Here is a 57,671-nt window from a genome sequence, read left to right as displayed (position 1 = left end):
TCGGGATCTCCCGTCTGCTGCAAATGCAGCGTGACGATGGCGGTTTTGCCTTGTGGGATAAAAACGGCCCGGAAGAGTACTGGCTGACCGCCTATGTCACGGACTTCCTGGTGCGGGCAGGGGAGCAGGGTTACAGCGTGCCTGCCGAGGCAGTGAATAACGCCAACAGCCGACTGCTGCGCTATTTACAGGATCCGGGGATGATGTCCATCCGCTACAGCGACGACACCCAGGCCAGCAAATTTGCTGTTCAGGCGTACGCTTCGCTGGTGCTGGCTCGTCAGCAAAAAGCGCCGCTCGGTGCGCTGCGTGAAATCTGGGAGCGCCACGCTCAGGCTGCTTCCGGGCTTCCGTTGATGCAGCTGGGCATGGCACTCAAACTGATGGGGGATGCACCGCGCAGCCAGCAGGCGCTGGATCTGGCTCTCAAAACTCCCCGTAACGACAGCCGAAACTGGATGGCGGATTACGGCAGCCAGCTGCGTGATAATGCCCTGATGCTCTCCCTGCTGGAAGAGTACAAGCTGCTGCCGGATGCGCAAAACAGGCTGCTGAACGCGTTATCTGAAGACGCGTTCAGCCAGCGCTGGCTGTCTACCCAGGAGAGCAATGCGCTGTTCATGGCCGGACGTTCACTGCAAACCTTGTCAGGCGCGTGGACGGCAACGACCAGCCTCTCTGAACAGACCCAGAGCAGTGATAAAGCGCAGGTAGAAAACCTGAACGGCGACCAGCTTGATGCCTTGCAGGTGACGAATACCGGCACTACGCCGCTGTGGGTACGACTGGACACGACTGGCTATCCGGAGTACGCGCCTCAGCCATCCTCTAATGTCTTGCAGATTGAACGTCATATCCTGGCGACAGACGGCAGCAGCAAGTCGCTCTCTTCTCTGAAGAGCGGTGAGCTGGTTCTGGTGTGGCTGGAGGTGAAGGCCAGCCAGAACGTGCCGGATGCGCTGGTGGTGGATCTGCTCCCGGCAGGTCTGGAGCTGGAAAACCAGAATCTGGCGAGCAGCAGCGCCAGCTTGCAGGACAGCGGCAGTGAAGTGCAAAACCTGCTGAATCAGATGCAACAGTCTGATATTCAGCACATGGAATTCCGCGACGATCGCTTTGTGGCCGCGGTGCCGGTCAATGAAGGTCAGCCGGTCACGCTGGTTTACCTGGCCCGTGCCGTTACGCCGGGAACCTACCAGGTGCCTGTTCCGATGGTCGAGTCCATGTACGTTCCGCAGTGGCGGGCAACGGGGGCGGCCAGTGGCCCGCTGATCGTTGTTCCGTAAGATGCGGATAGCACGCCTGATTCGCTCCCGCTGGCTGTGGCTGGCGGGAGCGCTTCTCGTTTCAGGGGGGCTGATTGTCGTCGCTGACCGCGTGTGGCCGTTGCCCCTGAAAGAGGTCAACCCAGCGCGAGTGGTGGTGGATGAGCAGGGTGTTCCGCTGTGGCGTTTTGCCGACAGCGAAGGCATCTGGCGCTATCCGGTTACCATTGAAGAGGTTTCCCCACGCTATCTTGAGGCGCTGATCCAGTATGAAGATCGCTGGTTCTGGGATCACCCGGGCGTCAATCCGCTTTCTGTACTGCGTGCCGCCTGGCAGGATCTCACCTCCGGGAGAGTGGTTTCCGGCGGGAGCACGCTTACCATGCAGGTGGCGCGCCTGCTGGATCCGCATCCGCGTACCTTTGGCGGTAAAATTCGTCAGCTGTGGCGGGCGATGCAGCTGGAGTGGCATCTCTCCAAGCGTGAAATCCTGACGCTGTATCTTAACCGTGCCCCGTTTGGCGGCACGTTGCAGGGCGTGGGTGCGGCAAGCTGGACTTACCTTGGCAAACCGCCGTCTCAGCTGAGCTATTCCGACGCGGCGCTGCTGGCAGTTCTGCCGCAGGCACCCAGCCGTCTGCGCCCGGACCGCTGGCCGGAACGTGCCGAAGCGGCGCGGAACAAAGTGCTCGACCGCATGCTGACTCAGGGCGTCTGGTCTGAGAAGCAGGTGAAAGAGTCCCGTGAAGAGCCGGTCTGGCTGGCTCCCCGGCAGATGCCGCAGCTGGCGCCGCTCTTTTCCCGCATGATGCTGAGTAAAAGTCGTGACACAAAAATAGTCACCACGCTGGATGCAGCTTTGCAACGACAGCTTGAAGAGCTGGCAATGAACTGGAAATCACGCCTGCCTGCCCGCAGTTCACTGGCGATGATCGTCGTGGATCATACATCCATGAAAGTGCGTGGCTGGGTAGGCTCGGTAGATATCAATGATGACAGCCGTTTCAGCCACGTGGATATGGTCAATGCGATCCGATCGCCGGGATCGGTCCTCAAGCCATTCATCTATGGCATGGCGCTGGACGATGGTCTGATCCATCCCGCTTCGTTATTACAGGATGTGCCAAGAAAAACGGGGGATTATCGTCCCGGCAACTTTGACAGCGGCTTCCATGGGCCAGTCAGTATGAGCGAAGCCCTGGTGCGTTCCCTCAACCTGCCTGCGGTGCAGGTTCTGGAAGCGTACGGCCCAAAACGTTTTGCCGGAATGCTGAGCAACGCGGGATTACCGCTCATTCTGCCTGCGGGGGCACAGCCCAACCTCTCTCTGATCCTGGGGGGCGCAGGCGCACGCCTGGCTGATATCGCTGCCGCCTATAGCGCCTTTGCGCGTCAGGGTAAGGCGGGCCGGCTGCGTTTACAGCCGGGCGATCCGCTGATCGAACGTCCGCTGCTGTCGCAGGGGGCGGCGTGGATCATTCGACGCATTCTCGCTAATGAAGCACAGCCCCTGCCGGACAGTGCGCTGCCCCAGGTTGCGCCGCTGGCGTGGAAAACGGGCACCAGCTATGGCTACCGGGATGCCTGGGCCATCGGCCTGAATGCCCGGTATGTCATTGGAATCTGGACCGGACGCCCGGACGGCACGCCCGTTGCCGGGCAGTTTGGTTTCGCCAGCGCGGTACCGCTCCTGAATCAGGTCAATAACATGCTTCAGTCCCGCTCGATGGTGGATGAAGCGCGCCTGCCGCGCGATCCGCGTCCTGCAAGCGTAGGACGGGGCGTGATTTGCTGGCCGGGGGGCCAGTCCCTGCCTGAAGGGAGCGAAAACTGTCGGCGTCGGCTGTCAACCTGGCTGCTGGAAGGCAGTGAACCGCCTACGCTGTTGCTGCCGGAACAGGAAGGTATTCGCGGGATCCGTTTCCCGGTCTGGCTGGATAAAGAAGGCAAACGCGTTGCGGCGGATTGTCCTGATGCGACAGAGAAAGTGCTGGATGTCTGGCCGCTACCGCTGGAGCCCTGGCTGCCTGCTGCTGAAAAACGGGCTGCTCGTCTTCCCGCCCGTTCAGCTATTTGCCCTCCGCTGGATAATCATAATGCGGCGCCGATGATGTTGTCAGGCGTCAGAGAAGGGGCGGTAATTAAACGTCTTCCGGGTGAGAAAAATATGACCCTCAACGTTTCAACCAGCGGCGGGGAGGGACAACGATGGTGGTTTTTGAATGGCGAACCGCTGGACGGGCATCAGAAGAATTATTCACTGCAATTATATTTGCCGGGTAAATATCAATTAATTGTATTAGATGAAACAGGACAAACGGCGACAGTGAATTTTGAATTAGATCGCTAAGTATTACCCCTCAAGAGTTAGCTTGATAATTATCAATATTCGTTCCTGAAAAAAAACGAGAATGCGTTTTTATTTGAAGGAACGAGCAATGAAAAAAAATAAACATCAGGGAGTGGGGTTTATTCCCGCCATATCCCGGCGTCAGTTTATTCAGGCAGGGTCAGCGCTCGCCGCCCTGCCGTTTGTCGTCAAAACCGGCAAAGTACAGGCACAGGGCACGGCGGTATCAGACGCTACGCCTGAAGAAAAAGTGGTGCAAACCTGTAGTACGTTTGACTGCGGCGGGAAGTGTGATATTCGTGCTCACGTCAGTGATGGCGTTGTGACCCGAATTTCAACGCGTCCGGATAACGCGCTGGATCCGCAGATGCCAGTAATGCGCGCCTGCGTTCGTGGTCGGGCTTATCGGAAATTTGTTTATCACCCCGATCGACTGAAATATCCAATGAAACGCGTAGGTAAACGTGGCGAAGGAAAATTCGAGCGTATTACCTGGGATGAAGCCACCACCCTCATTGCGAATCAATTAAAAACTATTACGCAAAAATACGGTGCTGCGTCACGCTATGTTCATGTGGGCACCGCGGTGTCCGGCGGGACCTTTTCTGGCGATAAAATGGTTCGTCGTCTGCTCAACTTAACCGGCGGCTATCTCGAAAGCTATCACTCGGTCAGTATGGGTAACACGGCGGCGGCAACGCCGTATACCTATGGCACCGCCGCCAGCGGCAGCTCTCTGGACACGCTACTGGACACCAAACTGGTCATTCTCTGGGGGCATAACCCGACGGAAACCATCTTCGGGCACAGCAACCACTTCTACCAGAAGATGAAGCAAAACGGCACGCGCTTCATTGTTGTCGACCCACGCTATTCCGATACGGTTTCCTCCCTTGCCGATCAGTGGATCCCGCTGCTTCCCACAACAGACAACGCCCTGATGGACGCGATGATGTATGTGATCGTCACGGAGAATCTGCACGATCGCGACTTTATTCAACGCTACACCCTGGGCTTTGACGAAGACGCCATGCCAGAGGGCGTTCCGGCCAATGAATCCCTGATGGCTTACCTGAGCGGTGCAAAGGATGGCGTGGCGAAAACGCCTGAGTGGGCAGAGAAAATCACCCACGTGCCTGCACAAACTATTCGTCAGCTGGCGCGCGACTACGCAACCACCAAGCCCGCCGCGCTGATTCAGGGCTGGGGACCGCAGCGTCATAACTGCGGCGAGCGCACCGCGCGCGGCTCGACAATACTGGCCACGCTAACGGGTAACGTCGGGGTGAAAGGCGGCTGGGCAGCAGGCTATGGCGGCTGCGCAAACCGCAAATTTGCGGCCGGGCCAGAGATGCCGGAGAACCCGGTCAACGCCAAAATTTCGGTCATGAACTGGGTGCAGGCCGCGGATGATGCTTCTAAGGTAACCGCGGAAGATGGCCTGAAAGACGCTGAGAAGCTGGACAGCAATATCCGCATCCTGTTCTCGCTGGCGGGCAATTATCTGGCTAACCAGAACCCGGACCTTCATCAGGCAACCCGTGTCCTGGAAGACGAGTCGAAAATCGAGTTTATCGTCGCAAGCGATCTGTTTATGACGCCGAGCGCCAGATACGCCGACCTGCTTTTGCCGGAAACCAGCTTCATGGAACGCTGGAATATCGGCGAAACCTGGGGCACGGCAAGCTATCTGATCCTGTCAGAAAAGCTGATTGAACCTGAATTTGAACGCCGTTCAGACTACGACTGGCTGCGGGAGGTCGCTGCTAAGCTTGGCGTCGAGCCAGCGTTCAGCGAGGGCCGTGACGAAAAAGCGTGGATTGAGCACATCTGGGAGCAGACGCGGCTGTCCATGCCGGATGAAAACCTGCCGGACTTCGCGACGCTACAGAAGACGCGTCAGCATCTTTTCAAAAGCGCGCCGTACGTTGCCTTTGAAGACAACATTCGCGATCCGCAGAATCATCCGTTCCCGACGCCGTCCGGTAAAATTGAGATCTTCTCGCAGCGTCTGTACGACATGCAGCACCCGGAAATTCCGGCGCTGTCGCACTACGTGCCTGCCCATGAAGGGCCGGAAGACGAGCTGGCGAAAACCTTCCCGCTCCAGCTGATCACCTGGAAAGGGAAAAACCGCGCTAACTCCACCCAGTACGCCAACCCGTGGTTAATTGAGGCGCAGCAGTAAAAGCTGTGGATCAACCCGCAGGATGCGCAAAAGCGCGGCATTGCGCAGGGGGATACCGTGCGTATTCATAACGCGCGCGGCATTTGTGAGATCCCGGCGGAGGTCACGCCGCGCATCATTCCAGGCGTGGTGGCCATGCAGGCAGGCGCCTGGTGGCAGCCGGACGCGCAGGGTATCGATAAAGGCGGCTGCGCGAACGTGCTCAGTTCCGCCCGTATTACCGCGCTTGCGAAAGGGAATTCCCATCAAACCATGCTGGTGGAGGTAGCTAAAGCATGAGTCAGTTTAAACATTACGCACCGGTGAGCGACAAACAGCTGGGTTTTTATATCGACTCTTCTCGCTGCTCGGGCTGCAAGGCATGCCAGGTGGCGTGCAAAGATAAAAACAACCTTGAGGTCGGACGTCGTTTCCGTCGCGTTTATGAAGTCAACGGCGGGAGTTTTATCCCGACCGGGCAGGGCGGCGTCAGCAACAACGTTTTTGCCTACACGCTCTCTATTTCCTGTAACCACTGCGCAGACCCTGTCTGCACCAAAAACTGTCCAACCACCGCGATGCATAAGCGTCCGGGGGACGGCATTGTGCGCGTTGATACTGATAAGTGCGTCGGCTGCGGCTACTGCGCATGGTCTTGCCCTTACGGCGCGCCACAGCTCAACGAGCAGACCGGGCAGATGTCCAAATGTGATTTCTGCGTGGATCTCCAGGCGAAGGGAGAGCAGCCCGTCTGTGTGGCAACCTGTCCACTCGAAGCGATTAAATTCGGGCCGATTGATGAACTGCGGGCGAAGTATGGTGCGGTCTGTGATGTGAAAGGCTTGCCTGATTCCTCCATCACCAAACCAAACCTGGTGATCAAAGCGCATCAGGGCGCAGAGAAAGAGGGGAAACGTCATGCATGAGTTACCGCTGCTGATTTTTACGCTGTTCCTGCAAGGATCGGTTGGCGTTACGCTGTGGCTGGCGTTCGGAAGCACGCAGCGCAGCGCGCTGCTGCCGGCAGCCGGAGCGTTTGTGCTGGCGAGCCTGGGGCTGCTCGCCTCCGCGCTGCACATGGGCTATCCGCTTAATGCTCTTAACGCGCTGCGCCACGTATCCAGCTCCTGGCTGAGTCGTGAGATTATCTTTGCCAGTCTTTATCTTGCGGCACTTGGCTTCGCAACGCTGCTGATGTTTGTCAAAAAGCCAGGCTGGAAGCCACTGTTGGTTGTGGCAGGTCTGGTTGGTTTAGTCGATGTGTTCTGCATGGCGCAGATCTACATGCACGCATCCGTGGTGACATGGCAGCACGTTAACACGCTGGTGCTGTTTTTCGGTTCGGTGGGGATTATCGGTTCAGCCTGCATGGCCGTTGGGACGCGTTCCCAGACTACCGTGCGTGCGGCGGTTGTCATTATCACGCTGCTGGTGCTTGTGCGTCTGGTGATGCAGCCCGTCTGGCTGGCAGATATTACGGCTATGGACAACACCGTGGTGACGTTCCCTCACGCACCGCTACAGATGCTGGAGCAACTGCGAACCGTGCATCTGCTGAGCTGGTGCGTATCCGTTGCGGGTATGCTGTGCTTTGCTGCGGGCGGTCTGAAAGCGGCGCGATCTCCCATGCTGCTGGGAAGCGCGTTGCTGATTGTCGGTGAGCTGATGCTGCGCTTCGTTTTCTTCAGTATTGGCTGATGGGCGGATTGACCTTTGTCCCGGCGATGGACGTGACGCATGCGTGCGTCCGTCGCCGTTTTCGCCACGCCTCCTGCCTCACCTGCGCGGACGTCTGTCCTGTGCAGACTTTTTCTATTACCGACTCAGGCGTCTCGGTTGATGACAGCCGCTGTATTGAATGCGGTGACTGCCTGTTCGTCTGCCCCGCTGAGGCCATCACCGGCATCACGCCGCGAAAACGCTTTCTGTGTGGCGATACGCTTGTTGGGCCGTTTACTGACCGTGCGCCAGGAGTGAATGAGCTTCTGCTGTGGCACGCGCAGCACCACGTTCGTTTTATCAGTATCGACGCGGAGCAGAATCCTGACTGGTTGCTGGCGATTGCCCGGCTGAATCTGGCGCTTCGTCGACGCGGTGAAGCGGCGTGGGCGTTTAAACATATACCCGTCAACGAGGTTAATACCGCCCGGCGTGCGCTGATGCACGTTCCCCGTGAGGATGTCCGGGCCTGTAGCGTCGTGCCCGGTCAGCGTGAACTGCGCAGGGCGTTTTCTGCGTTTAGCGAGGCAGAGATAACTCTCGATGCCAAATCCTGCATACTGTGCGGCGCGTGCTGGCGAAGTTGTACGGAAAACGCGATTCGGTTTGAGAACGCTGAACTGATCGTGGAAACCGGACGCTGTACGGGGTGCGGCGGCTGCGAAGCAGTATGCCAGCATGCGGCGGTAAACGTGACGCAAACAGAAGGAACAACGAAAAGCGTGACCATACCGGCATATGAAGCCGTTTGCCTGACGTGCCACCGTCATTTCTGGTCATTTACGTCTGATGAAAAGCAGTGTCCGCTCTGTTTTCATCATCAACACGGTATGCGAAATACGAGCTGTTGCTAATCTTCGTCTCATTTTAAAAAAATGTTATGCATAACCATAGGCAATGGCGCTATTGCTCTTTATAATCCGCGCCACACCATACTCAGGTATGCAAAAACAACAGAACATTTTACAGAGGTTATCAATGGCTATTGAACGTACTTTTTCCATCATCAAACCAAACGCGGTGGCAAAAAACGTTATTGGCAGCATCTTCGCTCGCTTTGAATCAGCAGGGTTTAAGATCGTTGGCACCAAAATGCTGCACCTGACCGTTGAGCAGGCTCGCGGTTTCTACGCTGAGCACGAAGGTCGCCCATTCTTTGATGGTCTGGTCGAGTTCATGACCTCTGGCCCAATCGTGGTATCCGTACTGGAAGGTGAAAACGCGGTACAGCGTCACCGCGATCTGCTGGGTGCAACCAACCCGGACAACGCGCTGGCAGGTACTCTGCGCGCCGACTACGCAGACAGCTTCACCGAGAACGGCACCCACGGTTCCGACTCTGTTGAATCTGCTGCGCGCGAAATCGCGTTCTTCTTCGCTGAAGGCGAAGTGTGCCCGCGCACTCGCTAATAATTTCGTAAATGCCGCGTGCAAACGTGGCATCCCTGCGCCAGACTTTGTACAATGCAACGCCCCGGACGAGCAGACTGCTTACCGGGGCGTTTCTTTTCAACCCACCAAGGGCCACAACGTGTAACAACGAGGCCGGAAAAAATTATGTCTGAATTAGTGAATACCTCCGAAGTCGCCATTCCTGCGGTTCCCAATAAAAATGGAAAAATTAACCTGCTGGACCTGAACCGTCAGCAGATGCGCGAGTTCTTTAAAGAGATGGGCGAGAAGCCATTTCGTGCCGATCAGGTCATGAAATGGATGTACCACTATTGCAGCGACAACTTTGATGACATGACGGACATCAACAAAGTGCTGCGCAATAAGCTTAAAGAAGTGGCGGAAATCCGCGCACCGGAAGTGGTGGAAGAGCAGCGCTCTTCAGATGGCACCATCAAGTGGGCCATTGCCGTTGGCGATCAGCGCGTTGAAACCGTGTATATCCCGGAAGACGATCGCGCCACGCTGTGCGTCTCTTCTCAGGTGGGCTGTGCGCTGGAGTGCAAATTCTGCTCTACGGCGCAGCAGGGCTTTAACCGTAACCTGCGCGTGTCGGAAATCATCGGCCAGGTCTGGCGTGCCGCGAAAATCGTGGGCGCGGCGAAAGTCACTGGTACACGTCCAATCACCAACGTGGTGATGATGGGGATGGGTGAACCGCTGCTCAACCTGACCAACGTCGTTCCGGCGATGGAAATCATGCTCGACGATTTCGGTTTTGGTCTGTCCAAGCGCCGCGTTACGCTCTCTACTTCCGGCGTTGTGCCTGCGCTGGACAAACTGGGCGACATGATTGACGTTGCGCTGGCCATCTCCCTTCACGCGCCAAACGACGCCATCCGTGACGAAATTGTGCCGATCAACAAAAAGTACAATATCGAAACCTTCCTGGCTGGCGTGCGCCGTTACCTGGAGAAATCCAATGCGAACCAGGGCCGCGTGACCATTGAATACGTGATGCTGGATCATGTTAACGACGGTACCGAACATGCACATGAGCTGGCTGAACTGCTGAAAGATACGCCATGTAAGATCAACCTGATCCCATGGAACCCGTTCCCGGGCGCGCCGTATGGCCGTAGCTCGAACAGCCGTATCGATCGCTTCTCAAAAGTGCTGATGGAGTATGGTTTCACCACCATCGTTCGTAAAACGCGTGGCGATGATATCGACGCAGCCTGTGGTCAGCTGGCGGGTGACGTTATTGACCGTACCAAACGTACGCTGCGTAAGCGCATGCAGGGTGAGTCAATCGCGGTCAAAACCGTTTGATTATTATGCAGACACGGCGCGTTTTTTGCGCCGTGAAGCATTAATTTACTGAATATTCAGTCACAATCCTTATGACTGATTAATAATTACGGTGCGTTTCATACGACTTTCGGGCAGTATGTAACGACGTAACAACAGTTTAGCGTGAAGGCCTGCCAGCGCTGTCATCTGCGGCCCGACAGTCTTATACTGTTTGTTCCAGGTTAACTGACCTAAAGTTTCGCGGTGCGGGTGGCATTGTGACTCACCGGCACCTGAACCCTTATTTTCACGTACCAGTAGTTGTAGCGAATGAATACTGAAGCCACTCACGATCAAAATGCAGCACTCTCCACTGGCGTTCGTCTTCGCAACGCCCGTGAACAACTCGGACTCAGCCAGCAAGCCGTTGCAGAACGCCTGTGCCTGAAGGTTTCCACCGTTCGCGATATTGAAGAAGATAAGGCACCCGCCGATCTGGCTTCAACATTTCTGCGCGGTTATATCCGTTCTTACGCCAAACTGGTTCATATCCCTGAAGACGAATTACTGCCGATGATGGAGAAGCAGGCGCCTGTGCGTGCGGCAAAAGTTGCGCCGATGCAGAGCTTCTCTCTGGGTAAACGTCGTAAAAAACGCGATGGCTGGCTGATGAGCTTTACCTGGCTGGTCCTGTTCGTGGTTGTCGGCCTGACGGGCGCATGGTGGTGGCAAAACCACAAAGCGCAGCAGGAAGAGATCACGACGATGGCCGATCAGTCCTCCGCTGAGCTCAATCAGTCTGGTAATAACGGCGCGCAAAGCGTGCCGCTGAGCACCGAAGGAGCTGCGACCTCCAGCGAACCTCAGGCGGCAGCAAGCAGCACGCCTGCAACCGAGCCAGCGACGACGCCAGAAGCGACGGCGAATACCGCTCCAGCCACCCAGGCCCAGGATCAAAACGCGGTCGTATCACCTTCACAGGCCAATGTTGATACCGCCCCTGCGGCAACGGCACCGGCAGATAACACCGCGGCCTCACTGCCAACTGACCCGGCGGGTACGGCGGCACCTGCCGTTGACCCGAATGCGCTGGTGATGAATTTCACGGCGGATTGCTGGCTGGAAGTGACTGATGCGACAGGTAAAAAGCTGTTCAGCGGCCTGCAACGTAAAGATGGCATGTTAAATCTAACGGGCCAGGCACCTTACAAGCTTAAAATCGGCGCACCGGCAGCGGTACAGATCCAGTATCAAGGAAAACCTGTCGATCTGAGCCGCTTTATCAGAACTAACCAGGTTGCGCGTCTTACCGTTAATGCCGAACAATCAGCAGCACAGTAACAGACGGGCAATGCGGGAGATTTTACATGCATAACCAGGCTCCTATTCAACGTAGAAAATCGAAACGGATTTACGTTGGGAACGTGCCAGTCGGCGATGGGGCGCCTATCGCCGTCCAGTCGATGACCAATACGCGTACTACGGATGTAGAAGCGACGGTCAATCAAATCAAAGCATTAGAACGCGTAGGCGCGGACATTGTTCGCGTCTCTGTACCGACCATGGATGCCGCCGAGGCGTTCAAACTGATCAAGCAGCAGGTGAGCGTTCCGCTGGTTGCCGATATTCACTTCGATTACCGTATCGCGCTGAAAGTCGCTGAATATGGTGTCGATTGCCTGCGTATTAACCCAGGCAACATCGGCAACGAAGAGCGCATTCGCATGGTGGTTGACTGCGCCCGCGACAAAAACATTCCAATCCGTATCGGCGTGAACGCTGGCTCTCTGGAAAAAGATCTCCAGGAAAAGTACGGTGAGCCGACGCCGCAGGCGCTGCTCGAATCCGCAATGCGTCACGTCGATCATCTGGATCGCCTTAACTTCGATCAGTTTAAAGTGAGCGTGAAAGCGTCTGACGTCTTCCTGGCCGTTGAATCGTATCGTCTGCTGGCAAAACAGATCGATCAGCCGCTCCACCTTGGGATCACCGAGGCGGGCGGTCTGCGAAGCGGTTCGGTAAAATCGGCGATTGGTCTCGGCCTGCTGCTCTCTGAAGGCATCGGCGACACGTTACGCGTCTCCCTGGCCGCCGATCCGGTGGAAGAGATCAAAGTCGGTTTCGACATCCTGAAATCACTGCGTATCCGCGCGCGTGGGATCAACTTCATTGCCTGCCCAACCTGTTCACGTCAGGAGTTTGACGTGATCGGCACCGTGAATGCTCTGGAGCAGCGCCTGGAAGACATCATTACCCCGATGGACGTTTCCATCATCGGCTGCGTGGTGAACGGTCCGGGTGAAGCGCTGGTGTCCACGCTGGGCGTGACCGGCGGTAACAAGAAAAGTGGTCTCTATGAAGATGGCGTTCGTAAAGATCGTCTGGATAATAGTGATATGATCGACCAGCTCGAAGCCCGGATTCGCGCGAAAGCGACGATGATGGACGAAGCGAAGCGCATCAGCGTTCAGCAGGTTGAAAAATAACGTGATGGGAAGCAGGCTGCTTCCCATGTATGATTGAACCCATTCTTTGGGTTCTTTTTTGTATATAGAAAGAGAATAAACGTGGCAAAAAACATTCAAGCCATCCGCGGCATGAACGATTATCTGCCTGGCGAAACCGCCATCTGGCAGCGCATTGAAGGCACACTGAAGCAGGTGCTCGGCAGCTACGGTTACAGCGAAATTCGTTTGCCGATTGTAGAGCAGACCCCGTTATTCAAACGCGCGATCGGCGAAGTAACCGACGTGGTTGAAAAAGAGATGTATACCTTTGAGGACCGCAACGGCGACAGCCTGACCCTGCGTCCTGAGGGGACGGCGGGTTGCGTACGCGCCGGCATCGAACATGGTCTCCTGTACAATCAGGAGCAGCGCCTGTGGTATATCGGCCCGATGTTCCGCCACGAACGTCCGCAAAAAGGCCGCTACCGTCAGTTCAACCAGCTTGGCGTGGAAGTGTTTGGTCTGCAAGGGCCAGATATCGATGCCGAACTGATTATGCTGACTGCCCGCTGGTGGCGTGCGCTCGGTATTTCTCAGCACGTATCCCTGGAGCTGAACTCTATCGGTTCTCTGGAAGCGCGTGCGAACTATCGCGATGCGCTGGTGGCGTTCCTGGAACAGCACAAAGAGAAGCTCGACGAAGACTGTAAGCGTCGTATGTACAGCAACCCGCTGCGCGTACTCGATTCCAAAAATCCTGACGTACAGGCGCTGCTGAACGATGCGCCAGCGCTGGGTGACTACCTGGATGAGGATTCCCGCGAACACTTTGCTGGCCTGTGCAAGCTGCTTGAAGCGGCGGGCATTGCTTATACCGTTAACCAGCGTCTGGTGCGCGGTCTGGACTACTACAACCGCACCGTATTTGAGTGGGTCACCACCAGCCTCGGTTCGCAGGGCACCGTCTGTGCCGGTGGTCGTTATGACGGTCTGGTCGAGCAACTGGGTGGTCGCGCAGCACCGGCAGTAGGCTTCGCGATGGGCCTTGAGCGACTTGTTTTGCTGGTTCAGGCAGTTAATCCGGAATTTAAAGCCGATCCTGTTGTCGATATATACCTGGTGGCCTCAGGTGCGGATACGCAGTCTGCGGCGATGCAGCTTGCCGAACGCGTGCGCGATGCGCTGCCGGGCGTTAAGCTGATGACCAACCACGGCGGCGGCAACTTTAAAAAACAGTTTGCTCGTGCCGATAAGTGGGGCGCAAGTATCGCACTGGTGCTGGGTGAGTCCGAAGTGGCCAACGGCGAAGTGGTAGTCAAAGACCTGCGCTCTGGTGAGCAAACTACGGTAACGCAGGATGGCGTTGCGGCGCACTTGCGCACTCTATTGGGCTAAGGAGAAGGACTGCGTGGAAATTTACGAGAACGAACACGACCAGGTTGATGCGGTTAAGCGCTTCTTTGCTGAAAACGGCAAGGCACTGGTTGTAGGGGTTATTTTAGGTGTTGGTGCGCTGGTAGGCTGGCGTTACTGGAACAATCATCAGGCTGACTCTGCTCGCGGTTCGTCCCTGAACTACGAAAATACCGTTAGCGCAATTCGTGCCGATCAGCCGCAAACGTTGACGGCTGCGGAGAAATTTGCCGCTGACAACAAAAACACCTACGGCGCGCTGGCTGCGCTGGAAGTGGCTCAGCAGTATGTTGATAAAAACGAACTGGACAAAGCCGCTGCGCAACTGTCTCAGGGGCTTGCTGCTGCCAGTGACGAAAATCTGAAAGCGGTGATCAATCTGCGTCTGGCGCGTATCCAGGTTCAGCAGAAAAAAGCCGACGACGCGCTGAAAACGCTTGATACCATCAAAGGCGAAGGCTTTGCCGCTATTGTTGCCGATCTTCGCGGTGAAGCACTGCTGAGTAAAGGTGATAAAGCGGGCGCGCGTAAAGCGTGGCAAGCTGGCGTGGATAGTAAAGCTTCACCTGCGCTGAGCGAAATGATGCAGATGAAAATAAATAATTTGTCCGTCTGAGAGGGACCCAATGCAATTGCGTAAATTACTTCTGCCAGGACTGCTTTCTGTTACGTTATTGAGTGGTTGTTCACTGTTCAGTGGCGAAGAAGACGTTGTTAAAATGTCCCCGCTGCCGACGGTTGAAAACCAGTTCACCCCATCCACCGCCTGGGACACCTCTGTGGGAGATGGTATTGGCGATTTTTATTCCAACCTGCACCCGGCATTTGCTGACGGCGTTGTCTATGCGGCCGATCGCAAAGGCACCGTTAAAGCGCTGAACGCTGATGACGGAAAAGAAGTGTGGTCCATTAACCTGGCGGAAAAAGACGGCTGGTTCTCCCGTAAACCTGCACTGCTTTCTGGCGGCCTGACCGTTGCTGGCGGTCACGTGTATGTGGGTAGCGAAAAAGCGCAGGTTTACGCGCTGAATGCCAGCGACGGTTCGGTTGCATGGCAGACCACCGTTGCCGGTGAATCCTTGTCGCGTCCGGTTGTCAGCGACGGCCTGGTGCTGATCCATACCAGCAACGGCCAGTTGCAGGCGCTGAACGAAGCCGATGGTCTGGTAAAATGGACGGTTAACCTGGATATGCCAGCGCTGTCTCTGCGTGGTGAATCTGCTCCGGCGACCGCCTTTGGCGCCGCCATTGTGGGCGGTGACAACGGCCGTGTCAGCGCGGTACTGATGCAGCAGGGCCAGATGATCTGGCAGCAGCGTATTTCCCAGGCGACCGGTTCAACTGAAATTGACCGTCTGAGTGACGTGGACACCACGCCAGTTATCGTCGACGGTGTGGTTTACGCGCTGGCGTACAACGGCAACCTGACGGCGCTGGACCTGCGTAGCGGCCAGATCATGTGGAAACGTGAGCTGGGTTCCGTGAACGATTTCATCGTCGACGGCAACCGTATTTATATGGTGGATCAGAACGACCGTCTGCTGGCGCTGAGCACCGAAGGTGGCGTGACGCTGTGGACGCAGAGCGATCTGCTGCACCGTCTGCTGACCGCACCAGCACTGTATAACGGCAGCCTGGTGGTGGGCGACAGCGAAGGCTATATGCACTGGATCGATCCAGAGAATGGTCGCTTCGTGGCACAGCAGAAAGTGGATAGCTCAGGCTTCCTGACGGAGCCCGTTGTGGCTGACGGCAAACTGCTGATTCAGGCAAAAGACGGCACGCTGTACGCGATCACGCGTTAATTACACGGCGGTTGTAGTATACTAAACGGCTCCTGTTCACTCAGGAGCCGTTTTGACATTTTTAAAAACGCTGCGAAAGCGACGTTATTTTGAATTTTATGAGGCTTCAAACATGGTACCTGTGGTCGCGCTTGTCGGGCGCCCTAACGTTGGAAAATCCACTCTTTTTAACCGTTTAACACGCACCCGTGATGCGCTGGTTGCGGATTTCCCGGGGCTGACGCGTGACCGTAAGTACGGTCGTGCAGAGGTGGAAGGACGCGAGTTCATCTGTATCGATACCGGGGGTATTGACGGTACGGAAGACGGCGTAGAAACCCGCATGGCAGAGCAATCTCTGCTGGCTATCGAAGAAGCGGATGTGGTTCTGTTTATGGTGGATGCTCGCGCTGGCCTGATGCCCGCGGATTCTGCTATTGCTAAACATCTGCGTTCACGCGAAAAGCCAACCTTCCTGGTGGCGAACAAAACTGACGGCATCGATGCCGATCAGGCTGTTGCGGATTTCTGGTCTTTAGGCCTGGGCGATATTTATCCTATCGCGGCCTCGCATGGTCGTGGCGTCACCAGCCTGCTGGAAACCGTTCTGCTGCCGTGGGTGGATGAAGTGAACCCGCCGGAAGAGGTGGACGAGGACGCTGAATACTGGGCGCAGTTTGAAGCCGGAGAGGAAGGCGAGGAAGAGCCGGAAGACGACTTCAACCCGCAGGATCTGCCTATCAAGCTGGCTATCGTGGGTCGCCCAAACGTAGGTAAGTCTACGCTTACTAACCGTATTCTCGGTGAAGAGCGCGTGGTGGTTTACGACATGCCAGGCACAACGCGTGACAGCATTTACATTCCAATGCAGCGCGATGAACGTGAGTACGTACTTATCGACACCGCAGGGGTGCGTAAGCGCGGGAAAATCACCGATGTGGTAGAAAAATTCTCGGTGATCAAAACTCTTCAGGCGATTGAAGACGCCAACGTGGTGCTGCTGGTCATCGACGCACGTGAAGGTATCTCCGATCAGGATCTCTCTCTGCTTGGCTTTATCCTCAATAGTGGGCGCTCACTGGTTATCGTCGTCAACAAGTGGGACGGCCTGAGCAATGAAGTGCGCGAGCAGGTGAAAGAGACGCTGGACTTCCGTCTGGGCTTTATCGACTTTGCCCGCGTTCACTTCATTTCTGCCCTGCACGGGAGTGGTGTTGGCAACCTGTTCGAATCCGTTCGTGAAGCCTATGACAGCTCTACCCGCCGTCAGAGCACGGCGATGCTGACCCGTATCATGAACATGGCTGCTGAAGACCACCAACCGCCGCTGGTGCGCGGTCGTCGCGTGAAGCTGAAATATGCTCACGCCGGGGGGTATAACCCGCCTATCGTGGTGATCCACGGTAACCAGGTGAAGGATCTGCCGGACTCCTACAAACGCTACCTGATGAACTACTTCCGCAAGTCGCTGGACGTGATGGGTACGCCTATCCGTATTCAGTTCAAGGAAGGGGAGAACCCGTTTGCGAATAAACGCAACACCCTGACGCCGAACCAGATGCGTAAGCGTAAGCGTTTGATTAAGCACATTAAGAAAAGCAAATAATTCTTACCGAACTCACTAAAACCCGCGCCTGTCGCGGGTTTTTTTCGCCCATTCAAAAGGCCTGCCTTCCCTGTGTGATGTCAATCACTATTCGCTTTTAACCATGTTTATATCTAAGAAAGTAGACAATCATCGAATTTTCGTCTTAAAGTCCAGGGTTCGGTACTAGACAAAACTAGCGCCTGGTTATCAAATGGTTAACCAACATTTCGCCGCATGTAAAAAATCGATCGGATACGTAACCGTTCGGCGTACATGCTGGTGTTTACAAGCACGACACATACCTTTTCGGGAGAATTATGCAATCCTCTGTTAATCAAAAAGAGAGCCGAACCTTCTTCGGCCATCCTTATCCGCTCGGTTCGCTGTTCTTCACCGAGATGTGGGAGCGTTTTTCGTTTTACGGTATTCGCCCGCTACTGATTCTGTTTATGGCCGCCACCGTCTATGACGGCGGAATGGGCCTGGCGCGTGAAAACGCCTCGGCGATTGTCGGCATCTTTGCCGGCACCATGTACCTCGCTGCGCTGCCGGGCGGCTGGCTGGCGGATAACTGGCTCGGCCAGCAGCGGGCCGTCTGGTACGGTTCGATTTTGATTGCGCTCGGGCACCTGTCGATCGCCCTGTCGGCCATCATGGGCGACAACCTGTTCTTCATCGGCCTGATGTTTATCGTGCTCGGCTCCGGCCTGTTCAAGACCTGTATCTCGGTCATGGTCGGCACCCTGTATAAAAAAGGCGATGCGCGTCGTGACGGCGGTTTCTCGCTGTTCTATATGGGCATCAACATGGGCTCGTTCATTGCCCCTCTGATTTCCGGCTGGCTGATTAAAACCCACGGCTGGCACTGGGGCTTTGGTATCGGTGGTATCGGGATGCTGGTCGCCCTGATTATCTTCCGCGTGTTTGCCGTTCCGGCCATGAAGTGCTACGACAGTGAAGTCGGTCTGGACTCCACCTGGAACAGTCCGGTAGTGAAACGTAACGGCGTGGGTGCCTGGCTGCTGGCGCTGGCTGTGGGTGTTGCAATCATCGTAACGTTGATTGCCCAGGGCGTGATTGTGATTAATCCGGTCGCGGTCGCCAGCGTGCTGGTGTATGTGATTGCCGCCTCCGTCGCGCTCTACTTCATCTATCTGTTCATCTTCGCCGGGCTGAATCGCAAAGAGCGCGCAAGGCTGCTGGTGTGCTTTATTCTGCTGGTCTCCGCCGCGTTCTTCTGGTCCGCGTTCGAGCAGAAGCCAACCTCCTTCAACCTGTTCGCCAACGACTACACTAACCGCATGATCGGTGATTTTGAGATCCCGGCGGTGTGGTTCCAGTCGATCAATGCCCTGTTCATCATTCTGCTGGCCCCGGTATTTAGCTGGGCATGGCCGAAGCTGGCGAGCAAAAACATTCGTCCGAGCAGCATCACCAAGTTCGTGATCGGCATTCTGTGCGCGGCGGCGGGCTTTGGCCTGATGATGCTGGCGGCGCAGAACGTGCTGAGCAACGGTGGGGCAGGGGTTTCTCCGTTCTGGCTGGTGGGCAGTATCCTGATGCTGACGCTCGGGGAACTGTGCCTGAGTCCGATTGGTCTTGCGACCATGACCCTGCTGGCGCCGGAGAGAATGCGCGGCCAGATGATGGGCCTGTGGTTCTGCGCCAGTGCGCTGGGTAACCTGGCTGCGGGGCTGATTGGTGGTCACGTGAAGGCCGACCAGCTGGATATGCTGCCAGACCTCTTTGCCCGTTGCTCCATTGCGCTGCTGATTTGTGCTGCGGTGCTGATCGTCCTCATTGTTCCGGTGCGCCGCATGCTGGAAAATGCGCAGACTAAACCGGCCGCTAACGCCTGATAAACCTCGACCTTGCCGGGGTGGCGTTATGCCCCGGCAATTGACTTAACGAGGTAAGAACATGCTGTTAGGGTTTGTTGGGCTTGGTGCTGTGGTTGAAACGGCTTACTTACCGGCAATACGAAATCTTTTTCCTGATACTCCGCGCTGTTTAGGTTTTGATATTCATCCCGAGAAGCAGCCTGAAGGGGTCACACGTTGCGCGTCGCTCGGTGAACTTCTTTCCCACCCGCTGGATACCCTGTTTATCACCACTTCCTCCCTGTACCATCTCGAGGTGCTTGAGCAGGCGCTGGCCTCACCCGCGTCGCGTATTGTGGTAGAAAAACCGATTGTCGCCACGCTGCCCCAAATTGAAAAACTGAAAGCGCTGCTGGCTCAACCGGGAGCCGCCGACCGCGTGCTGGCGCTCGATCACTGGATGGCGCGTCTCGATAGCGTAAAGCAATCACTGGTCGCTCATGTTTCTGACATCGTCAAAATCGAAGGTTTTTTGCAGGAGCCAAGCGGGTATAACGCCGAAGGAGAGCCCATTGCGCTCAACTTCGCCACCGGCGAGCCAGACGCGCGAACGCTTCGCCATCCAGATGGTGTGATTCTGGATATCGGTACGCACGTGCTGGCGATGCTGCGTGAAACGGTGCGTTACCTGGGCGGCAGTGACGATATGACGTTGCAGGTGGTGACAGCAAAAGACCGCCTGGGCCGCGAAATCGCAACGGGCGATCTGACCACGGCGGAAGGCGAGGCGCATTTGCAGGGAAGCATCAGCGGCGTGCCGGTGGACATCTGGCTTAACAAATACGCGGGGCCTGCGGGCGGGCAAAAGGGATTACGCTTCCATTTGCGCGACGGGCGCATCGTCAGCCACGACCGACGCGGCGCAGAAGATGTGCTGGAGCTGATTAAGGGTAAAGAAATTCAGCGCTGGCATATTCCCGGTACGATCTACGAGCATTGCCTTGCGGAGCATATTCTGGGAGCAAAAAGTCTCTTTGAACGGGATCCGCACCAGGTGAGCCGCACGACGCGCCGCAGGGTCGAGGAGGTGACGCTGCTGCTGACCTTACAGCAACAGTTGCGTGGCCCGCACTGAACGCGACGTGGTAAAATTATCGCAGACCTGAACGCTTTGAAGGAGTCACCATGACGATTACCTGCCCGGATTGCCAGACACCGCTGGAGCCCCTGAACGGGGTAGCGCACTGCGAAAATTGTAATAAAGATATCGCGCTCGAAGCCCGCTGCCCGGAGTGTCATCAGCCACTCCAGGTACTAAAAGCCTGTGGTGCGGTGGACTATTTTTGCCAGAACGGCCACGGTCTTATCTCTAAAAAACGCGTGGAGTTTGTTCGGGCTGAAGGTTAATCGCACACGCAGCCTTCACCTTTCTGCCACAGTTCCACCAGCGACTCGGGTGCTTCCTGCTCGGGTACCAGCACGATGATATCGGCGTAGTGCGCCTGATTTTGGCCGGTCCAGATAATCTGGATGCGGAAATAGCGCTGGTCACCGCTGCCGGGGGAAGAGGCTTGCCCGGGCGGCTGGCCGCGCGGGAAAGCCTGCTCAAGAATGCTCACCAGGCGCTGGCGCTGGGCCTCATTAAGCGAGGAGAGCGCAATGGTGCGCTGGCCGCTCAGCTTAGGGATAAAGGCGACGCCGCCTTCCCGGGCCAGCTCAACCACGGCGTCATCCGTCAGTTCCGGAACCTGCATTTACAGCACTCCTACCTGTTCCCAGGCTTGTTTAATGGCCGCCCCAACGTCGCTACCGGATCGTTTCTCGCCGTGCGCGATCGTCAGTTTTGCAAAGGCGTCAAAATCCGCATCCTGCGCCAGGTTGCGATCGCAAACTGTGTCGTACCAGGCATAACCCGCTTTTTCCCAGGCGTAGCCACCGATCGCCGTTGCGGCCAGGTAAAACGCGCGGTTGGGGATGCCGGAGTTAAGATGCACGCCGCCGTTATCCTCGCGCGTTTTGATGAAGTCTTTCATGTGCGCGGGCTGCGGGTCTTTGCCGAGCAGCGGATCGTCGTAGGCGGTACCGGGTTCAGACATGGAACGTAGCCCTTTGCCGTTAATCCCCGCTGCCAGCAGCCCTTCACCAATCAGCCAGTCTGCTTTATCGGCGGTTTGCTTCAGATGATATTGCTTCACCAGCGAGCCAAACACGTCTGACAGCGACTCGTTTAGCGCGCCCGACTGTTCAAAATAAATCAGCCCGGCTTCGGTCTCGGTCACGCCGTGGCTCAGCTCATGCGCCACCACGTCGATGGCAATGGTGAAGCGGTTGAAGATTTCTCCGTCACCGTCGCCAAAGACCATCTGCTGGCCGTTCCAGAAGGCGTTCTGATATTCCCGACCATAATGCACGGTGCCGGTGAGGATCAGTCCTTTGTTATCGAGTGAATCGCGCTGATATTCTTTCCAGAAGAAATCATGGGTGATACCCAGATAATCGTACGCTTCATCCACCGCCACATCGCCGTTCGACGGCTGGCCTTCGTAACGCACCTGCGTACCCGGCAGCTCCTGGGTTTGCTTCGCGTCGTAAATATCGCGCTCCAGCTGTCCGGCTTTATTCACGTGCGGCGCGGCGGGTTTGCCCGGCATATGGGCCATCAGCGTCTGGACGTGGGTTAAGGTCTGACGGGCGCAGCGCTGCTGCGGCTCAGAACCGCTTTCGATAATACGGCGAAGAATATACGGAGGGATGACGCTATGAAAATGGGGCATGCTGCTCTCCTTATTAAAAAAGGCAATAGCAGCAGTATAGTTGTAACCGGCGAAGATTTATCCGCTTTTACGCTGGCGCGTTTTTTTCACCGGTTTGATCTCTTTGACCTCACTCTCGACCCAGCCGTCAGAAAGCCGGGTGGTGAGCACATCCCCGGCTTTAACCTGTTTCGTTTGTTTCAGCACTTTGCCGTCCGTCGCGGTGGTCACACTATAGCCGCGAGCCAGCGTGGAGAGCGGGCTGACGGCTTCCAGATGGGTGACCGCATTGCCGAAACGCTCGCGCGTGGTGCTCAGGCGTGAGCGGATATTTTCCGCGAGGCGGAACTCAAGCTGCTGGATACGCGTTTGTGCGCGATAAATCTTCGGCTGCGGGTTTTGCTGGTTCAGACGCTGCGTTACGCGCTGCTGGCGAGATACCGCCCGCTTAAGCTGGTTATCCAGCGCGAAGTTCATCCGCTGACGCAGACGTTCCAGCACGGTTTGTTGACGCGCCAGACGCAATTGCGGATGCTGCTGTTGCAGACGATGGTGAAGCTGGGTAAAGCGGCGGGTACGGTTGGCGAGGAAGTAGTCCATCGCCATCTCCAGGCGCTGCTGCCCGTTCTGGATCTGACGCAGCAGCTCCAGCTGGTTACGGCTGACTACCTCTGCCGCCGCGGACGGCGTGGGCGCGCGTAAATCCGCGACAAAATCGGCAATCGTCACATCCGTTTCGTGACCGACGGCGCTTACCACCGGGATAAGGCTGGCAAAGATTGCCCGCGCCACGCGCTCGTCGTTAAAGCTCCAAAGGTCTTCCAGCGAGCCGCCGCCGCGCCCAACGATTAATACATCACACTCCTGACGGGCATTTGCCAGTTCAATCGCGCGCACGATCTGCCCCGGCGCATCGTCACCCTGAACGGCAGTTGGGTAAATAATGACGGGCAGGGAAGGGTCACGGCGCTTCAGGACGTGCAAAATATCGTGCAGGGCCGCACCGGTTTTCGAGGTAATGACCCCAACGCAGTGAGCGGGTGAGGGCAGGGGCTTTTTAAACTGCTGGTCGAACAATCCCTCAGCCGAAAGCATGGCTTTGAGCTGCTCGTACTTCTGTTGCAGCAAGCCTTCACCGGCGGGCTGCATGCTCTCGACGATAATCTGATAATCGCCGCGCGGCTCATACAGGGTAATGTTGGCGCGAACCAGAACCTGCTGGCCATGCTGAGGGCGGAACGTCACGCGACGGTTGCTGTTGCGGAACATCGCGCAGCGCACCTGAGCGGTGTCGTCTTTCAGCGTAAAGTACCAGTGACCGGAAGCAGGCTGCGTGAAGTTAGAGATTTCACCGCTGATCCAGACCTGACCCATTTCCTGCTCAAGCAGCAAACGCACCGTCTGATTAAGGCGGCTGACAGTATAAATTGAGGGGGATTGAGAGGATAACATGTGAGCGGGATCAAATTCTAAATCAGCAAGTTATTCAGTCGATAGTAACCTGCTGAGAGGTGAGCGCAAGCATTTTTTTCAAAAAAGTGTGGATGCAATCGGTTACGCTCTGTATAATGCCACGGCAATATTTAACCACCCAGGTCAGAGATATTGCCCATGCTACGTATCGCTAAAGAAGCACTGACGTTTGACGACGTCCTCCTCGTTCCCGCTCACTCCACCGTTCTGCCGAATACTGCCGACCTCAGCACGCAGTTGACGAAAACCATTCGTCTGAACATTCCTATGCTCTCCGCAGCAATGGACACCGTGACTGAAGCGCGTCTGGCTATCGCCCTGGCACAGGAAGGCGGCATTGGCTTTATCCACAAAAACATGTCTATCGAGCGTCAGGCGGAAGAAGTTCGCCGCGTGAAGAAGCATGAATCCGGTATCGTGTCCGATCCTCAGACCGTTCTGCCAACCACCACGCTGCACGAAGTGAAAGCCCTGACCGAGCGTAACGGCTTTGCAGGCTATCCAGTAGTCACTGAAGACAACGAACTGGTGGGTATCATTACCGGTCGTGACGTGCGTTTCGTGACTGACCTGAACCAGCCTGTCAGCGTCTACATGACGCCAAAAGAGCGTCTGGTGACCGTGCGTGAAGGCGAAACCCGCGACGTGGTGCTGGCGAAAATGCACGAAAAACGCGTTGAGAAAGCGCTGGTAGTGGACGCGAACTTCCACCTGCGCGGCATGATCACCGTTAAAGATTTCCAGAAAGCAGAACGTAAACCGAACGCCTGTAAAGACGAGCATGGCCGTCTGCGCGTCGGCGCTGCGGTTGGCGCAGGTGCGGGTAACGAAGAGCGCGTTGACGCGCTGGTTGCTGCGGGCGTTGACGTGCTGCTGATTGACTCCTCCCACGGCCACTCCGAAGGCGTTCTGCAACGTATTCGTGAAACCCGTGCTAAATACCCGGATCTCCAGATCATCGGCGGTAACGTAGCAACCGGCGCAGGCGCTCGCGCGCTGGCGGAAGCGGGTTGCAGCGCGGTGAAAGTGGGTATCGGTCCTGGCTCTATCTGTACCACCCGTATCGTCACCGGCGTAGGCGTGCCGCAGATCACGGCGGTTTCTGACGCGGTCGAAGCGCTGGAAGGTACCGGTATTCCGGTCATCGCGGACGGCGGTATCCGTTTCTCTGGCGACATCGCCAAAGCGATCGCCGCAGGTGCCGCAGCCGTGATGGTGGGCTCCATGCTGGCCGGTACCGAAGAATCCCCGGGTGAAATCGAACTCTACCAGGGGCGTTCTTATAAATCCTACCGCGGTATGGGCTCCCTGGGCGCGATGTCCAAAGGTTCCTCCGACCGTTACTTCCAGACCGATAACGCCGCAGACAAACTGGTGCCGGAAGGTATTGAAGGCCGTGTGGCGTATAAAGGCCGCCTGAAAGAGATCATTCACCAGCAGATGGGCGGCCTGCGCTCCTGTATGGGTCTGACCGGCTGTGGTACCATTGACCTGCTGCGTACCAAAGCGGAATTCGTACGCATCAGCGGTGCGGGTATCCAGGAGAGCCACGTTCACGACGTGACGATCACCAAAGAGTCCCCGAACTACCGTCTGGGCTCCTGATAAATTTCCGCGCCCGGCTCAATGCCGGGCGCTTTGTTTTGTTTCACTTGCCTCGGAATTAGCGTCAATGACGGAAAACATTCATAAACATCGCATTCTCATCCTGGACTTTGGTTCTCAGTACACTCAGCTGGTGGCGCGCCGCGTGCGTGAACTGGGCGTTTACTGTGAGCTGTGGGCGTGGGATGTCACGGAAGCACAGATTCGCGAGTTCAATCCAAGCGGCATCATCCTGTCCGGCGGCCCGGAAAGCACCACCGAAGAGAACAGCCCGCGTGCGCCGCAGTACGTGTTCGAAGCGGGCGTACCGGTGTTCGGCGTTTGCTACGGCATGCAGACCATGGCGATGCAGCTGGGCGGCCACGTAGAAGGCTCTAACGAGCGTGAGTTCGGCTACGCACAGGTTGAAGTCGTCACCGACAGCGCGCTGGTGCGCGGTATCGAAGACTCCCTGACCGCAGACGGCAAACCGCTGCTGGACGTGTGGATGAGCCACGGCGACAAAGTCACCGCTATCCCGTCTGACTTCGTGACCGTTGCCAGCACTGAAAGCTGCCCGTTCGCCATCATGGCGAACGAAGAAAAACGTTTCTACGGCGTGCAGTTCCACCCGGAAGTGACCCACACCCGTCAGGGTATACGCATGCTGGAGCGCTTCGTGCGTGACATCTGCAAGTGTGAAGCCCTGTGGACCCCGGCAAAAATCATCGACGATGCCGTGGAGCGTATCCGCCAGCAGGTTGGTGATGACAAAGTGATCCTCGGCCTCTCCGGCGGCGTGGACTCCTCCGTAACCGCGATGCTGCTGCACCGCGCCATCGGTAAAAACCTGACCTGCGTCTTCGTGGACAACGGTCTGCTGCGTCTGAACGAAGCCCAGCAGGTAATGGACATGTTTGGCGACCACTTCGGTCTGAACATCGTTCACGTGGAAGGCGAGCAGCGCTTCCTGGACGCGCTGAAAGGCGAGAACGATCCGGAAGCGAAACGTAAAATCATCGGTCGCGTGTTCGTGGAAGTGTTCGACGAAGAAGCGCTGAAGCTGGAAGATGTGAAATGGCTGGCGCAGGGCACCATCTACCCTGACGTGATCGAGTCTGCGGCCTCCGCCACCGGTAAAGCACACGTCATCAAATCTCACCACAACGTGGGCGGCCTGCCGAAAGAGATGAAGATGGGCCTGGTTGAGCCGCTGCGTGAGCTGTTCAAAGACGAAGTGCGTAAGATCGGCCTGGAGCTGGGTCTGCCGTACGACATGCTCTACCGTCACCCGTTCCCGGGCCCGGGTCTGGGCGTGCGCGTGCTGGGCGAAGTGAAGAAAGAGTACTGCGACCTGCTGCGTCGCGCGGACGCGATCTTCATCGAAGAGCTGCACAAAGCTGACCTGTACAACAAAGTGAGCCAGGCGTTCACCGTGTTCCTGCCGGTTCGCTCTGTCGGCGTGATGGGCGATGGCCGTAAGTACGACTGGGTAGTCTCCCTGCGTGCGGTGGAAACCATCGACTTCATGACCGCGCACTGGGCGCACCTGCCGTATGACTTCTTAGGCCGCGTGTCTAACCGCATCATCAACGAAGTTAACGGTATTTCCCGCGTGGTGTATGACATCAGCGGTAAGCCACCGGCTACGATTGAGTGGGAATAATCTCCCTCTGAATTAACACCCAAACCCTCTGCCTGTGCAGGGGGTTTTTATTTCCTCACTTCCCTTCACCCAACCTATACGCCAGGGCCACTACCAGCGACTGCACCAGGCATAGCGTTGCCGACTGAGACCGAAACGCATCCACCTGCGCCTCTTTCACCACAAAGCAAAGATCGCTAAACGTCGCCAGGGGGCTTATCTGGCTGTCCGTAATCACGATCTGCCGCGCGCCGACGCTGGCGGCAGTTTCACTGACCATCACTGTCTCTTCGGCGTACGGCGAGAAGCTGATCGACACCACAATGTCGCGCGCTTTAATGCGGCTGATCTGTTCGCGCAGCATTCCGCCCATGCCGTCGAGCAGAATAGGGCGGCACTCCAGATGACTCAGGGCATAGGTCAGGTAAGCCGCGACGCTAAAGGAGCGGCGCAGTCCGGCGATGTAGATGGTGTCGGCGTCAGCCAGCAGCTGCACTGCGCGCTCCAGCATTTCCGGTTCCGCGCGGGCGGCCAGCTGCTGGAGCGCCTGCGCGTTCGAGCGGGCGAACTCGTGCAGAATATCGAGCGGCGTCTCCGGCACGGCCTCGCTCTCCATTTCACGGAACAGCCGCGCGCGGTCGCTGTAGCTGGCGGTCTCTTCCACCAGGTTCATGCGAAACAGCTGTTTCATTTCATTAAAGCCGGTGAAGTCAAAGGCGTTGGCGAAGCGGATCAGCGTCGAGGGCGGCACGTCGGCGCGCTCGGCAATAACGGCAACCGTATCAAAGGCCACGCTGTTGGTGTTATCCAGTACATAGCGGGAGACCTGCTGCAACCTCTTACTCAGGTTATCGTATCGCTCGCGGATTTGCTGCTGCAGTTCGTTCAGGCTGGTTGCTGTCGTCATCTTATCCCCCAAATACAGTCTCATGATTCTAAACGCAAAACCGCGTCTTTTAAATGTCGGCCATCCATCTGGCAGCAAAAATGAAACAGAAACTTCAGTCATTTCCTCGCCCGAAATTTCTTAATAGCGCACGCTGAGCCAGTGTTACTGGCTGTAAACATAAAAATCCATCCTTGATCACAATAATCATCATTTATTTTATTTCAACTTAAAATGGAACGTTTGTTTCATATATAGTGTTTGTACACAGTGTTCAGTCAACAGTCACGTATCAACAGCGAGAGGTTAAGGATGGAGACGGTAGCGAATTTTATTCACGGCGAATGTGTCACCGGTTCAGGCCAGCGCGTTCAGGCGATCTTCAACCCAGCCACGGGCGAGCAGATCCGCCAGGTGGTAATGAGTACGGCGCAGGAAACCGGGCAGGCGATTGCCGCCGCGCAGCAGGCGTTTCCTGCGTGGGCGCGCCAGGCTCCGCTTAAGCGCGCGCGCGTGATGTTCCGCTTCAAGTCGCTGCTGGAGGAGAACATGACGCGCCTGGCCCGCATCATCAGCGAAGAGCACGGCAAGGTCTTCTCCGACGCGGTGGGCGAATTGACCCGTGGCCTGGAAGTGGTGGAATTTGCCTGCGGTATTCCGCATTTGCAAAAGGGTGAGCACTCTGCGAACGTCGGCACCGGCGTCGACAGCCACTCGCTGATGCAGCCGCTCGGGGTCTGCGTTGGGATCACACCGTTTAACTTCCCGGCGATGGTGCCGATGTGGATGTTCCCGATTGCGCTGGCGACAGGGAATACCTTCGTGCTGAAACCCTCTGAAAAAGATCCTTCTCTCGCGCTCGCGCTGGCGCAGCTCCTGAAAGAGGCCGGCCTGCCGGATGGCGTCTTCAACGTGGTGCAGGGTGATAAAGAGTCCGTTGACGTGCTATTGACCGATCCGCGCGTGCAGGCGGTGAGCTTTGTTGGCTCTACGCCGATTGCGGAATACATTTACCAGACCGCGTCCGCTCACGGCAAACGCTGTCAGGCGCTGGGTGGGGCGAAAAACCACTGCATTTTAATGCCGGATGCCGACATGGAGATGGCAACCAACGCCATTATGGGCGCGGCCTACGGCGCGGCGGGGGAACGCTGTATGGCGCTTTCAGTGGTACTGGCGGTGGGCGATAAAACCGCCGATGACCTCTGCGCCCGTCTGGAAAAACAGATTGCCGCGCTGCGCGTTGGGCCAGGGCTGGACCAGACGCCAGAAAACGAAATGGGGCCGCTCATCTCCTCCGCGCACCGCAGCAAGGTGCTGGGCTACATCGACAGCGGGGAAGCGCAGGGAGCGAAACTTCGCGTGGACGGTCGCGGCTTCAGCGTGAAGGGCCACGAGCAGGGCTACTTCGTCGGGCCGACGCTGTTCGATACCGTCACCCCGGAGATGACCATCTATAAAGAAGAAATTTTTGGCCCGGTGCTTTCTGTGGTTCGCGTAGCAGATTACAGCAGCGCGGTGGACCTGATTAATCGCCACGAATATGGTAATGGTACGGCGATTTTCACCCGTGATGGCGGCTGCGCCCGCCGCTTCTGCGAGGAGGTGCAGGCGGGCATGGTGGGCGTCAACGTGCCGATTCCGGTGCCGATGGCATTTCACAGTTTCGGTGGCTGGAAGCGTTCCATCTTCGGTGCGCTCAACGTCCATGGTAACGACGGCGTGCGTTTCTACACCCGAATGAAAACCGTCACCGCACGCTGGCCGGAAATGCAGCAGGAGACAGGCGCTGCGTTCTCCATGCCGACGCTGGGCTGACAGGAGGTTTTATGCAAACCGAACGTATGACCATGGCCCAGGCGCTGGTCCGGTTCCTTAATCAACAGTACGTCAGCATTGATGGCATTGAAACGCCCTTCGTGGAGGGCGTCGCCACCATCTTTGGTCACGGCAACGTGCTCGGTATCGGCCAGGCGCTGGAGCAGGATCCCGGTCATCTGAAAATCATGCAGGGGTGCAACGAGCAGGGGATTGCCCACATGGCGACGGGGTTCGCCAAACAGCATCGCCGTCAGCGCATTTTTGCCGTCACTTCCTCCGTCGGGCCAGGCGCTGCCAATATGATTACCGCAGCGGCAACGGCGACGGCGAACCGCATCCCGCTGCTACTACTGCCGGGAGATATCTACGCCAGCCGCCAGCCGGACCCCGTACTGCAGCAGATCGAGCAGTATCACGATCTTAGCATCAGCACTAATGACTGCTTCCGTCCGGTCTCCCGCTACTGGGACCGCATCAACCGGCCGGAACAGCTGATGAGCGCGATGCTAAGCGCGATGCGAACGCTCACTGACCCCGCCGATACCGGCGCGGTGACCATTTGCCTGCCGCAGGACGTGCAGGGAGAAGCCTGGGACTACCCGCTGAGCTTCTTCGCGCGTCGCGTGCACCACATCGAGCGCCGCCCGCCAGATCCGGAGCGCCTGGAGCAGGCGCGGGCGCTGATCGCCCGCAAGCTCCGTCCGCTGGTGGTTTGCGGCGGCGGCGTGCGCTATTCCGGCGCGCATGAAGCGTTTCGCGAATTTGTCGAGACGCTGCGGCTGCCGTTTGCCGAAACCCAGGCCGGAAAGGGGGCGCTGGTAAGTGACCACCCACTTAACCTGGGCGGCGTGGGGGTAACCGGTGGTATGGCCGCCAACCAGCTTGCGCCACAGGCTGACTTAGTGATTGGCATCGGCACGCGTCTTACCGACTTTACCACCGGCTCCAAGGCGCTCTTTTCCCACCCTGACGTTGAGTTCCTGCTGCTGAACGTGGCCGAGTTTGATGCCCTGAAGCTGGACGCCACCGCGCTGATTGCCGATGCCCAAACCGGGCTGAGAGGCTTGACCCACGCGCTCGCCGGGTATCGCAGCGCCTGGGGAGAAGCGATTGCCGGGGCGAAGTCCGCCTGGCGCGACGAGTGCTGCCGCCTGTGGGATCGCCAGTGGCGTCCTGATGACGCACCCGAAGTGGCTGGACACCTGGATGCGCAGCTGGCGGAATACGGCGAGACGCTCAACACCCGGCTGACCCAGACGCGGGTGCTGGGGCTGATCAACCAGCATATTGAGGATAACGCCATCATGGTGGGCGCGGCCGGTTCGCTGCCGGGCGATTTACAGCGTCTCTGGCAGGTCAAAACGCCGGACAGTTATCATCTGGAGTACGGCTACTCGTGCATGGGCTATGAGATCGCGGCAGCTATTGGCGCGAAGCTCGCGAAACCGCAGCTACCGGTTTATGCCATGGTGGGGGATGGTTCGTACATGATGCTCCATTCCGAGCTGCAAACCGCCGTACAGGAGGGGATCAAAGTCACCATTCTGTTATTTGATAACGCCGGCTTTGGCTGCATTAACAACCTACAGATGGGGCACGGAATGGGCAGTTTTGGCACGGAAAACCGCAGGCGCAACCCGGAAACCGGGCGGCTTGACGGGCCGCTGGTGAAGGTCGACTTTGCGCAAAATGCGGAAAGCTACGGCTGCCGTGCGTGGCGTGTGAACGATGAGCAAAGCCTGCTGGCGGCGCTTGAGGCGTCACGCGCGCACCCTGGCCCGACGCTGCTGGACATTAAAGTGCTGCCGAAGACCATGACCCATGACTATGCGTCGTGGTGGCGTACCGGTGACGCGCAGGTGGCGGCGTCGTCTGCCGTGCGCAAAGCCGCGGAGCAAACGCAGGCGCAGCTGAAAAAAGCCCGGCAGTATTAAGTTTTTTCGCCTTAACGAAATTTTCATTTCATTTTCCCCTTACCCTACCCTCTCCCCAAAGGGAGAGGGGATAGTTTGGTGCGCTCTTTTCTCCCTCGCCCCTTTGGGGAGAGGGCCGGGGTGAGGGGAGTTGCCGCACGTCCTTCCATGTTGTGAGATTGATAACAAAATTTATCTCCTTCATCTCAAAAGTGTTAACTCACACTCAAAAACATAATTTTCACTATTTATAAAAATGAAATAAATGTTTTATTTATAGGGTCGTTAGTTCACAGCATTCACCAACACCGGGAGCCGTTATGTTTAACATTGCTTTACTGGGCGCTGGCCGAATTGGCCAGGTTCATGCAGCTAACATCGCCAGCCACGGCGCGACCACGCTCTGGTCCGTGGTTGACCCGAATCAGGAATTTGCAACCCGTCTCGCCGCGCAGTATCAGGCCCGCCAGCAGAGCTTGATTGATGCGATGACCGACCCTAACGTGCACGCCGTGCTGATCGCCTCCGCGACTGATACCCACGCGGACCTGATTGAAATGGCCGCCCGCCACGGCAAAGCCATCTTTTGTGAAAAGCCGGTACACCTCGACCTCGCCCGCGTGCGCGACTGCCTGAAAGTGGTCAAAGAGTACGATGTGCCGCTGTTTATCGGCTTTAACCGCCGCTTTGACCCGCAGTTCCGTCGCGTTAAAACCGACGTGCAGGCCGGGTGCATCGGCAAGCCGGAATCGCTGCTGATTATCTCCCGCGATCCATCTCCGCCGCCTGTGGAATACGTGCGCGTCTCCGGCGGCATGTTCCGCGATATGACTATCCACGATTTTGACATGGCACGCTTCATCATGGGCGAAGAGCCGGTGTCGGTGTATGCCCAGGGCAGCAACCTGGTGGATCCGGCGATTGGCGAGGCGGGGGATATCGATACCGCGTTTATCGTTCTGAAATACGCCTCCGGCGCGATGGCGACCATCGTTAACAGCCGCCGTTCATCTTACGGCTACGACCAGCGCCTGGAGTTGCACGGCTCCGAAGGGCTGCTGTGCGCGGGCAACATCCTTGAAAACCAGGTGCAACACTACGGTAAACAGGGCTGCACCAGCGCGCTGCCGGAACATTTCTTCCTGCAGCGCTACAAATCCGCTTACGCCGCGGAATGGGAACACTTTGTTGCGGTCCTGCGTGGCGAAGCGGTACCTGACTGCAGCGGCGATGATGGTGAACGTGCGCTGTACCTTGCGGATAAAGCGCTGGAGTCGCTGCGTAGCCAGCGCGAGATCGTCCTCTAAACACCACAACCCTACACAGAGAGACATAATAATGAAAAAACTGATCGTAGCCGCCCTCATCGCCATGACGTCCGGGGCCGCCCTCGCCGAAAACGAGCAAATAGTTTTCAGTACGCCAAACCTGGCCATGCCGTTTGAAGTTCACATGCAGCGCACGGCGGTGAAAGCCGCAAAAGAGATGGGCGTGAAGCTTCAGGTGCTGGACGGGCAGGGCATTTCACCGAAACAGGTAGCTGACCTGGAAAACGCCATCACCCGCGGGGCGCAGGGCTTTATCGTCTCCCCGAACGACGTAAACGCGGTCTCCAGCGCGGTGGATGAAATTCAGGATGCGAAGCTGCCGGTGGTCACGCTCGACCGCTCCGTCGACAGCCAGAAGAAAGTGCCGCACTTCGGCGCCAACAACTATAAGGGCGGCCAGGCGATTGGCGATTTCGTCAAAACCAAATTCCCCAACGGCGCGGACATCATTCTCCTCACCGGTCAGCCGGGCTCTTCCTCCAATATCGAACGCACCAAAGGGATCCGCGACAGTCTGAAGGCGGGCGGGGATAAGTACAAGATCGTCGCCGATCAGACCGGCAACTGGATGCGTTCCGAAGGGATGCGCATTGTGGAAAGCGTTCTGCCTTCGCTGCCGAAACGCCCGCAGGTGATCCTCTCCGCCAACGACGATATGGCGCTGGGGGCTATTGAAGCGCTGCAAGGCCAGGGCGTAAAGCCGGGAGAAATTCTGGTCACCGGCTTTGATGCGGTACCGGAAGCGCTGGCTCGCGTGCGCGACGGCTGGCTGGCGGTGACGGCTGATCAGCGTCCGGGCTTTGCGGTGCAGACGGCGATGAGCCAGCTGGTGGCCAACGTGCGCGAGAAGAAAGCCATCACCGGAGCCGACTACCCGCCGACGCTGATCACCAAAGAGAACCTACAGCAGGCCGAGCGTATCGGTGAGGCCGGTAACTGATATATCCCGAGCCGCCTCTGGCGGCTCAACATGAGGAGGAGCAGACCGATGTCGCAACCCTTACTGAAAGTGACCGACCTGGCAAAAAGCTTTTCCGGCGTCTGGGCGCTGAGCAGCGCTCAGCTGACCGTCGGTAGCGGAGAAATCCACGCCCTGCTGGGGGAAAACGGGGCGGGAAAATCTACATTGCTGAAAGCGCTCGCGGGCGCGCAGCCGCAAACCCGCGGGGATATCTGGTTTAACGACGAAACGCTGCCGGTAGATGACTCTCCAGTGGAACGCCAGAACAAGGGCATTATCACCATCTATCAGGAGTTCAACCTGCTGCCCAACATGACCGTTGCGGAAAACATGTTTCTCGGGCGCGAACCGCGCAGGCGCAACCTGATCGTTGACGAAAAAGCAGTAAACCAGGAGGCGCAGGTCATTCTGGATTACCTGCAACTGAATGTTGCGCCGACCACACCGGTTGCCCGCCTGAGTGTGGCCCAGCAGCAGATGGTGGAGATCGCGAGAGCGCTGACCCTTAACGCTCGGCTGATCATCATGGATGAACCTTCCGCCGCGCTGAGCGACAGCGAAGTAGAAAGCCTGCACCGCGTGGTGCGGGAGCTTAAAAACCGTGGCGTGAGTATTATCTATGTAACTCACCGCCTGCACGAAGTTTTCCAGCTCTGCGATCGCTTCACCGTTTTCCAGGACGGCCGCTTCACCGGCACCGGCGCGGTGGTGGAGACCAACGTAGAGCAGCTGATCCGCCTGATGGTCGGGCGCGACGTAGCCTTTAACCGTCGTCCTGCCAGCGAAACGCATCATGAAGACAAACCCGTCCGCCTGGCAGTGAAGGGGCTGAGCCGCGAGAAGCCGCCGCTGGATCCGCACGGTATTGCCCTGCACGACATCAGCTTCCACGTCCACGCCGGGGAGGTGCTGGGCATCGCCGGACTGGTGGGCGCGGGACGTACCGAGGTGGCGCGCTGCCTGTTTGGCGCAGACGCGTTTACCTCGGGCAGCTTTGAGCTGGACGGCGTGCCGTATCAGCCGCGTGACCCGTTATATGCCCTCGATCAGGGCGTGGCGCTGGTGCCGGAAGATCGCAAAAAGGAAGGGGCGGTGCTGGGGCTGTCGATCCGAGATAACCTGTCGCTCTCCTGTCTCTCTTCGCTGCTGAAATGGCGCTGGTTTGTGAACACCCGCAAGGAAGACGATCTGATTGAATCCTACCGCCAGGCGCTTCAGATCAAAATGGTCAACAGCGCGCAGGAGGTGCGCAAGCTCTCCGGCGGTAACCAGCAAAAAGTCATCCTCGCGCGCTGTATGGCACTCAACCCGCGGGTGCTGATCGTCGATGAGCCGACGCGCGGCATCGATGTGGGGACCAAATCGGAAGTGCATCAGGTGCTGTTTGACATGGCAAAAAAGGGCGTGGCGGTGATCGTGATCTCCTCCGATCTGCCTGAGGTGATGGCGGTGTCTGACCGGATCATCACCCTCAGCGAAGGTCGGGTAACCGGCGAGATCCACGGTGACGACGCTAACGAAGAACGGCTGATGACGATGATGGCTATCAACCATAACGCCCTGAACGCGGCATAACGGAGTTTCCCATGACGCAGATGATTTCTAAAACGCAGGCCCCGGTCAAACGCGCCGGACGCATCGATCCCATCGCCTTCTTCGAGCGCTTCGGGGTGCTGATTTTCATGATCCTGCTGCTGATCTTCTTCCAGTCGCAGAACAGCAACTTTTTCTCTGAACGCAATATTTTCAACATTCTGACCGAAGTCTCCATCTACGGGATCATGGCCGTGGGGATGACCTTCGTTATTCTCACCGCCGGGATCGACCTCTCCGTCGGCTCCATTCTGGCGGTGTGCGCCATGACCGCGGCGTACGTGATTAAGGGCGACAACTTTACCACCGTTGACCCGAACGCCTGGGGCGGCATGAGCTGGCTGATTGGCCTGGGGATTTGTCTGGCGATGGGCACGGCGATTGGATTTCTCCATGGCCTGGGCGTCACCCGCCTGCGCCTGCCGCCGTTTATCGTCACCCTCGGCGGGATGACCATCTGGCGCGGCCTGACGCTGGTGATTAACGATGGCGCGCCGATCGCCGGTTTCGACCCAGGCTACCGCTGGTGGGGGCGCGGGGAGTTGCTCGGCATTTCCATTCCGATCTGGATCTTCGCCATCGTCGCCGTCGGCGGCTATCTGGCGCTGCATAAAACCCGCTGGGGCCGCTTCGTCTACGCCATCGGCGGCAACCCGGAGGCGGCGCGCCTGGCGGGGGTGAACGTCAAGCGCGTGCTGGTCAGCGTCTACGTGCTGATCGGCTGCCTGGCGGGACTGGCAGGCTTCATTCTGAGCGCGCGTCTGGGGAGCGCCGAGGCGGTGGCCGGGATCTCCTTTGAGCTGCGCGTTATCGCCTCGGTGGTGATCGGCGGTACCTCGCTGATGGGCGGCTACGGGCGCATCGGCGGCACCGTTATCGGCTCCATCATCATGGGCATTCTGATTAACGGCCTGGTGCTGATGAACGTCTCGGCCTACTACCAGCAAATTATCACCGGATTAATTATCGTTCTGGCGGTGGCATTCGATACCTATGCCAAGAGCCGTCGCGGCGCACTGTGAGGATCGTGATGAAAGAGATTCGTATTGGATTGATTGGCACCGGGTATATCGGCAAGGCGCACGCCATCGCCTATGCCCAGGCCCCGACGGTGTTCAACCTGCGCGGCACACTGGTGCGCGAGATGGTGGCGGAAGTGACGCCGGAGCTGGCGGCAGCACGTGCGCAGGCGTTTGGCTTCAACCGCTCCACTGGCGACTGGCGGGCGCTGGTGGCCGACCCGGCCATTGATGTAGTGGATATTTGCTCACCCAACCATCTGCATAAAGAGATGGCGCTGGAGGCGATCCGCCACGGCAAGCACGTCTACTCGGAGAAGCCGCTGGCGCTTAACGCCCACGACGCGCGCGCGATGGTCGATGCCGCGAAGCGGGCCGGGGTGAAAACGCTGGTGGGGTTCAACTACATGAAGAACCCGACCGCGCAGCTGGCGAAGGAGATTATCGCCCGCGGCGAGATTGGCGAGGTGATCCACTTCTACGGCACCCACAACGAAGACTACATGGCCGACCCGCTGTCGCACATTCACTGGCACTGCTTTAAAGAGACCGCCGGGCTGGGCGCGCTGGGCGACCTTGCGGCGCACATCGTCAATATGGCCCAGTACCTGGTGGGGGATATCGAGCAGGTCTGCGGCGACCTGAAGATCGTGGTCCCGGAGCGCCCGGCGAAGGCCGGATCGTCGGAGATGATTGCCGTCGAAAACGAGGATCAGGCCCACGCGATGGTGCGCTTCGCGAGCGGGGCGCAGGGCGTCATTGAAACCTCCCGCGTCGCCTGCGGCCGCAAGATGGGGCTGTCGTACGTCATCACCGGGACCAAAGGCGCCATCAGCTTCACCCAGGAGCGCATGGCGGAGCTGAAGCTCTATCTGCATGACGATCCGGTGAACCGTCAGGGGTTCCGCACGCTGCTCGTTGGCCCGGCGCACCCGGACTACGCCGCGTTCTGCATGGGCGCGGGCCATGGTATTGGCTTTAACGATCAAAAAACGGTGGAGGTGCGCGACCTGGTGGACGGGATTGCCGCCGACGCGCCAATGTGGCCGGACTTCGAAGAGGGCTGGAAGGTGTCGCGCGTGCTGGACGCGATCGCGCTCTCACACCTGGAAGGCCGCTGGCTGAACGTGAACGATATTGTCTGATGAGGTATCAACGTGGAAAAGCAGTTTGATGTGATATGCATGGGCCGCGTGGCGGTAGACCTCTACAGCCAGCAGGTTGGTGCCCGTCTGGAGGACGCGTCGAGCTTCGCCAAATATCTCGGCGGGTCTTCCGGCAACGTGGCGTACGGCACCGCGCGCCAGGGTTTACGCTCGTCGATGCTGGCGCGCGTTGGCGATGAACATATGGGCCGCTTCCTGCGCGAAGAGCTCAACCAGGTTGGCTGCGATACCCGCCATCTGATTATTGATAAAGAACGCCTCACGGCGCTGGTGCTACTCGGCATTAAAGACCGGGACACTTTTCCTCTGATTTTTTATCGCGATAACTGCGCGGATATGGCTATTACGGCCAGCGATGTGGACGAAAGCTACATTGCCTCCGCCCGTTGTCTTGCCATCACCGGGACGCATCTTTCTCATCCGCAGACCCGCGAGGCGGTGCTGACGGCGCTGGGCTATGCCCGCCGTCACGGCGTGCGCACAGTGCTGGACATCGACTTCCGTCCGGTGCTGTGGGGGCTGACCTCCTTAGGCGACGGTGAAACGCGATTTATCGCCGCCGACAAGGTCACCCGTGAGCTACAGGAGGTGCTGCACCTCTTCGACGTCATTGTCGGCACCGAAGAGGAGTTTCACATTGCGGGTGGCAGTACGGATACGCTACAGGCGCTGGCTCAGGTGCGTGGCGTGAGTCAGGCGACGCTGGTCTGCAAACGCGGCGCGCTGGGCTGCTCGGTCTATACAGACGCTATTCCGCCTCGTCTGGACGACGGCCTGACGGTGACTGGCGTGCGCGTGGAGGTGCTAAACGTCCTCGGCGCGGGGGACGCATTTATGTCCGGCCTGCTGCGCGGCTACCTGAACGACGAGGGCTGGGAGCAGGCGTGCCGCTATGCCAACGCCTGCGGCGCGCTGGTGGTGTCGCGCCACGGCTGCGCCCCGGCGATGCCGAGCAAAATTGAGCTGGATGACTATCTCTCCCGCGCTGCGGATGTGCCGCGCCCGGATCTCGACCCGCGTCTTAACCATCTCCACCGGGTGACCACCCGTCGCCGCGAGTGGCCGGAGCTGTGCGTGATGGCGTTCGATCACCGCAGCCAGCTTGAGGATATGGCGATGCAGTGCGGCGCGTCGCTTAAGCGCATTCCGGCGCTGAAGCAACTGATCCTGCAGGCCAGCCGCGAGGCGGCGAGCCGCGCCGGGCTGGAAGGTAAAGCTGGTCTGCTGTGCGACGGCACCTTTGGTCAGGACGCGCTGAACGCCATCACCGGGGAAGGGTGGTGGATTGGCCGCCCCATCGAGCTGCCTGGCTCCCGGCCTCTGGAGATGGAGCACGGCAACATCGGCACCCAGCTTATCAGCTGGCCGCAGGAGCACGTGGTGAAGTGCCTGGTCTTCTTCCACCCGGAAGATGCCCACGGCCTGCGCCTGGAGCAGGAGCAGAAAATCGCCGAGGTCTACCACGCCTGCTGCCAGTCCGGGCACGAGCTGCTGCTGGAAGTGATTTTGCCCGCCAGCATGCCGCGCAGCGACGAACTTTACCTGCGGGCCATTTCTCGCTTCTACAACCTGGGGATTTACCCCGACTGGTGGAAACTGCCACCGCTCTCCGCAGAGGGCTGGACGGCGTTGAGCGAGATTATCGAACGCCGGGACCCGTACTGCCGTGGGGTGGTGATCCTCGGGCTGGATGCTCCGGCAGAACAGCTCCGGGCCGACTTCAGAGCCGCGGCGGGGCAGCCGCTGGTGAAAGGTTTCGCCGTGGGACGCACGCTGTTTGGCGATGCTTCCCGCGCGTGGCTGAAACATGATATTGACGATGCGCAGCTGGTGGCGCGCATCCGGGACAACTACCTACAGCTTATCGCCTGGTGGCGCGAGCGCGGACACGCATAATGGAGACGACAATGAGTGTGCAATTAGGCATTAACCCGCTGACGTGGACGAACGACGATCTGCCTTCTCTCGGGGCGGAAACCTCGCTGGAGACCTGTCTGAGCGAAGGCAAAGCGGCAGGCTTTGCCGGTTTCGAGCTGGGGAACAAATTCCCGCGCGAAGCGCACCTGCTCGGCCCTGTTCTACAGCGCCACGACCTGCAGCTGGTTTCCGGCTGGTACTCCGGCCGCCTGCTGGAGCGCAGCGTGGAGGAGGAGATCGCCGCCGTGCAGCCGCACCTGACGCTGCTGCGCGAGTTGGGGGCGAAGGTGCTGGTCTTTGCGGAGGTGAGCGGCTGCATTCATGGCGAGCAGCAGACCCCGGTGCACCTGCGCCCGCGCTTCCCGCAGGCCCGCTGGAAAGAGTATGGCGAGAAGCTCACCGAATTTGCCCGCTACACCCAGCAGCAGGGCGTGCAGATTGCCTACCATCACCATATGGGCACAGTAATTGAGTCCGCTGAGGAAGTGGACAACCTGATGATCCACACCGGGGAGGCGGTCGGTTTGCTGCTGGATACCGGACATCTGACCTTTGCCGGGGCCGATCCGCTGGCGGTGGCGCAGCGCTGGGCGTCGCGCATCAACCACGTTCACTGCAAAGACGTGCGCGCCGACGTGCTGGCGGAGGTCAAAAACCGCAAAACCAGCTTCCTTGATGCGGTGCTGAGCGGCGTGTTTACCGTGCCGGGCGACGGCTGTGTGAATTACTCGCCCATCATGCGGCTGCTGAAAGCGCAGAATTATCACGGCTGGCTGGTGGTGGAGGCCGAGCAGGACCCGGCAATCGCCCATCCGCTTACCTATGCCCGACTGGGGTATAACAACCTGCACCGCCTGGCGCGCAATGCCGGACTTATTTGAGGAGGTGACATGTCACGTCTGTTATCACGCTGGCAACAGCCGAACGCGGAGGGGCGCACGCAGTCCGTTACGCCAGAAAGCGCTGACTGGGGGTATGTCGGCTTTGAAGCTTATGAGTTGCAGGAGGGGCAGCAGCTGACGCTGCCTGCTGTCAGCGAAGAGCGCTGTCTGGTGCTGGTTGCCGGTCGCGCTTCCATCAGCACCCCTTCCGCCCGGTTTAACGACATCGGCGAGCGGATGAGTCCGTTCGAGCGCATTAAGCCCTGGGCGGTTTACGTGACCCCACAGGAGACTGTAGAGGTGAAAGCGCTGACTAAGCTGGAGTTGGCCGTCTGCGCTGCGCCGGGCACAGGAGCGTATCCGACGCGGCTGATTGCCCCACAGGATATCGACGGCGAAGCGCGCGGTATGGGCCACAACCAGCGCTACGTGCACAACATCCTGCCAGAAGACAAACCTGCCGACAGCCTGCTGGTGGTGGAAGTGTGGACCAGTGAGGGCTGCACCAGCTCGTATCCCAGTCATAAGCACGACACCGATAACCCGTCGCAGGAGACGTACCTGGAAGAAACCTACTACCATCGTCTTAACCCTGCGCAGGGTTTCTGCATGCAGCGCGTCTACACCGACGACAGAACGCTGGATGAGTGTATGGCGGTCTATAACCGTGACGTGGTGATGGTGCCCAGGGGGTACCATCCTGTGGCAACGATGGCCGGGTATGACAGTTATTACCTCAACGTGATGGCCGGCCCGGTGCGCAAATGGATGTTTACGTGGGAGAAGGACCACGCATGGATTAACAGGAGTTATCCTGTAGATAACAGGCGCTGAAATCGGCTTTTCTTGTCGGGTGGCGCTGAGCCTACCCGACCTGCGAAACTTTGCCATCGCGCGCTCAGGTTCAGGATCATTCATCCGCTCACTCTTACTAACCACGAGCCATCCTGGTTTGTTATCCCACGCCACGTGAGTCACTTTTTCCCGACCCGACCCGCCATCTGACAGATAATCATTTTAGGTATCGGAGATAGTTGGCGGCTATCGCCAGTCCGGAAAAGACCCGCGTCAACCCGAGGTAAATCTGCGGTGATGACCATACCCGGTCGGATGAAATCGCTCGTACAAAAGGATTGCAGGCATTATTCGAATAGTGCAAAAACACCCGGTACGTTAGCGCTCGGGCGTTTCAACGCTAAGACTGGTTTGCTGCGACTGAATTTTGTCCTGATGGTGATACCAGGCGCCAATGGAGGAATAAACAAAGCGGCCAAAGAAAAACAGGAAACTGATAAGCAGTATGATGCGGGTCATCCGGGTGTTAAATCGATGTCGTTTTCGCATACGCGTAGCCTGACTCACTTTCTTTTCCTGAGTATACCCTTTTGGGCGATACGGCTATTAAGGCACAGCCGCAAGTCAGGGTCAATTCGGCGAAATGTAAAATAGCGTCAATGCTTACATTAATTTATGTTATTAAAAACAACGCTTTTATTTATCGCATTGATAATTACAGGAAAAATATTCAAAAAAAACGTGAAAAAGGTTTATTCAGATAAATTAATTTGATTTAGGTCAACCGCATCCCGTCGTTGCTATTTAAAATCCCTCCTCCACTGTGCTTGCCAGGAATTTCCAGGCAACGTGTACGTCAGGTTGGATGCCTGTCTTCATTTACCCTCTGGAGCGCAAGGGTTGTAAACGAGCATCTATGAATATTCACCACATCCTGAAGCAAAATAAAGACCGCTGGTGGGCACTTCCTCTTATTTTACCCGTCGTGTTACTCCCGGTGCTTAGTGTGGCTAATACCTTAACGCAGTTGGGCGACGGTATCGTTGCGCTCTATTATCTCCCGCTCTCCTTTTTGCTGACGCTGATGTTATTCTTTGGCCTGGAAGCCCTCCCCGGGGTGGTGGTGTCGCTGTTTTTACGTTATTACCCCTCCGTTGGGTTATTTGAAGCCATGGCCGGCATTCTGCATTTTATCGTTCCTCTGGTGCTCAGCTGGGGCGGTTATCGCGTATTTGCGCCCCGGCGCAATATGACCGCTTACGGTGACATACGCCTGATGGGGCAGCGTATTTTCTGGCAGGTGTTTTGCCCGGCAACGCTATTTCTGCTGCTGTTTCAGTTTGCGGTCTATCTCGGCGTCTATGAGAGCCGCCATAGCCTCGCAGGACTGAATCCCCTCAATATTCGGACCCTTATTAACTATCAGGGGCTGCTGGTGAGCGGGCTGACGGGCGTGCCGCTAAGCTACCTGCTGATCCGTCTGATACGTCATCCGCGCTATATCAAGGGACTGATGTCCCAGCTCCGCGCGCAAATAGACAAAAAGGTGACGGTCTTTGAGTTTGTGGTGTGGTTTATAGCCCTGGGCGGGTTGCTGGTCATGCTGCTGCTGCCTATGAATGCAAACAGTTCCATTTTCAGTACCAACTACACCTTGTCCCTGCTGATGCCCGTGATGCTCTGGGGGGCGATGCGCTTTGGCTACAAGCTGATGTCACTCATCTGGACGCCGGTCCTGCTGGTGTCGATTCACTTTTTTTATCACTACATTCCGGTGCAAGAGGGGTATGGCATTCAGCTGGCGATCACCTCATCCAGCTATCTGGTCTTTTCCTTCGTTGTGACGTACATGTCGATGCTGGCGACACGTCAGCGGGCCATCAATATTCGCTCCCGCAGTCAGGCTTTTCTCGATCCGGTGGTGCATATGCCCAACCTGCGGGCGCTGTCGCGCGAGCTGGCCAGTCATCCGTGGTCAGCGCTCTGTTTACTGCGCGTGCCCGAGCTGGAGGTGCTGGGACGCAATTACGGCGTGATGCTGCGGATCCAGTATAAACAGCAGCTGGCGCAATGGATAAACGGCACCCTTCAGCCCAATGAGCGAGTCTATCACCTCACCGGGTATGACATGGCGGTGCGTCTGGAGGCGGAGTCGCATCAACAGCGCATTGAAACGCTGGACGAGCATATCAAGCAGTTTGTTTTTATCTGGGATGGTATGCCGGTACAGCCTCAGGTCGGCGTGAGCTATTGCTATGTACGCTCACCCGTCAATCATCTCTATCTGGTGCTGGGGGAACTGGGTATCGTGGCCGATCTCTCCCTTTCTACCAACCACCCGGAAAATCTTCAGCAGCGCGGGGCTGTTCATTTGCAGCGTAGCCTGAAAGATAAGGTCGCGATGATGAGTCGTTTGCAGGCCGCGCTGGAGCAGGACGCTTTTACCCTGCTGGTTCAGCCTGTTCGCGGGCTGCGCGGTGATTGTTATCACGAGGTGCTGCTGCGAATGCGTGATGATAACGGGGCGCTGATCTTTCCCGAGCAGTTCCTGCCCATTGCACAGGAGTTTGGTTTATCGTCGCGTGTTGATTTATGGGTACTGGAGCATACGTTGAGTTTTCTGGCACAGCACCGCCAGCGTTTGCCGGGCCAGCGCTTTGCGATCAACCTCGCACCTTCTACCGCCTACCGGGCGCAGTTCCCGCTTGAAGTGAGCCGCCTGTTAGCCAAATACGCCGTTGAAGCGTGGCAGCTGATCTTTGAAGTGACCGAAAGCAGCGCCTTTGGTCATGCGGATCTGGCGGCGTCGACCCTCAGGAAATTACAAAAAATGGGCATCCGGATCGCCATTGATGATTTTGGCACGGGCTACGCCAGCTATGCGCGGTTAAAAAGCGTGGACGCAGACATTCTCAAAATCGACGGCGGTTTTATTCGCAATATTGTCAGCAACAGCCTGGATTACCAGATTGTGGCTTCCATTTGCCATCTGGCCCGGATGAAGAAAATGCTGGTGGTGGCGGAATATGTGGAAACGGAAGAGATACGTAGCGCGGTGCACGCGCTAGGTATCGATTATGTGCAGGGCTATTTGATTGGGTTGCCGGCTGAGCTTGATACGTTGCTCAACACGCAGCCTACTCAGGAGAGCGCCTGAGCCGTTACGCTGCCGCCTCAGAACTCTCTTCTTCAATCTTCAACAGCCAGCCGGTGACCGCTTCCCAGTACTGCTGCTCTTTTTCCAGATCCAGCAGCACCAGCGCGTTCTGGCTAAACCAGTCGTGCGGGAAGCTCAGCGTCCAGTGATAGTCATCCGTTTTTAGCTTCAGCGTCGGCGGCGTGGTGGTTGCCTGTCGCTGATTATTGAGCAACACGCCCAGGCGCAACAGCTGAATGAGCGGCAGGAACTGCTTTTTCTTAAATAACGTAAAGCGCGGCAGATCGTCGAGCTTGATGGCTTTGCGGTGATAGCGCACCAGCGTCGCCATCATGGTTTGCTGCTCCTGGTTGAAGCCAGGCAGATCGCTGTTTTGCAGAATATAGGCTGAATGGCGATGCATTCCGCTGTGGTTAATGTTCAGCCCCACCTCGTGCAACATGGCGGCCCATTTCAACAGCGCGGCCAGCTGCGGATGCGCCAGCTTCGGATTCTGCTCCTCCCACTGCTCGTACATCTGAACCGTGGTTTCAAGCACCCGTTTCGCCTGTTCGCGGTCGATGTTGTACTGGTTGGCCAGGCTCTGCGCGGTGCGGCTGCGAATATCCTGATGACGGAAACGGCCTTCCATCTCATACAGCACGCCTTCACGCAGGGCGCCGTCAGAGAGGCGCAGCTCTTTGATCGCCAGCGCGTCAAACACGCCGCAGAGGATCGCCAGCCCCGGTACGAACACGGCTTTACGTTCGTCGGACAGACCCGGCAAACTCAGGGCGTCGAAGCTCTTATGCTTAAGCACCTCTTCGGTGAGTTTCACCAGGCGCTCAGGCGTAATAAACCCGTCTTTTTCACCCATTGCCAGCAGCACTTCATGGGCCGCTTTAATCGAACCCGATGCGCCCAGCGCCACGTTCCAGCCCTGAATACGGTATTGCCAGGCCAGATTTTCCAGTTTTTGTACGGCGGCCATGCGCGCGCGCTGGAAGTTTTCGCGGGTGATGACGCCGCCCGGGAAATACATCTGCGCGAAGCTGACGCAGCCCATACGGCGGCTTTCCACCAGACGCGGCTCGAAGTCTTCACCAATCACCAGTTCCGTGGAGCCACCGCCGATATCAATCACCAGCTTGCGGCCTTTTTCCGGCTGCGTATGCTCCACGCCCATAAAAATCAGGCGCGCTTCTTCGTTACCGGAGATGATCTCAATCGGGTAGGGGATAACCTTTTCCGCGCGCTTAAGAAACTCCGGCGCGTTCAGCGCCTGGCGTAGCGTATGCGTCCCGACGATGCAGACGCTGGACGGCGAAAAGCCTTGCAGACGTTCTGCGAACAGCGACAGGCAGTTCAGCCCGCGCTCCATGGCCTCTTCGCTCAGCATGTTACGCGCGTCGAGACCATCGGCCAGATGCACACGCTGCTTCAGACGACCGATGATCTGCATCGCGCCATCCACCTCGCGGGCGATGACCATATGGAAACTGTTTGAGCCAAGATCGACCGCGGCGAACTCCTGCGGGCGTGGGGTATTATCGTTTATTGGCATAGGTTAATCGGATTGCTCAAGTGATTTAATGTAATCGTAAATCGCCAGCTGCGAGCGCACTTTACGGCGATTGCCGCGCGGTACATAGCGATTACTGAGTTCTTTGTCGATATAACGTGCTTTCACCGTATCGCTGAACAGGATCTCGATAATGTCCAGGATACGCTGCTTAAGGCGAGGATCCAGCAGCGGTGCCGCCACTTCAATACGGTAATCAATGTTACGCGTCATCCAGTCGGCGGACGAGAGGTATACGCGCTTATCACCGGCGTTATCGAAAATATAGACGCGATCGTGTTCAAGATAGCGATCCACAATGCTGATCACGCGGATATTGTCGCTGATGCCTTCCAGTTCCGGAATGAGCGAGCACATGCCGCGAATGAGCAGATTTACCGGAACGCCGGAGCTGGAGGCCGCGTACAGGCGGTCCACCAGCCCTTTGTCCACCAAATTGTTGAGCTTCAGCGTGATGCCGGACGACAAGCCGTTCTGCGCATTGGCAATCTCTTTATCGATCATATCGTACAGCAGGCGCCGTGAGTTCTGCGGTGACACCAGCAGATAATCGAAGCTCACCGGGCGGTACGGGTTCTCAATGAAGTTGAACACCCGACGCACTTCGTTGGTGATGCGGGCATCGGCAGTCAGCAGCGAATAGTCGGTGTAAATTCGCGCGGTTTTCTCGTTAAAGTTCCCGGTACCGATATGGGCGTAGCGCACCACGTCGTCGCCCTCTTTACGGGAGATCAGGAACAGCTTGGCGTGAATTTTCAGCCCTGGCGCGGAGAAGATGACGTGTACGCCCGCTTCCGTCAGTCGGCGCGCCCAGTGGATGTTGGCCTCCTCGTCGAAGCGAGCCTGGAGCTCAACCACCACGGTCACTTTCTTGCCGTTGTGCGCCGCGTGGATCATCGCATCGATGATACGGGAATCTTTCGCCACGCGATAAATGTTGATTTTGATCGCCAGCACGTTCGGATCGAACGAGGCCTGACGCAGCAATTCCAGCACGTGTTCAAAGGTGTGATACGGATAGTAGAGCAGCACATCCCGTTCGCGGATGGCGTCGAACCCGTTGCGGAACTTATCGAACCAGATATGGCGCAGGCGCGGCAGCGGTTTGTTCACCAGATTGGCCTTGCCGACGTTCGGGAAGCCAATGAAATCTTTAAAGTTGTGGTAACGCCCACCGGGGATAATGGAGTCGTAGCGGGAGATGGTCAGCTTATCGCGCAGCATCTCCACCATCGCGTCCGGCATATCGCGCTGATAGACAAACCGCACCGGCTCCGCCGTCAGGCGCTGCTTGAGGCTGGAAGACATCAGCTCCATCAGGCTGGCCTCCATCTCATGTACCAGATCGTACTCGGCGTCACGGGTCATCTTCATCGAGTAGGCGTTGAGCGCGTCGTAATCGAAGAAGCCTTTGAAGATATCGTCCAGGCAGTAGCGCAGGATGTTATCCAGCAGGATCATCGGCTTACGTCGGCGCGGGGTTTCCGGCGGCAGGTTTACAAAGCGTGGGACTTTATCAGACGGTATTTCCAGCAACGCGTAGTTAATGGTCTCACCACGAATGATTTCTACCGCCAGATAGGTGTAATCATCTTTCAGGAACTGCACCAGATCGGTTTCACGGTTGATCAGAATCGGGGTAATGTGCTGGCGCAGATAATGTTTGAAATAGTGGCGCAGCCAGTTTTGCTGATTCACGGAGAGCTGGCGTTCGTTGATCAGGAAGATTTGGTTGCGTGCCATTTCCAGCAGCAGCTCGTTATAGAGGCCATCAAATTCCTGATCGGCTTTCATGACGCGAGACTGGATTTTTCCAAGCAGATGCCGCGAGTGGGAGTTTAAGCCCTGTTCTTCGCTGATAATGATTCGGCGTTTCAGTTCGGCGAAGCGAACCTTGTAGAACTCATCCAGATTGTTGGAATAGATGCCTAAAAAACGCATACGTTCAATCAGCGGGTTGCTTTTATCGGCCGCTTCCTGAAGTACACGTTCGTTGAATGCTAACCAGCTTAGCTCTTTCTCGATGTATAACTTTTCCTGACCCATTACAGCTCACACTCCAGTTCAATCACAGGACGTGGTAAATCCGTCTCGTCCTTATTATGGCGAGCATTTCCACGATATGTCCAACAGTGCCAGAAAAGTATGACAGTTATTTTTTTGTTGGGGAATTTAGAGGGTTGGGGGAGGGGGTGTCGGGTGGCGCTGCGCTTACCACGACCTACGGGACCGTAGGCCCGTGCAAGCGAAGCGCCGCCGGGCAATTCAAACAGACTACTCTTCAGCCGCATAACCCTGCGGGGGCAACTTCACGCCGTCCAGCCAGGCTGCGCCGTTGCGCATCTCCAGACGTCCATCGACAAACCAGCTTACCACCAGCGGATAAATGGCGTGTTCCTGCGTCTGCACACGTTCGGTCACGTCGTCTTCGTTGTCGCCGTCAAAGACCGGTACTTTTGCCTGCAAAATGACCGGACCGCCGTCCAGCTCGTCGGTGACGAAATGCACGGAGGTACCATGCTCCTCATCGCCGTTTTCCAGCACCTGACGATGGGTGTGCAGACCGGGGTATTTTGGCAGCAGGGAAGGGTGGATATTGAGCAGTCGTCCTGCGAAGTGTTCGACAAATGCCGGGCTCAGGATGCGCATGTAGCCTGCCAGCACCACCACGTCAGGTGCGTAGGCGTCAATCTCCTGCACCAGCTCACGGTCAAAGGCTTCACGCCCGGCGAACTGGCTGGCTTCCAGCGCGTGCGCAGGAATGTTCGCTTCCCGCGCGCGCTCAAGGCCGAACGCATCGGCCTTGTTGCTGAATACTGCCCGAATGGTGCCATTGATTTTCTTCTGTTTGCAGGCGTCTATGATTGCCTGCAAATTGCTTCCGTTGCCGGAAATGAGCACCACGATGTTTTTCATTCAATGACCACACGCTGTTCGGAATCGGAAGCTTTAATCGTACCGATTTTCCACGCGTTTTCACCTTTTTCTGTCAGCAGCTTAACCGCTTTATCCGCTTCGCTGGCGGGCAGGGCGATAACCATGCCCACGCCGCAGTTAAAGGTGCGGTACATTTCGTGAGAGCTCACGTTGCCTGCGGTTTGCAGCCAGTTGAAGACGGACGGCCACTGCCATGAGGATGCGTCGATCACCGCCTGGGTATTGTCCGGCAGCACGCGCGGAATGTTTTCCCAGAAGCCGCCGCCGGTGAGGTGAGCGATGGCGTGCACGTCAACGTTCTCAATCAGCTCCAGCACGTTTTTCACGTAGATGCGGGTCGGGGCCAGCAGGTGATCGGCCAGCGGTTTGCCGTCCAGCTCGGTGGTCAGCGGGTCGCAACCGCTCACTTCGAGGATTTTACGCACCAGAGAGTAGCCGTTGGAGTGCGGACCGCTGGAGGCCAGCGCAACCAGCACATCGCCGTCAGCCACTTTGCTGCCGTCGATAATTTCTGATTTTTCTACCACGCCGACGCAGAAGCCTGCGACGTCATAATCTTCCCCGTGATACATGCCAGGCATTTCCGCGGTTTCACCGCCGACCAGCGCACAGCCGGATTGCAGGCAGCCTTCGGCGATACCGTTAATGACGCTGGCTGCGGTATCTACGTCCAGCTTGCCGGTCGCGTAGTAATCGAGGAAGAACAGCGGCTCGGCGCCCTGTACCACCAGGTCGTTGACGCACATCGCCACCAGATCGATACCAATCGTATCGTGACGCTTAAGATCCATCGCCAGGCGCAGTTTTGTACCGACACCATCCGTACCCGAGACCAGCACAGGTTCACGATATTTTTGCGGCAGCGCGCACAGTGCGCCGAATCCACCCAGGCCACCCATCACTTCCGGGCGGCGGGTTTTTTTCACCACACCTTTGATTCGGTCAACCAGCGCATTACCTGCGTCAATATCAACACCGGCATCTTTGTAGCTGAGAGAAGTTTTGTTGGTCACGGCTTAAATCCCCACGCGATTGCATAGCTAGTAAGAAAAATCGGCGCAATTCTAACAGTCCAGGCAAACGTTTGCGAGCCTATTCTCGGCGCGAGGATCTTTTTTTCTGTGCGGGCTGTCCAGGGCAACAAACTTGACTCTGTTCACGAAAATGAAACCGGTTTCGGCGATCTGCTTGCAACGGCTATCCCCTTTGCACATCATCAAACTGAAACCGGTTTCTGTAACTGTTTTTGCAGAAAATAACGCAGAATGAGGGATAGCGAATGTCAGGATTTAAAGCAGGTTTTCTGTGGGGTGGGGCCGTTGCGGCGCACCAGCTCGAAGGCGGCTGGAAAGAGGGCGGCAAGGGCGTGAGCGTTGCCGATGTCATGACGGCAGGCGCCCACGGGGTACCGCGTGAAATCACCAACGGCGTGCTGGAGGGGAAAAATTACCCAAACCACGAAGCCATCGACTTCTATCACCGCTATAAAGAAGACATCAAACTCTTTGCCGAGATGGGGTTCAAATGCTTCCGCACCTCCATCGCCTGGACGCGTATCTTCCCGAAAGGCGACGAGCTGGAGCCGAACGAAGCGGGACTCAAATTCTATGACGATCTTTTTGACGAGTGCCTGAAGCACGGCATCGAGCCGGTGATCACGCTTTCCCACTTCGAGATGCCTTTCCACCTGGTGACGGAATACGGCGGCTGGCGCAACCGTAAGCTGATCGACTTCTTTGTTCGCTTCGCGAAGGTCGTTTTTGAGCGCTACCAGCATAAAGTGAAGTACTGGATGACCTTTAACGAGATCAACAACCAGGCCAACTTCCACGAAGACTTTGCGCCGTTTACCAACTCCGGGCTGAAATATGCGCCGGGAGAAGATCGCGAGCCGGTGATGTTCCAGGCGGCGCACTATGAGCTGGTGGCCAGTGCCCTGGCGGTGAAGGCGGGGCGCGAGATCAACCCGTCGCTGCAAATCGGCTGCATGATTGCCATGTGCCCCATCTATCCGCTGACCTGTGCCCCGGACGATATGATGATGGCGATGAACGCCATGCATCGTCGCTACTGGTTCACCGACGTTCACGTGCGCGGCAAGTATCCGCAGCATCTGCTCAACTACTTTGAACGTCGCGGCTTCGCGCTGGATATCACCGAAGAAGATAAAGTGGCGCTGACGCAGGGCTGCGTGGATTACATCGGGTTCAGCTACTACATGTCTTTTGCCACCAAAGCGACCGCGGACAACCCGCTGCTGGACTACGACGAGAGCAAGAGCCTGGTCTCTAACCCGTACGTGCAGAAATCGGACTGGGGCTGGCAGATCGATCCTGTCGGGCTGCGCTACTCTCTGAACTGGTTCTGGGATCACTATCAGCTGCCATTGTTTATCGTTGAGAACGGCTTTGGCGCGATCGACGTGCAGGAGAGCGACGGCACGGTGAACGACCAGTACCGCATCGACTACCTTTCCGCGCACATCCGCGAGATGAAAAAAGCGGTGGTGGAAGACGGCGTAGATCTGATGGGCTACACGCCGTGGGGCTGTATCGACCTGGTCTCTGCCGGCACCGGCGAGATGAAAAAACGCTACGGCTTTATCTTTGTCGATAAAGATAACGAAGGTAACGGCACGCTGAACCGCAGCAAGAAGAAATCGTTCGACTGGTATAAGCAGGTGATTGCCAGCAACGGCGATAACCTGTAATTGTCGGGTGGCGCTAACGCTTACCCGACCTACACTACACGTAGGCCCGCGTAAGCGCAGCGCCACCCGGCAGAATCCCGCACCCAAGCCGGAGCTTCGCCTCCGGTTTTTTTGTCTCTAAATCACTTTGATTGATATACGTCAAGCAAGATGGGTATGGCGCAATCCGAAAAAAGCGGTATAATCCCGCGATTTTTTTGCGGATGCCACCTCAGAGGAGAAAGAGAATGAAGATTGTGGAAGTGAAACACCCACTCGTTAAACACAAGTTGGGCCTGATGCGTGAGCATGACATCAGCACGAAGCGTTTTCGCGAACTGGCTTCTGAAGTGGGTAGCCTGCTGACCTACGAAGCGACCTCTGATCTGGAAACGGAAAAAGTGACCATCGAAGGCTGGAACGGTCCGGTACAGGTTGAGCAGATCAAAGGTAAAAAAATTACCGTGGTGCCAATCCTGCGTGCGGGTCTGGGCATGATGGAAGGCGTACTGGAGCACGTCCCAAGCGCGCGTATCAGCGTGGTGGGGATCTACCGTAACGAAGAAACCCTTGAGCCGGTTCCTTACTTCCAGAAGCTGGTGTCTAACATCGACGAGCGTATGGCGCTGGTGGTTGACCCGATGCTGGCGACCGGCGGTTCGATGATCGCCACCATCGACCTGCTGAAAAAAGCGGGATGCAGCAGCATCAAAGTGCTGGTGCTGGTTGCGGCGCCGGAAGGTATCGCGGCGCTGGAAAAAGCGCACCCGGACGTTGAACTCTATACCGCGTCTGTCGACCAGGGACTGAACGAGCACGGGTACATCATCCCGGGGCTCGGCGATGCCGGCGATAAGATTTTTGGTACTAAATAATCGAATAACGATAAAGAAGCCGACTTTGATAGTCGGCTTTTTTTTGAATTAAAACCAACAATGACACTCAGAGGAAAACACTATGACGCGCCGTGCTATCGGGGTGAGTGAAAGACCGCCGCTTTTACAGACAATCCCGCTTAGTTTGCAGCACCTGTTCGCCATGTTTGGCGCAACCGTGCTGGTGCCAATCCTGTTTCACATTAACCCGGCTACCGTGCTGCTGTTTAACGGCATCGGTACGCTGCTTTACCTCTTCATCTGTAAAGGCAAAATCCCGGCCTATCTCGGGTCGAGCTTCGCGTTTATCTCCCCGGTTCTGCTGTTGCTGCCGCTGGGTTATGAGGTCGCGCTGGGCGGCTTTATCATGTGCGGCGTGCTGTTCTGCCTGGTCTCCTTCATTGTGAAGAAAGCCGGTACCGGCTGGCTGGACGTGATGTTCCCGCCTGCGGCAATGGGGGCCATCGTTGCCGTCATCGGCCTGGAGCTGGCGGGCGTGGCGGCGAACATGGCCGGGCTGCTGCCTGCGGACGGTCAGTCACCGGATTCTAAAACCATTATTATTTCGCTGGTGACGCTGGGCGTGACGGTATTCGGTTCCGTCCTGTTCCGCGGCTTTATGGCGATTATCCCGATCCTGATCGGCGTGCTGGCGGGTTACGCGCTCTCCTTCGTGATGGGCGTTGTGGATACCACCCCGATTGCCGAGGCGCACTGGTTCGCGCTGCCAACCTTCTACACCCCGCGCTTTGAATGGTTCGCCATTTTCACTATTCTGCCTGCCGCGCTGGTGGTGATTGCTGAGCACGTCGGCCACCTGGTGGTGACGGCGAACATCGTGAAGCGCGACCTGATCCGAGACCCGGGCCTGCATCGCTCCATGTTTGCCAACGGTTTCTCCACCATCATCTCTGGTTTCTTCGGCTCCACGCCAAACACGACTTACGGTGAGAATATCGGCGTAATGGCGATCACCCGCGTCTACAGCACCTGGGTTATCGGCGGCGCGGCGATCATCGCCATTCTGCTCTCCTGCGTTGGTAAACTGGCGGCGGCGATCCAGATTATCCCGGTTCCGGTGATGGGCGGCGTTTCTCTGCTGCTGTACGGGGTGATCGGTGCCTCCGGTATTCGCGTGCTGATTGAATCCAAAGTGGATTACAGCAAGGCGCAGAACCTGATCCTCACTTCCGTTATCCTGATTATCGGCGTGAGCGGCGCGAAGGTGCACATCGGCGCGGCAGAGCTGAAGGGGATGGCGCTGGCGACCATCGTCGGCGTCGGCCTGAGCCTGATTTTCAAGCTGATCTCGGTGATCCGCCCGGAAGAGGTAGTGCTGGACGCGGACGACAGCGAAAAAGCGCCACATTGATCGTCATGCCGGGCGAAGGATCGCCCGGTTCTCTCCTTGCAGGTTCCGTGTTAAACTCCATTCCGATTTTATGTAAGATCTCTGGTTGAGGTATTTCTGAACGGACCGGCACAGCTCTCTCTGCCACTTTATCTCCCTGACGACGAAACTTTCGCGAGTTTCTGGCCGGGTGATAACCCCTCTTTACTGGCTGCACTGCAAAACGTGCTGCGCCAGGAACACAGCGGATACATCTATATCTGGTCACGCGAAGGCGCGGGACGCAGCCACCTGCTGCATGCCGCCTGTGCGGAGCTTTCGGCGCGCGGTGACGCGGTAGGCTATGTGCCGCTGGATAAACGCACCTGGTTTGTGCCTGAGGTGCTGGAGGGCATGGAACATCTCTCCCTGGTCTGCATCGATAATATCGAATGCGTGGCGGGGGACGAACCGTGGGAAATGGCGATCTTTAACCTCTACAACCGCATTCTGGAGTCGGGCAAAACCCGGCTGCTGATCACCGGCGATCGTCCGCCGCGCCAGCTCAATCTGGGACTGCCGGATCTGGCGTCTCGTCTGGACTGGGGGCAAATCTACAAGCTGCAACCGCTGTCGGATGAAGACAAACTCCAGGCGCTTCAGTTGCGCGCCAGACTGCGCGGATTTGAACTGCCGGAAGACGTAGGGCGCTTCCTGCTCAAACGTCTGGATCGGGAGATGCGCACGCTCTTTGATACGCTCGATCAGCTCGATCGCGCCTCCATCACCGCCCAGCGCAAGCTGACCATTCCGTTTGTGAAAGATATTCTTAAGCTTTGAGTTTTTTGCCCGGTGGCGCTGCGCTTACCGGGCCTACGAAAACCCGTCATACCTTGTAGGCCGGGTAAGGCGCAGCCGCCACCCGGCTAAAGATCCCCCAACAAGTGCTCCACCAGCAGAGGAATCGGCCTTCCCGACGCCACGCTTCGTCCGCTTTCACGCCACAGCGCCGTCCCGCTGATATCCAGATGCGCCCACGGAATGGTCGGCGGGCAGAAATGGTGCAGCAGCCACGCCGCCGACGCGCTGATCGCCGCATTGTTGGTCGGCGTGTTGCACAGATCGGCAATCGCGCTGTCGGTTTGCTTTCTCAGCCGCGCATCCAGCGGCAGGGACCACACCTCGTCGCCGCTCCGTTTGCCCGCGAGCGTCAGTGCCTGACGCAGCGGTTCATCCTGGGTCATCAGTCCGCTCAGCTCATACCCCAGCGCTTTCACCACCGCTCCGGTTAAGGTCGCCATATCAATGATATAGTGAGCCTGCGGATGGCGCTGACTCGCCCAGGCGATAGCGTCTGCCAGCACCAGCCGGCCCTCGGCATCGGTATTGTTGATTTCAACGGTGGTGCCGTTGCAGGCCATCGCCACCGTGCCGGGCTGCATGGCGTCGGGGCCGATGGCGTTTTCCGCCAGCGCCAGCACGCCCATGATGCGCACGGGTAATTTCAGCTCCGCAACGGTCAGCATCAGCCCGAGCACGTTAGCCGCGCCGCACATGTCATATTTCATGGTGTACATGCCCGCGCCTTCCTTCAGCCACAGGCCGCCGGTGTCAAAGGTAATGCCTTTTCCCACGTAGCAGCGCACCGGGCCATCAGACACGCCGTTATAGTGAATAGCGAGCAGACGCGGTGGGCAGGTCGCCCCTTTGCCAACGGCGTGCAGTAGCCCCAGCCCCTGCTCAACAATTTGCTTTTCATCCAACACCTCGCAGCGCAGGGCAGGGCTGGCGGCACACAGTTTTTGCGCCTCTTCCACCACAAACTGCGGCGTGCAGCGGTCGGACGGCATATCCGCCAGACGTCGCGCCGCAACCATGCCGAGCGCAATGGTCTGCTGCTGGCGGAAGGTCGTCTCCAGCTTCGCCTGCTGTTCCGGCAAGCAGAGGGCAGTGATGCAGGTAAGACGCAGCGCTTCGTCCGTCTTCTTCAGCTTCAGGTCACTGAGCCTGTGCGCCTGATTAAAGAGAAAACGCAGTACCTGCGCCAGCACCACATCGTCAATATCCGTCACGTCCAGCACGAGTTCGGCGCTGGCGGGGGCGGCAAGCAGCGGTCGCAGAGCGGTTAGCAACCCTTCGGTCAGGGCGTCATGCCAGAGCGCATCCGGCAAAAGGGTGATGCGGGCAAACGGCGCGCAGCCAAAGCGCGCGTCCGCGACGGTGCTCTGCTGGCGCATTTCAGCGACAAGAGCGCTTTCCGGTAACAGGGAACTGTCAGCGCGCGCAATCAAATGGCTTTGCGGCTTCGCGTCTGAAAGCGCGTTGATAAACTGGTATGTGATCATCATGACTCCTCAATCGGTGCGCAGATCCGCGCGGCATAGGCCTGCATCCACTCCTCATCTACCGCGTGATAGTGCGTTTTCTCCCGCAGGCGTTCAGTACGGAAAACGGTGAGGGGCTGGCGAGCCGTCGCCACCACAAACGAGAAGGTTTTGATGTTGGTCGCGGCGCCAAATTCTCCTTTGCTGTTCATGCACACTACGGAGAGATCGCCCGCGCGGCCAAAGCGCGACATCAGCTTGTCTTCCAGTTCGAACACCACCGAATCCGCCGCCTGCTGCGGCGTCATCCCTTGCGCCATCCGGCGAACGATTTCGTAGCTGGTACAGCCCTTCATCAGATCTTCACCGACGCCCGTGGCGGTGGCCGCGCCGGTTTCGCTGTCGCAGTAAAAGCCGGAGCCGATGATGGGTGAGTCACCGAGGCGACCGCGTTTTTTCATAAACAGGCCGCTGGTGGAGGTGGCGACGCTCATCGAGCCCTGTTTATCGAGGCCGATGATGCCGACGGTGTCATGTCCGTCGTAGGGGCTTAACCCCTTGTCCAGCGTTTCGCGGCAGCGCTTACGGTAGTGTTGCATGGCGCGATCCGTGAGCATGGTTTTATCGGCAAAGCCCTGACTCAGCGCCCATTCGCGCGCGCCCTGGCCGACCAGCAGGCTGTTATAGCGCTGGCGGCTGAGCGCATGCGCCACGCGCACCGGGTTGGCGATATCCACCAGATTGCCCACGGCGCCGAACGCCAGCGTGTCGCCGTCCATATAGGCCGCGTCCAGCTCTACCTCGCCGTTCTCGGTCGGCAGCCCGCCGTAGCCGACGGATTTATAAAACGGAAAGTCCTCGACGGCGGCGACGGCATCCACCACCGCCGGAGCGACAGGTTTGCCCGCAGCCAGCGCAGACGCAGATTCCGTGACGCCTTCAAGCGCCATTCGCCAGGTTGCGATAATTCCCCACATGCTTTACTCCTGTTTTGCAAGGGTGGTGTCGGGTTGCGTAGCGGTAGTCAGCTCCGCCGCGCGGTACTGTTTATCCAGGATACGCATGAAAGGCAGGTACAGCATGGCGCCAATCAGCAGGTTGATCAGCTGCATCACGCTGCCGCTCAGGTGCCCGGTGACGATAAAGCCGCTGATAACCGGCGGCAGCGTCCAGGGGATAAACACCCCGGTGGTGACGGCGACCGCACCAATTTTCATCGCCGCATACTGCACGGTGACCAGCACCAGCGGCACCAGATTGAACGGGATGAGCATGATCGGGTTCATGATCACCGGCAGGCCAAAGAGAATCGGTTCGTTGATGTTAAACACCGACGCGCCCGCACCGAGGCGCGCGACTTCGCGCATGTTTTTGCTGCGGGCGAAAATCAGCATCGCAATCACCAGCGACAGCGTGGCGCCCGCGCCACCCATCCAGATCATGTCAAAAAACTGTTCGGTGATGATGTGCGGCGGCGTCGTTCCCGCCTGGATCGCGGCGATGTTGTCGGTCTGGTTCTCCATCCACAGCGGGCGAATAATCCCGTTGATCATCGAACCGGAGTTAATGCCCACTGACCACAGAATGGTGATGCTGAATACGGTCATCAGCGCCCCGAAATAAGAGGTGCCGTAGTGGCGTACCGGGGTGGCAACCACTTCATAAATAAACTGGTGGATGGTGTGGTAGTGGGTGTTTTCAAAGATGATGCGGATAAGCAGCACCAGAATCATTACCAGCAGGGCCGGGATCAGGGCCGCGAATGACTCCTGCACCGCCGGAGGCACGCCGTCCGGCATTTTGATGACCAGCTTTTTGCGCTTCA

General features: G+C 57.5%; 45 protein-coding genes and 1 pseudogene (2 of these 46 running past the window's edge). 34 read left to right on the top strand and 12 right to left on the bottom strand.

Annotated elements, in window-relative coordinates:
- The 17 genes and pseudogenes from ACQG1Y_RS16640 to ACQG1Y_RS16560 form a co-directional block, all read left to right on the top strand.
- On the top strand, positions 1-1,286 hold the end of the coding sequence (locus ACQG1Y_RS16640) for an alpha-2-macroglobulin family protein (protein WP_252013565.1). It extends 3,667 nt beyond the left edge of the window; only the last 1,286 of its 4,953 coding nucleotides appear in the window; the start codon falls outside the window, past its left edge; it ends in the stop codon at positions 1,284-1,286.
- A gap of 1 nt (position 1,287) precedes the next feature.
- Positions 1,288-3,615 carry a peptidoglycan glycosyltransferase PbpC gene (gene pbpC / locus ACQG1Y_RS16635; RefSeq protein WP_023295146.1) on the top strand — a complete coding sequence of 776 codons (2,328 nt, stop codon included), beginning with the start codon at positions 1,288-1,290 and terminating at the stop codon, positions 3,613-3,615.
- An 88-nt stretch (positions 3,616-3,703) separates the two neighbouring features.
- Positions 3,704-6,082 (top strand): annotated as a pseudogene (locus ACQG1Y_RS16630) (DMSO/selenate family reductase complex A subunit).
- Complete coding sequence (locus tag ACQG1Y_RS16625) at positions 6,079-6,708, top strand: DMSO/selenate family reductase complex B subunit (protein ID WP_015572168.1); 630 nt, start codon at positions 6,079-6,081, stop codon at positions 6,706-6,708. The pseudogene ACQG1Y_RS16630 and the gene ACQG1Y_RS16625 overlap by 4 nt, the downstream one beginning before the upstream one ends.
- On the top strand, positions 6,701-7,480 hold the full coding sequence (locus tag ACQG1Y_RS16620; protein WP_032103986.1) for a dimethyl sulfoxide reductase anchor subunit family protein: 780 nt from the start codon (positions 6,701-6,703) through the stop codon (positions 7,478-7,480). Before ACQG1Y_RS16625 ends, ACQG1Y_RS16620 begins: the two co-directional genes overlap by 8 nt.
- Positions 7,480-8,355, top strand: a complete 876-nt coding sequence (locus tag ACQG1Y_RS16615) for a 4Fe-4S binding protein (RefSeq protein ID WP_315748367.1) — start codon at positions 7,480-7,482, stop codon at positions 8,353-8,355. The genes ACQG1Y_RS16620 and ACQG1Y_RS16615 overlap by 1 nt, the downstream gene beginning before the upstream one ends.
- A 124-nt stretch (positions 8,356-8,479) precedes the next feature.
- On the top strand, positions 8,480-8,911 hold the full coding sequence (gene ndk, locus ACQG1Y_RS16610; RefSeq protein WP_003860625.1) for a nucleoside-diphosphate kinase: 432 nt from the start codon (positions 8,480-8,482) through the stop codon (positions 8,909-8,911).
- 147 nt (positions 8,912-9,058) lie between these two features.
- The gene (locus ACQG1Y_RS16605; RefSeq protein ID WP_003860623.1) at positions 9,059-10,225 is read left to right on the top strand and encodes a bifunctional tRNA (adenosine(37)-C2)-methyltransferase TrmG/ribosomal RNA large subunit methyltransferase RlmN; all 1,167 of its coding nucleotides are present in this window, start codon (positions 9,059-9,061) and stop codon (positions 10,223-10,225) included.
- 291 nt (positions 10,226-10,516) lie between these two features.
- The gene (rodZ, locus tag ACQG1Y_RS16600) at positions 10,517-11,527 is read left to right on the top strand and encodes a cytoskeleton protein RodZ (RefSeq protein WP_063138669.1); all 1,011 of its coding nucleotides are present in this window, start codon (positions 10,517-10,519) and stop codon (positions 11,525-11,527) included.
- Positions 11,528-11,553: 26 nt separating this feature from the next.
- Positions 11,554-12,672, top strand: coding sequence for a flavodoxin-dependent (E)-4-hydroxy-3-methylbut-2-enyl-diphosphate synthase (gene ispG / locus ACQG1Y_RS16595; protein ID WP_017383528.1), 1,119 nt, complete (start codon positions 11,554-11,556; stop codon positions 12,670-12,672).
- 81 nt (positions 12,673-12,753) lie between these two features.
- Complete coding sequence (gene hisS, locus ACQG1Y_RS16590) at positions 12,754-14,028, top strand: histidine--tRNA ligase (RefSeq protein ID WP_017692928.1); 1,275 nt, start codon at positions 12,754-12,756, stop codon at positions 14,026-14,028.
- A gap of 13 nt (positions 14,029-14,041) precedes the next feature.
- Positions 14,042-14,662: a YfgM family protein gene (locus ACQG1Y_RS16585; RefSeq protein ID WP_017383526.1), complete on the top strand. Its 621-nt coding sequence runs from the start codon at positions 14,042-14,044 to the stop codon at positions 14,660-14,662.
- A 10-nt stretch (positions 14,663-14,672) separates the two neighbouring features.
- The gene (gene bamB / locus ACQG1Y_RS16580; protein WP_017383525.1) at positions 14,673-15,851 is read left to right on the top strand and encodes an outer membrane protein assembly factor BamB; all 1,179 of its coding nucleotides are present in this window, start codon (positions 14,673-14,675) and stop codon (positions 15,849-15,851) included.
- 112 nt (positions 15,852-15,963) lie between these two features.
- The gene (gene der, locus ACQG1Y_RS16575) at positions 15,964-17,436 is read left to right on the top strand and encodes a ribosome biogenesis GTPase Der (protein WP_022648998.1); all 1,473 of its coding nucleotides are present in this window, start codon (positions 15,964-15,966) and stop codon (positions 17,434-17,436) included.
- A gap of 299 nt (positions 17,437-17,735) precedes the next feature.
- Positions 17,736-19,277 (top strand): peptide MFS transporter, encoded by a 1,542-nt coding sequence (locus ACQG1Y_RS16570; RefSeq protein ID WP_033487450.1) that lies wholly within the window; start codon positions 17,736-17,738, stop codon positions 19,275-19,277.
- 61 nt (positions 19,278-19,338) lie between these two features.
- The gene (locus tag ACQG1Y_RS16565; RefSeq protein WP_023295138.1) at positions 19,339-20,373 is read left to right on the top strand and encodes a Gfo/Idh/MocA family oxidoreductase; all 1,035 of its coding nucleotides are present in this window, start codon (positions 19,339-19,341) and stop codon (positions 20,371-20,373) included.
- A gap of 50 nt (positions 20,374-20,423) precedes the next feature.
- Positions 20,424-20,645, top strand: a complete 222-nt coding sequence (locus ACQG1Y_RS16560) for a zinc ribbon domain-containing protein (protein WP_017692930.1) — start codon at positions 20,424-20,426, stop codon at positions 20,643-20,645.
- On the opposite strand, the gene ACQG1Y_RS16555 is transcribed toward ACQG1Y_RS16560, so the two are convergent.
- Genes ACQG1Y_RS16555 through xseA form a run of 3 tightly spaced genes read right to left on the bottom strand, consistent with a single transcriptional unit; the run spans position 20,642 to position 23,443 of the window.
- Complete coding sequence (locus ACQG1Y_RS16555) at positions 20,642-20,992, bottom strand: protealysin inhibitor emfourin (protein WP_006811517.1); 351 nt, start codon at positions 20,990-20,992, stop codon at positions 20,642-20,644. The two genes, ACQG1Y_RS16560 and ACQG1Y_RS16555, sit on opposite strands and share 4 nt — an antisense overlap.
- Positions 20,993-22,012, bottom strand: a complete 1,020-nt coding sequence (locus ACQG1Y_RS16550) for a M4 family metallopeptidase (RefSeq protein ID WP_032654468.1) — start codon at positions 22,010-22,012, stop codon at positions 20,993-20,995. It abuts the gene before it with no gap.
- A 57-nt stretch (positions 22,013-22,069) separates the two neighbouring features.
- Positions 22,070-23,443, bottom strand: coding sequence for an exodeoxyribonuclease VII large subunit (gene xseA / locus ACQG1Y_RS16545; protein WP_032654466.1), 1,374 nt, complete (start codon positions 23,441-23,443; stop codon positions 22,070-22,072).
- 159 nt (positions 23,444-23,602) lie between these two features.
- Here xseA and guaB point away from each other — a divergent pair, with 159 nt between their 5' ends.
- Positions 23,603-25,069, top strand: a complete 1,467-nt coding sequence (gene guaB / locus ACQG1Y_RS16540) for an IMP dehydrogenase (RefSeq protein ID WP_003860601.1) — start codon at positions 23,603-23,605, stop codon at positions 25,067-25,069.
- A 67-nt stretch (positions 25,070-25,136) separates the two neighbouring features.
- On the top strand, positions 25,137-26,714 hold the full coding sequence (gene guaA, locus ACQG1Y_RS16535; protein WP_368740545.1) for a glutamine-hydrolyzing GMP synthase: 1,578 nt from the start codon (positions 25,137-25,139) through the stop codon (positions 26,712-26,714).
- Positions 26,715-26,769: 55 nt separating this feature from the next.
- Here the strand turns inward: guaA and ACQG1Y_RS16530 are convergent, their stop codons facing one another.
- Complete coding sequence (locus ACQG1Y_RS16530) at positions 26,770-27,600, bottom strand: MurR/RpiR family transcriptional regulator (protein WP_032654464.1); 831 nt, start codon at positions 27,598-27,600, stop codon at positions 26,770-26,772.
- Between the two features lie 291 nt (positions 27,601-27,891).
- On the opposite strand from ACQG1Y_RS16530, the gene ACQG1Y_RS16525 reads away from it, so the two are divergent.
- The 10 genes from ACQG1Y_RS16525 to iolB all read left to right on the top strand — a co-directional run bounded on the left by ACQG1Y_RS16525 (position 27,892) and on the right by iolB (position 41,012).
- Complete coding sequence (locus tag ACQG1Y_RS16525) at positions 27,892-29,397, top strand: CoA-acylating methylmalonate-semialdehyde dehydrogenase (protein ID WP_058686518.1); 1,506 nt, start codon at positions 27,892-27,894, stop codon at positions 29,395-29,397.
- Positions 29,398-29,408: 11 nt separating this feature from the next.
- Positions 29,409-31,334: a 3D-(3,5/4)-trihydroxycyclohexane-1,2-dione acylhydrolase (decyclizing) gene (iolD, locus tag ACQG1Y_RS16520; RefSeq protein WP_126495544.1), complete on the top strand. Its 1,926-nt coding sequence runs from the start codon at positions 29,409-29,411 to the stop codon at positions 31,332-31,334.
- Positions 31,335-31,633: 299 nt separating this feature from the next.
- Complete coding sequence (gene iolG / locus ACQG1Y_RS16515; protein WP_032669395.1) at positions 31,634-32,620, top strand: inositol 2-dehydrogenase; 987 nt, start codon at positions 31,634-31,636, stop codon at positions 32,618-32,620.
- A gap of 31 nt (positions 32,621-32,651) precedes the next feature.
- On the top strand, positions 32,652-33,581 hold the full coding sequence (locus ACQG1Y_RS16510) for a substrate-binding domain-containing protein (RefSeq protein WP_368740547.1): 930 nt from the start codon (positions 32,652-32,654) through the stop codon (positions 33,579-33,581).
- 48 nt (positions 33,582-33,629) lie between these two features.
- The gene (locus tag ACQG1Y_RS16505) at positions 33,630-35,177 is read left to right on the top strand and encodes a sugar ABC transporter ATP-binding protein (RefSeq protein WP_032669396.1); all 1,548 of its coding nucleotides are present in this window, start codon (positions 33,630-33,632) and stop codon (positions 35,175-35,177) included.
- Positions 35,178-35,188: 11 nt separating this feature from the next.
- A complete protein-coding gene (locus ACQG1Y_RS16500) occupies positions 35,189-36,217 on the top strand; it encodes an ABC transporter permease (protein ID WP_032669397.1) in 1,029 nt (342 codons plus the stop codon).
- 8 nt (positions 36,218-36,225) lie between these two features.
- Positions 36,226-37,359, top strand: a complete 1,134-nt coding sequence (locus ACQG1Y_RS16495; protein ID WP_063134565.1) for a Gfo/Idh/MocA family protein — start codon at positions 36,226-36,228, stop codon at positions 37,357-37,359.
- A gap of 12 nt (positions 37,360-37,371) precedes the next feature.
- Positions 37,372-39,276, top strand: coding sequence for a bifunctional 5-dehydro-2-deoxygluconokinase/5-dehydro-2-deoxyphosphogluconate aldolase (locus ACQG1Y_RS16490; protein ID WP_047741444.1), 1,905 nt, complete (start codon positions 37,372-37,374; stop codon positions 39,274-39,276).
- An 11-nt stretch (positions 39,277-39,287) separates the two neighbouring features.
- Entirely contained in the window at positions 39,288-40,178 is an 891-nt protein-coding gene (gene iolE, locus ACQG1Y_RS16485) for a myo-inosose-2 dehydratase (RefSeq protein ID WP_368740548.1), read from the top strand.
- A 9-nt stretch (positions 40,179-40,187) separates the two neighbouring features.
- The gene (gene iolB / locus ACQG1Y_RS16480; protein ID WP_032654443.1) at positions 40,188-41,012 is read left to right on the top strand and encodes a 5-deoxy-glucuronate isomerase; all 825 of its coding nucleotides are present in this window, start codon (positions 40,188-40,190) and stop codon (positions 41,010-41,012) included.
- Positions 41,013-41,351: 339 nt separating this feature from the next.
- Here the strand turns inward: iolB and ACQG1Y_RS16475 are convergent, their stop codons facing one another.
- Positions 41,352-41,540, bottom strand: a complete 189-nt coding sequence (locus ACQG1Y_RS16475) for a YfgG family protein (RefSeq protein ID WP_032654440.1) — start codon at positions 41,538-41,540, stop codon at positions 41,352-41,354.
- 349 nt (positions 41,541-41,889) lie between these two features.
- Between ACQG1Y_RS16475 and ACQG1Y_RS16470 the strand changes: the two genes are divergently transcribed.
- A complete protein-coding gene (locus ACQG1Y_RS16470) occupies positions 41,890-44,130 on the top strand; it encodes an EAL domain-containing protein (protein WP_368740549.1) in 2,241 nt (746 codons plus the stop codon).
- A gap of 4 nt (positions 44,131-44,134) precedes the next feature.
- On the opposite strand, the gene ppx is transcribed toward ACQG1Y_RS16470, so the two are convergent.
- From ppx to purM, 4 genes are all read right to left on the bottom strand, one after another.
- Entirely contained in the window at positions 44,135-45,673 is a 1,539-nt protein-coding gene (gene ppx, locus ACQG1Y_RS16465; RefSeq protein ID WP_003860570.1) for an exopolyphosphatase, read from the bottom strand.
- Between the two features lie 3 nt (positions 45,674-45,676).
- The gene (ppk1, locus tag ACQG1Y_RS16460; protein WP_109937548.1) at positions 45,677-47,737 is read right to left on the bottom strand and encodes a polyphosphate kinase 1; all 2,061 of its coding nucleotides are present in this window, start codon (positions 47,735-47,737) and stop codon (positions 45,677-45,679) included.
- Between the two features lie 228 nt (positions 47,738-47,965).
- Positions 47,966-48,607 carry a phosphoribosylglycinamide formyltransferase gene (gene purN / locus ACQG1Y_RS16455; RefSeq protein ID WP_039270209.1) on the bottom strand — a complete coding sequence of 214 codons (642 nt, stop codon included), beginning with the start codon at positions 48,605-48,607 and terminating at the stop codon, positions 47,966-47,968.
- The gene (gene purM / locus ACQG1Y_RS16450; protein ID WP_017383509.1) at positions 48,604-49,641 is read right to left on the bottom strand and encodes a phosphoribosylformylglycinamidine cyclo-ligase; all 1,038 of its coding nucleotides are present in this window, start codon (positions 49,639-49,641) and stop codon (positions 48,604-48,606) included. The genes purN and purM overlap by 4 nt, the downstream gene beginning before the upstream one ends.
- Before the next feature lie 266 nt (positions 49,642-49,907).
- Here purM and ACQG1Y_RS16445 point away from each other — a divergent pair, with 266 nt between their 5' ends.
- The 4 genes from ACQG1Y_RS16445 (at position 49,908) to ACQG1Y_RS16430 (ending at position 54,362) form a co-directional block, all read left to right on the top strand.
- On the top strand, positions 49,908-51,338 hold the full coding sequence (locus ACQG1Y_RS16445) for a 6-phospho-beta-glucosidase (RefSeq protein WP_047726714.1): 1,431 nt from the start codon (positions 49,908-49,910) through the stop codon (positions 51,336-51,338).
- 227 nt (positions 51,339-51,565) lie between these two features.
- On the top strand, positions 51,566-52,192 hold the full coding sequence (upp, locus tag ACQG1Y_RS16440) for a uracil phosphoribosyltransferase (RefSeq protein ID WP_003860560.1): 627 nt from the start codon (positions 51,566-51,568) through the stop codon (positions 52,190-52,192).
- Positions 52,193-52,274: 82 nt separating this feature from the next.
- Positions 52,275-53,564: a uracil permease gene (gene uraA, locus ACQG1Y_RS16435; protein WP_003860558.1), complete on the top strand. Its 1,290-nt coding sequence runs from the start codon at positions 52,275-52,277 to the stop codon at positions 53,562-53,564.
- Positions 53,565-53,660: 96 nt separating this feature from the next.
- Positions 53,661-54,362, top strand: a complete 702-nt coding sequence (locus tag ACQG1Y_RS16430) for a DnaA inactivator Hda (protein ID WP_211482948.1) — start codon at positions 53,661-53,663, stop codon at positions 54,360-54,362.
- Positions 54,363-54,448: 86 nt separating this feature from the next.
- Here the strand turns inward: ACQG1Y_RS16430 and ACQG1Y_RS16425 are convergent, their stop codons facing one another.
- The 3 genes in view from ACQG1Y_RS16425 to celB are tightly spaced (at most 3 nt apart) and all read right to left on the bottom strand, a layout consistent with a single transcriptional unit that may run on beyond the window.
- Positions 54,449-55,867 (bottom strand): M17 family metallopeptidase, encoded by a 1,419-nt coding sequence (locus ACQG1Y_RS16425; RefSeq protein WP_368740565.1) that lies wholly within the window; start codon positions 55,865-55,867, stop codon positions 54,449-54,451.
- Positions 55,867-56,823 (bottom strand): N(4)-(beta-N-acetylglucosaminyl)-L-asparaginase, encoded by a 957-nt coding sequence (locus tag ACQG1Y_RS16420; RefSeq protein ID WP_165730136.1) that lies wholly within the window; start codon positions 56,821-56,823, stop codon positions 55,867-55,869. Before ACQG1Y_RS16420 ends, ACQG1Y_RS16425 begins: the two co-directional genes overlap by 1 nt.
- Before the next feature lie 3 nt (positions 56,824-56,826).
- A protein-coding gene (gene celB / locus ACQG1Y_RS16415; RefSeq protein WP_017383505.1) for a PTS cellobiose transporter subunit IIC crosses the window boundary here: on the bottom strand, positions 56,827-57,671 show its 3' portion. 475 nt of this gene lie beyond the right edge of the window; 845 of the gene's 1,320 nt are visible here — the last part of the coding sequence; its start codon lies beyond the right edge, outside the window; its stop codon occupies positions 56,827-56,829.

This window comes from Enterobacter cloacae complex sp. 397G4 (assembly GCF_050031515.1).
GTDB lineage: Bacteria > Pseudomonadota > Gammaproteobacteria > Enterobacterales > Enterobacteriaceae > Enterobacter > Enterobacter hormaechei_C.
Note: the sequence above shows the minus strand (reverse complement) of the source record. Positions and strands in the feature narration are given on the sequence as shown.

Excerpts from the sequence above, each read along its gene's own strand:
- pbpC (WP_023295146.1), top strand. The coding sequence starts at position 1,288 with ATGCGGATAGCACGCCTGATTCGCTCCCGCTGGCTGTGGCTGGCGGGA.
- ACQG1Y_RS16625 (WP_015572168.1), top strand. The coding sequence starts at position 6,079 with ATGAGTCAGTTTAAACATTACGCACCGGTGAGCGACAAACAGCTGGGT.
- ACQG1Y_RS16620 (WP_032103986.1), top strand. The coding sequence starts at position 6,701 with ATGCATGAGTTACCGCTGCTGATTTTTACGCTGTTCCTGCAAGGATCG.
- ACQG1Y_RS16615 (WP_315748367.1), top strand. The coding sequence starts at position 7,480 with ATGGGCGGATTGACCTTTGTCCCGGCGATGGACGTGACGCATGCGTGC.
- ndk (WP_003860625.1), top strand. The coding sequence starts at position 8,480 with ATGGCTATTGAACGTACTTTTTCCATCATCAAACCAAACGCGGTGGCA.
- ACQG1Y_RS16605 (WP_003860623.1), top strand. The coding sequence starts at position 9,059 with ATGTCTGAATTAGTGAATACCTCCGAAGTCGCCATTCCTGCGGTTCCC.
- rodZ (WP_063138669.1), top strand. The coding sequence starts at position 10,517 with ATGAATACTGAAGCCACTCACGATCAAAATGCAGCACTCTCCACTGGC.
- ispG (WP_017383528.1), top strand. The coding sequence starts at position 11,554 with ATGCATAACCAGGCTCCTATTCAACGTAGAAAATCGAAACGGATTTAC.
- bamB (WP_017383525.1), top strand. The coding sequence starts at position 14,673 with ATGCAATTGCGTAAATTACTTCTGCCAGGACTGCTTTCTGTTACGTTA.
- der (WP_022648998.1), top strand. The coding sequence starts at position 15,964 with ATGGTACCTGTGGTCGCGCTTGTCGGGCGCCCTAACGTTGGAAAATCC.
- ACQG1Y_RS16570 (WP_033487450.1), top strand. The coding sequence starts at position 17,736 with ATGCAATCCTCTGTTAATCAAAAAGAGAGCCGAACCTTCTTCGGCCAT.
- ACQG1Y_RS16565 (WP_023295138.1), top strand. The coding sequence starts at position 19,339 with ATGCTGTTAGGGTTTGTTGGGCTTGGTGCTGTGGTTGAAACGGCTTAC.
- ACQG1Y_RS16560 (WP_017692930.1), top strand. The coding sequence starts at position 20,424 with ATGACGATTACCTGCCCGGATTGCCAGACACCGCTGGAGCCCCTGAAC.
- ACQG1Y_RS16555 (WP_006811517.1), bottom strand. The coding sequence starts at position 20,992 with ATGCAGGTTCCGGAACTGACGGATGACGCCGTGGTTGAGCTGGCCCGG.
- ACQG1Y_RS16550 (WP_032654468.1), bottom strand. The coding sequence starts at position 22,012 with ATGCCCCATTTTCATAGCGTCATCCCTCCGTATATTCTTCGCCGTATT.
- xseA (WP_032654466.1), bottom strand. The coding sequence starts at position 23,443 with ATGTTATCCTCTCAATCCCCCTCAATTTATACTGTCAGCCGCCTTAAT.
- guaB (WP_003860601.1), top strand. The coding sequence starts at position 23,603 with ATGCTACGTATCGCTAAAGAAGCACTGACGTTTGACGACGTCCTCCTC.
- guaA (WP_368740545.1), top strand. The coding sequence starts at position 25,137 with ATGACGGAAAACATTCATAAACATCGCATTCTCATCCTGGACTTTGGT.
- ACQG1Y_RS16530 (WP_032654464.1), bottom strand. The coding sequence starts at position 27,600 with ATGACGACAGCAACCAGCCTGAACGAACTGCAGCAGCAAATCCGCGAG.
- ACQG1Y_RS16525 (WP_058686518.1), top strand. The coding sequence starts at position 27,892 with ATGGAGACGGTAGCGAATTTTATTCACGGCGAATGTGTCACCGGTTCA.
- iolD (WP_126495544.1), top strand. The coding sequence starts at position 29,409 with ATGCAAACCGAACGTATGACCATGGCCCAGGCGCTGGTCCGGTTCCTT.
- iolG (WP_032669395.1), top strand. The coding sequence starts at position 31,634 with ATGTTTAACATTGCTTTACTGGGCGCTGGCCGAATTGGCCAGGTTCAT.
- ACQG1Y_RS16510 (WP_368740547.1), top strand. The coding sequence starts at position 32,652 with ATGAAAAAACTGATCGTAGCCGCCCTCATCGCCATGACGTCCGGGGCC.
- ACQG1Y_RS16505 (WP_032669396.1), top strand. The coding sequence starts at position 33,630 with ATGTCGCAACCCTTACTGAAAGTGACCGACCTGGCAAAAAGCTTTTCC.
- ACQG1Y_RS16500 (WP_032669397.1), top strand. The coding sequence starts at position 35,189 with ATGACGCAGATGATTTCTAAAACGCAGGCCCCGGTCAAACGCGCCGGA.
- ACQG1Y_RS16495 (WP_063134565.1), top strand. The coding sequence starts at position 36,226 with ATGAAAGAGATTCGTATTGGATTGATTGGCACCGGGTATATCGGCAAG.
- iolE (WP_368740548.1), top strand. The coding sequence starts at position 39,288 with ATGAGTGTGCAATTAGGCATTAACCCGCTGACGTGGACGAACGACGAT.
- iolB (WP_032654443.1), top strand. The coding sequence starts at position 40,188 with ATGTCACGTCTGTTATCACGCTGGCAACAGCCGAACGCGGAGGGGCGC.
- ACQG1Y_RS16470 (WP_368740549.1), top strand. The coding sequence starts at position 41,890 with ATGAATATTCACCACATCCTGAAGCAAAATAAAGACCGCTGGTGGGCA.
- ppx (WP_003860570.1), bottom strand. The coding sequence starts at position 45,673 with ATGCCAATAAACGATAATACCCCACGCCCGCAGGAGTTCGCCGCGGTC.
- ppk1 (WP_109937548.1), bottom strand. The coding sequence starts at position 47,737 with ATGGGTCAGGAAAAGTTATACATCGAGAAAGAGCTAAGCTGGTTAGCA.
- purN (WP_039270209.1), bottom strand. The coding sequence starts at position 48,607 with ATGAAAAACATCGTGGTGCTCATTTCCGGCAACGGAAGCAATTTGCAG.
- ACQG1Y_RS16445 (WP_047726714.1), top strand. The coding sequence starts at position 49,908 with ATGTCAGGATTTAAAGCAGGTTTTCTGTGGGGTGGGGCCGTTGCGGCG.
- upp (WP_003860560.1), top strand. The coding sequence starts at position 51,566 with ATGAAGATTGTGGAAGTGAAACACCCACTCGTTAAACACAAGTTGGGC.
- uraA (WP_003860558.1), top strand. The coding sequence starts at position 52,275 with ATGACGCGCCGTGCTATCGGGGTGAGTGAAAGACCGCCGCTTTTACAG.
- ACQG1Y_RS16425 (WP_368740565.1), bottom strand. The coding sequence starts at position 55,867 with ATGATCACATACCAGTTTATCAACGCGCTTTCAGACGCGAAGCCGCAA.
- ACQG1Y_RS16420 (WP_165730136.1), bottom strand. The coding sequence starts at position 56,823 with ATGTGGGGAATTATCGCAACCTGGCGAATGGCGCTTGAAGGCGTCACG.